Genomic DNA, 55,843 nt, shown 5'->3' on the forward strand with positions numbered 1-55,843 from the left:
GGGCCTGGGTGGCTTGGCGGCATTGCTGGCGCTGTGGTGGCTGGGCACGGATGTGCTGTCGCCCGCAGGCGGCATGGCCCGGCGCTTTTCGCCGGGCGCCACCTTTGTGAGCCTGGCCGAACTCTTGACTGCATCTGATCTGCCGCTGCACATCATGGTCAGCCTGCGGCGCATTGCGGTGGGCTTGGGCTTCGCGCTGGCGATCGGCGTGCCGCTGGGGCTGGCGATAGGCAGCTGGCGCCGCCTGGAGGCCACGGTGTCGCCCGCAATGCAGTTCTTGCGGATGATCTCGCCGCTGTCGTGGATGCCCATCGCGGTGATGGTGTTCGGCGTGGGCGATGACCCGGTCTACTTTCTGCTGACCTTCGCGGCCGTGTGGCCCATCGTGTTGAACACGGCGGCCGGCGTGCAGCAGCTGGACCCGCGCTGGCTGCAACTGGCGCAAAGCGTGGCGGCCACGCGCTGGGAGACCTTGCGCCGCGTGATCCTGCCGGGCGTGCTTGGCCACATCCTGACGGGCGTGCGGCTGGCGATTGGCATTCTGTGGATTGTGCTGGTGCCCTGCGAAATGCTGGGCGTGTCGGCGGGCATGGGGTATTTCATTCTGGACACGCGCGACCGTCTGGCCTATTCCGAACTGATGGCCATGGTGCTGATGATCGGGGTGTTGGGCTTTCTGCTGGACGCCGCGGCGCGGGGGCTGTACCGGTACTGGCGGGGGTAGGGCGCGGCGTGGCCGCCGCGCGCCAGAGCCACTACTTGCGGGCGTTCTTACCCGGCGTGGGGCAGACCACGCCCCGCAGCTTGCGCTGCACGGGGTCGCGCGCGACAGGCGCGTTATGGATGCCCGCTACGGGAATCGATTCCACCAGCGCCCCGGTGGCGTCGTTCCCGGCATAGTGCTGAGTCTGGGTGACGGTGTAGGTATTGGCGGTGCAATTCAAGGTGATGGGCTGCGAAACCGACGCATACGGCTGGCCATTGGTTTCGGACACGCGCGGCTGCGCGTAGAACCAGGCCACGGTCACCGCCATCACCACGGGGCGCTCGGATACAGGGGCAATCGATGCGCTGTCGTAGAACACGCCGGGCATGGCTTGTGGGTCCAACGGTGTCCAGGCCGGGCTGCCGCCGAAGGTGATGCCGGACACGTCCAGGCTGCGAGGCACGATGGTGACGGCGCAGGCGTCGGGGGGAATTGGGTCGCCTTCGCGCACCGTCACCGTCGCGCAGACGTCAGGCGTAGCGGCCAGCGCCGGCTGCCCCCATGCGATTGCCCCAAAAACAAGCAGGGCGAAGGTGAGGGGGGCGTGCCTTGCGATCATGTCCGGGTTCCGTGTATGGCCAATGCGGCGTAAGAGTATGTCACGCCAGTATAGAGAACCGCGCGTGACACGCTATAGTTTCGTCCGTTCCCCCAAACGTCACTGGCCGAATGGCTGGTGCTGCTGCCTCTGGATGCGTTGCCCTCATGAACCTTAGACTGCTTGCCAGCGGTGCTGCGATCGCCGTCGCCGGGGTGATCGGGTATGGCATCTACCAACTGGTTCCCTTGGGCAAACCGCTGGCGCGCAGCGAGATCATCGGCGAACTCAACGGCCCGGCGCTGGCCTCGTCTTCGCGGGTGGCGCTGCAACGTTACGGCGAACGGCAGTTGCTGATCGGGCAGCGTCTGGTGTCGGCCAAGGATATGCCCGCGCTTGAAAAGGCCCCGCTGCTGGATGCGCAAGTGCCTGCGCTTGGCACGCGCCAGCAGAACCCCTGGCTGCAGACGGATACGCGCAACCTGATCTATGGCGGCCAAGGCACGGGCATTTTTGATCTGCTGGGCTCCATCAGCGGCGACGCCGGGGTCAGCATGATCGGCACGCCGGAGGGGCGCGAGCTGTACTTGATCACCGCCATTGAACGCACCGCCGCAGACGGCGAACAGCCCGCCGCATTTGAAACCTTGCGCTCGGACGACCTGGGTAAGACGTGGGCGCGGGACGCGGACGTGGTGCTGGGCCCCGGGCAGCAGCACACCGTGTTTCTGACGCAAGACCGCGTCATTGCCATGGAACGCCATGACGCGGGCTACCGCTTGCTGGTCAGCCAGGACGGCGCGCGGCAGTGGTCGGGGATCTCGCTGGATGAACAGGTGTGGCCGGATGGGGCCGCTTTTGAACGCGCCTTTCGCGACATGCTGGCCAAGGACGGCGGCGCCCGCGCCGAAGACCAACTGGCCTATGACTGGTCGCTGTATCCGCTGGATGAGCGGCGCGCTGTGGGCTGGAGCTGGCGTACGCGGATCAGCCTGAGCGCGGCGGACAAGAACGAGGTGCTGGAAACCCGGCGCTTTGAAGTCGAGCTGCAAGACGGCGCATCACCGGCCTTTCGCATCACGCAGGGCGTGGCCCCGGTGCCGCCCCAAGCGGCTGACGCGCGGGTGACGCGCGATGAGCCGGTGTTCGAGACTTCGGGCGACGCCATTTACGAGCTGGACAAGGCCGAACGCATCTGGCATCGGCGTGCCGATTCTCCGTCGGTGCAGGGCAAGCCTAGCTGGATCGGCGACGCCTGGTTCAGCGGCCGCGCCTGGGTGATCAAGACCTACGCCGACCACCTGTTCTCGTTCAACGAGTACACCAAGACCTATTTCTATACGCGCGATCAGGGCAAGACCTGGCGCCCGTTCCAACTGCCGCAAGACGTCGAGACGGGGCTGCTGGGCATGGATGCGTCGGGCGATGCGCTGCTATCGCTGGCGGACAAGGATGGCAAGACCATCATCCGGCGGTATCTGCTGGAATGATGGCGGGACTGCAAAATCGCGAAACCGCGAAATCGCAAACCCGCAAACCCGCAAACCCGCAAACCGGCAACACCGCAACACCGAGAAACCGCGTGTAGGCGCCGGACACGGCCCGTCATTCCGCCAGCACGTACTCCGGATACCGCTTGCAGATCTCGGCCACCTGGCTCAGCGTGCCAGACAAATGTTCGCGCAGCACCTGCTGCGCCCGCGCGGGTTCCTGCGCCACGATGGCGTCCAGCAGGCGCTGATGGTCGTCCATGATGCGTTCGGCCTTGCCGGCTTCGGGCAGGTGCAGCCGGCGCAGACGGTCCAGGTGGCCGCTGTAGCGCTGCTCCAATTCCCATAGGCTCGTCACGCCCGCGGCGGTATGCATGTCGCGGTGAAACGCCTGGTCCGCATTGATGAACTGCTGGTATTCGCCACTGGCGTGGCTCACGCGTTGCAGGTCGATGCTGGCTTGCAGCCGCTTGTGCAGCATCGCGTCAGGCCGTTGCGCCAGCATGTGCACGATTTCCAGCTCCAGCGACTGGCGCAGGAAATGCGCCTGCCGGGCGGCGGGGATGTCGATGCGGCTGACGACGGTGGTGTGTTGCGGATAGATTTCCACCAGCGCTTCTTCAGCCAGCCGCATCAGCGCGTCGCGGATGGGCGTTTGGCTCAGGCCGTAGGTTTCGGCTAGCGTCACGCGCGACAGCGGGGCGCCGGGGGCGAGTTCCAGCGACACGATCTGCTCGCGCAGATGTTCGAAGACCTGGGGCGCGGCGTGGCGGGAGCGGTCCAGTCGGAGCTTGGGGCTTTGCATCAGGGGGCCTGACGGGAGTACGGTAGTAAAGCCCGCAGTGTAGCGGGTTTTCACCTAGCTGACGCACTAATGTATTAGTGTTTAAATGCTTTCATCCCCACCACGCCTCACCCCCATTCCCCCTATGAAACGTTCCTACGAAAGTCTGCGCAGCGCCGCCTGGATGGCCAAGGATGACCTGCGTTCGTTCGGCCACCGTTCCCGCATGATGCAAATGGGCTACGCGCCGGATGACTGGGTCGGCCGGCCCATCATCGCCATCATCAACACCTGGTCTGACCTGAACCCCTGTCACAGCCATTTCAAGCAGCGCGTTGAAGACGTGAAGCGCGGCGTGTTTCAGGCGGGCGGATTTCCGGTGGAGCTGCCGGCCATTTCGGTGTCGGAATCCTTCGTCAAGCCCACGACGATGCTCTACCGCAACTTCCTCGCCATGGAAACCGAAGAGCTGCTGCGCAGCCACCCGGTTGATGGCGCGGTGCTGATGGGCGGCTGCGACAAGACCACCCCGGGCTTGCTCATGGGCGCCATCAGCGCCGGGCTGCCCTGCGTGTACGTGCCGGCCGGCCCTATGTTGCGCGGCAACTGGAAGGGCAAGATCCTGGGGTCGGGCTCGGACGCCTGGAAGCTCTGGGACGAACGCCGCGCCGGCAAGATCACCCAGGAACAATGGACCGAAGTCGAAGGCGGTATCGCCCGCAGCTACGGCACCTGCATGACGATGGGCACGGCCAGCACCATGACGGCCATCGCCGAAGCCATCGGCATGACCTTGCCCGGCGCGTCCTCGATTCCCGCGGCAGACGTCGGCCACATGCGCATGTCCGCGGAATGCGGCCGCCGCGTGGTCGAGATGGTCTGGGACGACCTGACCCCCAAGCGCATCTTGAGCCTGGCGTCATTCAAGAACGCCATCAATGTGGCGATGGCCATGGGTTGCTCCACCAACGCCATCATTCACCTGGTGGCCATGTCGCGCCGCGCAGGCCATGCCGTCAGCCTGGAAGACTTTGACGCCGCCAGCCGCAAGGTGCCCGTCATTGCCAACATCCGGCCCAGCGGCGACACCTATCTGATGGAAGACTTCTATTACGCCGGCGGCTTGCCGGCGCTGATGACGCGGCTGGACGGCCACCTGGACCTATCCGCCATGACCGTCACCGGCAAGACGCTGGGCGAAAACATTGCGGGCGCCGAGGTCTATAACGACGACGTCATCCGCAAGGTGGACACCGCCATTTACGACGAAGGCGCGCTGGCCGTGCTGCGCGGCAATATCGCGCCCGACGGCTGCGTGATCAAGCCCAGCGCGTGCGCGCCGCAATTCCTGCAACACACGGGCCCGGCGCTGGTGTTCGACGACTACCCCAGCATGAAGGCGGCGGTGGACGACGAAAACCTGGACGTCACCCCCGAACACATCATGATCCTGCGCAACGCCGGCCCGCAAGGCGGCCCGGGCATGCCGGAATGGGGCATGCTGCCTATTCCGACAAAGCTCGTGAAGCAGGGCGTGCGCGACATGCTGCGCCTGTCTGACGCCCGCATGAGCGGCACGAGCTACGGCGCCTGCATCCTGCACGCGGCGCCCGAGTCCTATGTGGGCGGCCCGCTGGCCTTCGTCAAAACCGGCGACCTGATCACCGTAGACGTGCCGGCTCGCAGCATTCACTTAAACATCAGCGACGAAGAACTGGCCGCGCGCCGCGCCGCATGGACGCCGCCGCCCAAGCGCTACGAGCGTGGCTACGGCTGGATGTATTCCAAGCACATCCTGCAAGCCAACGACGGCTGCGATTTCGATTTCCTGGAAACCGAGTTCGGCGCACCCGTGCCGGAACCCGAAATCTTCTAAGCGCGCAGGCGGGCATGGCCCGCCGCGCGTTTCTTTCATTCTGTTTATTGCCCGGAGTCATCGTGTCCCAAATGAATCCCGAAACCCGTGCCCGCCTGTCCGGCATCAGCACGGCCACCCTGTGCACGGCGTTGTTCAAACGCGGCCTGCGCAATCAGTTCATCCAGGACGTGCGCCCGCTGAACGCCAACCTGCCCAACATGGTCGGCCCGGCGTTCACCCTGCGCTACATCCCAGCGCGCGAAGACTTGAACACCATCAAGGTGTTTGAAGACCGCACGCACCCGCAACGCGTCGCCGTCGAAACCTGCCCGGAAGGCGCGGTGCTGGTCATGGACAGCCGCAAGGACGCGCGCGCCGCGTCCGCTGGGTCCATCCTGGTCACGCGCTTGATGAAGCGCGGCGTGGCCGGTGTCGTCACCGACGGGGGCTTTCGCGATTCCCCTGAAATTGCCGAACTGGGCTTTGCCGCGTATCACCAGCGCCCCTCGGCCCCGACCAACCTGACGCTGCATCAGGCGCTGGACATCAACGCGCCCATCGGCTGCGGTGATGTCGCCGTGTGGCCGGGCGACATCGTCGTGGGCGACCGCGAAGGCGTGGTCGTCATCCCCGCGCATCTGGCCGACGAGATCTCGATCGAAGCCGTGGAGATGACCGCGTTCGAAGACTTCGTGACCAGCCAGGTGCAGCAGGGCGCATCCATCCTGGGCCTGTACCCGCCCACCGATCCGGGCACCAAAGACAAATTCGCCGCCTGGCGCAAAGAACAAGGCCGCTGAGCCTTGCCGTGGGCGGCCGGTCGAACCGCCGCCTGCGACCCCATACCTATAAAGCAATAAATCAAGGCAGGAGACAACCATGAATACGCAACGACGCAGCGCGTTGGCCGCGCTGCTGGCCAGCGCCGTCCTTGGCACGCTGGCCATGCCGGCCAGCGCCGCCGATTGGCCCACGCAAAAGCCGATTTCCTATGTGGTGCCGTTCACCGTCGGCGGCTCTACCGACGTCGTCGGCCGCGTGCTCGCCCAGAAGCTGGGCGACCGCCTGCACCAGAACGTCATCGTCGAAAACAAGCCCGGCGCGGCGGGCGGCATCGGCGCCACCTACGTTGCGAAAGCACCGCCCGATGGCTACACCTTGTTCGGCGGCACGATCAGCACGCACGCCATCAACGCCAGCCTGTACAAGAACCTGAAGTACGACCCGGTCAAAGACTTCGAACCGGTGTCGCTCATCGCCTACCTGCCGAACGTGCTGCTGGTAGACCCCAACCTGGGCGTGAACTCGGTGGCCGACCTGATCGCGCTGCTCAAGCGCGACCCCAACAAGCGCACCTTCGCCTCTTCCGGCGCAGGCACGTCCACGCACCTGGCCGGCGAACTGTTCTCAAGCATGATCGGCGTGCCGCTCACACACGTGCCGTACAAGGGCACCCCGCCCGCCATGGTCGACGTGTCATCGGGCGCCGTCACCTTCATGTTCGACCAGATGACGGCCGCCTTGCCGCTGCTGCAAACCGGCAAGCTGAAGCTGCTGGCCGTCACCACCAAAGACCGCATCTCGCTCGCGCCCGACGTCCCCACCATGCAGGAAGCCGGCGTGCCGGGCTTCCAGATGGCGTCCTGGCAAGCGGTGTATGCACCGAAGGGCACGCCCAAACCCATCCTGGACAAGCTCGCCGCCGAAATCGCGCTGATCCTGAAGGAACCGGACGTGCAAGAAAAGCTCGGCAAAACGATGGGCATGGAACTCGTCGGCAGCACGCCCGACGAACTGCGCGCCCTGATGGCCACCGAGATTCCGCGCTGGGCGGAAGTGGTGAAGAAGTCGGGGGCGACGGTGGAGTAGGTCCCCGGGAAACTATCGAGGCCAAATCAGAAAGGGTTGCGGCTGGCCCTGACTGATTTGCGCGGCCAGTATCTGGTTGTCAACGGCCGACCTGTCCACCAACGCTTTGAGTTCGCCCAGCGATTTGATGGGGTGCACGTGAGCCAGATGCTGGAACCGTTGAATCTCCGCTGGGCAGCATGCTCGGCGAGCATCACGAAGCAGGCCGTTCGTATTTAGCAGACGCAGGTTCTCTGGATGAATCAGCGCCAGCAGACTTTCGGCCTTGCCTATCTTCTCGTGCAGGTGCTGTAGCGCATCGGCCTGATTCTGCACGTCATAGCGCTTCCACGCAGGTTCATGATGAAAAAGCCGATTCCGAAAATCTCGCAAGGTGGCGACCAGGTCGTGGGCATGGGTGAGTAGCGCGCGCGTCTGGTGAGTGGGCCACGGCCCACGGAATATGGTTGAAAGGTGCTTGGGCCAAATCAAGCCGCGTCCTTGGAATTCCGGGTTTAGCAAGTACCCCCAGGTTGAGAATGTTGTCTTGGCAATGACACCTTCATGGCGCGGGGCGATGCGGCCATGTGCGCCGTGTCGGCGCCGGCTTTCCGCGATGTAGCTGCGGGTGGCCTTGGAAAAATTCTCTCGTAATGCTTGCACGGCGTGCGGCGCATCGATATCCGGTTTGAACGATCGATAGCGCAATTTGCTGCCAGCCCACCAGAATTGACCGAGATCAGCCGTTAATGATTGGTCGATGGCATTGCGCAGCGTGACTTCGACGGCCGCAAGCAGCGGGTAAAGCGCACCGCATACTCGGCCGTTCCACAAGTACGCGCCCATCAACTCCACATCGTTTGCAGGGTGGAAAATGGTCTGATAACTCTGGATGCGTTCGTTGGTGATGAATGTGTCTATCAAAAGGGGGCGATAGTGCAGCGTTTTTGGCATGGTGTGGGCCTCAAGGAAGCAAGGATCGGGCCAGCCGTGTTGACTGACACTACATCCGTTGAATAGAATCCCCACAGGTTGGTGATGGCTTCCAATGGGCGCAAGCCTAAGACCCATCATGTAAGACCTAGTCCCACCCCGCCCTAGAGGCGGGGCTTTTGTTTTATGGCGGTCCACCATCTTTCCGCGGCCCACCGCAAGGGCGGCGCGCATAAAAAAACCGGAGCATTGCTCCGGTTTTTGTTTGCCCCGCATTGTCATGTCAGGCGTGGCACGCGCATCAGTTGATCTTGATATTCCGTTCCTTGACCAGCGTCTTCCACTGCTCGGTTTCCTTGGCCAGGTGATCACGCAGGGCGTCTGACGAGCTGCCGATCGACTCTGCGCCAATCGAATCCAGCGTGGCTTTCACCTTCGGTTCGGCCAGCGCGTTGCGCATCGCGTCGTTCAGCTTGGCCACCACTTCCGGCGGCGTGCCGGCGGGGGCGAAGGCGGCGAACCAGGGCATCAGCTCGTAGCCGGGCACGCCGGCTTCTTGCAGGGTGGGTACGTCGGGCAGCGCGGCGGAGCGCTTGGCGGTGGTGACGGCCAAGGCGCGCAGCTTGCCGGCGGCAATGTGCGGTTTGGCGGACGTGATGCTGTCGAACATGTAGTCGACTTGGCCACCCAGCAGGTCGGCGACGGCGGGGCCGCTGCCCTTGTACGGCACGTGCAGCATCTCAACGCCCGTCATCGACACGAACAGCTCGCCTGCCAGATGGATGGACGTGCCCACGCCGGCCGAGGCGTAGGTGTAGTGGTTGGGCTGCGCCTTGGCCTTGGTGATGATGTCTTGCACGCTGGTGGCGCCCGTGCGCGCCGGGTTGGTGACGAGCACGTTGGGCACCACGGCCAGCAGCGAGATCGGCGCAAAGTCCTTGATGGGGTCGTAGTTCAGGTCCGTGTACAGGGCCGGGTTGACCGCCATGCCGTTAGCCACGATCAGAATCGTGTAGCCGTCCGGCTTGGAGCGCGCCACGCTGGCCGCGCCGATATTGCCGCCTGCGCCCGCGCGGTTTTCCACGATGAAGGACGTGTTCAGCTGCTTGCCCATGGATTCGCCCAGGGTGCGGGCGATGCTGTCCATGGCGCCGCCCGGCGGGAAGGGCACGATCCATTTGACGGGGCGGTCGGGATAGCTGTCGGCCAGCGCGGCCGACGCGCCGCCCAGCAGCGACAGCGCCAGAATGGCGCGGGCAAAGGGTTTGAATGCATGACGCATGGTTGTCTCCGTGATGCTTGAATTATTGTGGGGTGCGCCCTGCCTGGCGGGCGCGGCCGAGTCTTCTGGTCAGGCCGCCGTTGCGCGGTCCCGCCGATAGAAATTCAGTTTGTCTTCGTCCAGCGTCAGGCCCAGCCCGGGGCCGCTGGGCAGTTCCAGTTCAAAGTCCGCGTAACGCGGCGGGTTGGCGACGATGTCGTCCTTCAACAGCAACGGCCCAAACAATTCCGTACCCCACGACAAGCGCGGCAGGCAGGCAAAGCCATGCGCCGACGCGATGGAACCCACCGAGCCTTCCAGCATCGTGCCGCCATACAGCGACATGCCGGCCGCATCGCCAACGGCGGCGGTGCGCAGCATTTCGTACAGCCCGCCGGACTTGGCGATCTTCAGCGCCAACACATCCGCCGCGCCTTGGCGCGCGATGTCCAGCGCGTCTTCGGGTCCGTTGACGGCTTCGTCCGCCATGATCGGCACGACGAAGCGGGCAGCCAGCCGCGCCATGCCAGCCAGGTTCGCACGCGGAATCGGTTGTTCGATCAGGTCGACGCTCGCCGCTTCCAAGCGCGCAATGGCGCCGGCCGCATCGGCCTCGTTCCAGGCCTGGTTGACGTCCACGGTGACGCGAGCGCGGTCGCCCAGCGCTTGCTTGATGCGCGACACGTGCGCCACGTCTTCCGACACGGCGCGGCGTCCGACTTTCAGCTTGAAGGTGTTGTGGCGGCGGCTTTGCAGCAGGGACTCGGCTTCTTCGATGTCGCGGGCGGTGTCGCCGCTGGCCAGCGTCCACAGCACCGGCATCCGGGTGCGGACAGCGCCGCCCAGCAGCGTAGCCACCGACACGTTCAAGCGCTTGCCTTGCGCGTCCAGCAACGCGGTTTCCAGCGCGGATTTGGCGAAACGGTTGCCGCGCGCCACTTTCTCCAGGCGCTGCATGGCGGCGTGGATATTCGTGGCGTCCAAGCCAGCCAGCGCGGGCGCCAGGTAGGTATCAATCGCCAGCTTGATGCCCTCGGGGCTTTCTTCGCCGTAGGACAGGCCGCCGATGGTGGTGGCTTCGCCGATGCCTTCGATACCATCGCTGCACGTCAGCCGCACGATCACCAGCGTCTGGCGCTGCATGACCGCCATGGCCAGCTGATGGGCGCGGATGGTGGGCAGGTCCACCAGAATGGCTTCGACGGAAAGAATGCTGGGCTGATTCATACTTTTACTGCCAGGGATTGAGCGATAGTGGCAGTATCGCTTGCACTTTCCCAGCAGGTCCAAGACTATATAGGTTCCAATTAATACCTTTCAAGTCTGAATAAGCCATGCAACTCAGGCATCTGCGTTACTTCCAGGCCGTGGCGGAAGAGGGCAGTTTCACCCGCGCCGCCGCCCGCCTGCACATCGCTCAACCCCCGCTTAGCCGGCAAATTCGCCAGTTTGAAGAGGAGCTGGGCGTGGTGCTGTTCGAGCGCACGACCCGGGCGTTGCGTTTGACCGAAGCCGGCCGCTTTCTGCTGGAGCAGTCCCGGCTGCTGACCGCGCGGCTGGATGAAGTGCTGGAAGGCACCCGGCGTTTGGGGCAGACGCAGCGCCGATGGTTTGGCATTGGGTTTGTGCCGTCGACGCTGTACGGCTTTGTGCCGGAACTGATCCGCCAACTGCGCAGCGCTGATCCGCAGGTGGAGGTGGGGCTGATGGAGATGACGACGTTGCCGCAGCTTGAAGCCTTGAAGGCCGGGCGGATTGATCTGGGTATCGGGCGGATTTTGCTGGATGACCCGGCCATTGAACGGCGCGTGCTGATGACCGAACCGCTGATGGCTGCCGTGCCGTTGCATCACCCGCTGGCAGGGATGAAAAGCGTGTCGGTGGAGCGCCTGGCGCGCGAGCCCTTCGTGCTGTATCCGGCGCGGCCGCGGCCGAATTTTGCGGATCACGTGCTGGGCTTGTTTCGGGCAGCGGGGTATTCGTTGCAGGTGGTGCAAGAGGCGAACGAGTTGCAGACGGCGATTGGGCTGGTGGCGGCAGGCTTAGGGGTGAGTGTGGTGCCGGCGTCGGTGCAACGGTTGCAGCGGCAGGATGTGGTGCATGTGCGGATCGAAGGCGATGGGTTTGTGTCGCCGGTGATTGTCAGCTACCGGAAGGACGATGGGTCGGCGTTTTTGTTGCGGGCGTTGGCGTTGGCGGGGGAGTTGGCGAGTGGGGGCGGGAAGGGCATGTCTTCATAGGCCGCCCGTTGCCGGTGCCTTGGCTGCGTGCGCTGCCAGAGCGCGCCTGAATCCTGAGTGCGCCTGAATACCGAGCGCGCCGGGGCCGCCGAATTGCCGCCACCCGGGCGGCGGCAATCGGCATACGTCAATACGTCTCCCGCGACGTCGAAAAGAACGTTCCGCCTTTTCCATCCGGCGTCAACGTCACTTTGAACGGAATCTGCTGATTGCACAGTTGCACAATCCACCGTTCATCCACGCTTCCATACTGCCGGGACGCGGCGGAATTGCCCGTGCCAATCGGGTTGACCTTCACGACTTCCGTTTGAATGGCGTCGACCTTTTGGCAATTCAGTTGTACTTGGGCCTGCATCGAAATGTTCTGGGCGACGTCGGCTTTCAACGTGGCGCCGGCGTGCGTGTTGCCAGTGATGGGCGCTTTGGTCTGCGGCGCGGCGCAAGCGGCAAGCATCGAGACGAAAGCGGCAGAGGCGGCAATAGCGATCACGCGCGGATGGCGATTCATGTTGACTCCCTTGGTGGTCGGGTTTGTGGCCGGACTCAGAATACCGTAGATCGCTTGAACCGCGCGCGGCGGGCTTGTCTTCGACAAGGCGTGGGAAGCTCCTTATTATTTGTCTTCACCTGCCGCAAGCCGCAGCGTCAATCCAATCACTTCACTCACCCCGCATGGCACTGGCTCACACGCTCTTGCACACCACTCGCGCGGCGATGTTTGCGCTGGGGCGAGAGCTGGCCGCGTGGAAACCATCCCGGGCGCGCGGCACGTTCGCCACGGAAGCGGTGCTGTCCGTGGTGCTGTCAGTGGTGCTCGCCAATGTGCTGCACCTGTCTTACACGTGGTGGGCGGCCATCAGCGGGTTTGCCGTCATGCAGACGAGCTTCAGCAGTTCGGTTGAGCGGGCGGCGCATCGGGTGATTGGCACCTTGCTGGGTGCGGCGCTGGGGGCGTTGGCAGGGCCGTTGATCGGCGATCGCCCGTGGTTGTTCGTGCCTGCGTTGGGAGTGATTGGCGGGGTTGCGGCGTACTACGCCAATGGTTCCAAGGCGCCATATGCATGGATGCTGGGCGGCGTGACGGCGCTGATGGTGACCTACGAAGCGCACATGCTGTCCTCACTGGAGGCGACTGCCGTGTTCGCGGCGTTGCGCGCGGCCGAGGTCATGGTGGGGACGCTGGCTTGCGTGCTGGTGGCCAGCGTTTTTCATTTCGGCCCGCAATGGTATCGGCGCCTGCGGCCGCCACCGGTGTCGGCCACGCCATTGGCCATTGGCGAAGGCGCGGCCGCGCTGCAAACAAGCGCGCAGCCGTCCCCCGACGTCCTGCACCGTAACCGCCTGCTTCTTGGCGGGCAGGCCGCATTGGCTATCGTGCTGCTTGCCGCCCTGACGTACTGGTTCGACATGCCCGGCTTCGCGCAGGCGATGGTGACGACGATTGCGGTGTTGATGTTGCCGGCGGGCAAGCTTGTGGACAGCACGCGCCAGCCCATCATTGAAAAAATGGTGCAGCGTGTGGCGGGCTGTTTGTTGGCTGGCGTGGTGGGCATGGCGCTCTTGCCGCTGATGCACGACCAACCCGTTTGGCACATGTTGGTGCTGTCCTTGGGTGTGTGGGCCGGATGCCATGTGCAATCGGGGCAGGAAGGCGCCAGCTACGTTGGCCGGCAATTCACCATCGCCTTCATCATGGTGTTCGTGCAGGACCACCATTGGGCGAACGATCCCGCGCCCGCACTGATGCGGCTGTCCGGCATTCTGGCGGGCATTCTGGTGCTGGGGGGAGTGATGCTTGCCGTATCAGTGGCCGCGCATCGCAGAGGTCAAGTCGGCGCCCATCATGAATAATGCAGCTTCGACTTGGCGAGCCGTCCAAGCGCCGGCAGGGGACTGCGCAGCGGCTGCACAGATGATCCAGTTGGCGCGCATATTCCAGGTCGCGTGGCGCTGATGCTCTCGCAGCGGTCCCGAAGCGGCGAAGTAGGGGAATATTGCCTGATCGGGTGAGCGCATCTTGAGGTTGGCTTTACCTGTGTTCGCGCGCATGCAGGCAAATCGCAGGTGGGCGGGCACCGCGATGCCTTCCTGTTGGCTCCACCGCAGCGCCAGCCACGCCAGAGCGGCAGCGACACGGCTGTCATAAATCACGAAATCAGGCAGCGCCAGCGAGTGAATTTTAGTGGTGCCGGCGTTCGACCTGAGATCAGGTAGCGCCTTGTGCGCAGAGCCGCCCGGGTCGGATAGCGCTTGCAGTACGGGGCGCAGGTATGTAGAGAAGCCCACTCGCTTGCTGTCCAGCCATGGGCCATTGCCACGCTTGGTGAACACGCCACCCCATCGCATGATGGCTTCGGCCCAATGCGCAAGCTCAGCGTCATCGACTTTCGTCTGATCCAGGCAGCGGCGTAGACCCGCTTGGAGCCGCCCGAGCAGGATGGCGTTGACTGAAAAATTGCTGTGGGCAGGGATGCTGAGTTGGCCGTCTGGGGTCGGAATGTCGATTCGTTTGTTGGGCCAGCTGTAGCGGTCAAGGGCGTCGTTCAAGTTGGCGTCCACGCCATTGTCATGTCGATAGCCGAGCGGCGTCTGTCCGGAGACAACCGTGGCAAGCCAGTGGATAAAAGGCGCTGAGCGCGCGAGATATTCAGTTTTGGTCATGGGATGCTAGGGCGTCACCTAGTGGTGTCACCTAGGGTGTCACCTAAGGGGAACTCAGGGTGTTGCAAGGCTGCGCACACGCGCAGGTTCAGCGTTACGAAGTCGTCCCAGGAAATTTGCTTCGCGTAATGCAGGGTGTATTGCCGGTCCACCCTGCAGAGGTCGGGGCGCTGCTCGTAGATGCCACATTGCAGGCGGACGGCGTCGAAGTGCAGACACGTGCCATCGCCGCGGTCCAGGTGCCTGGTGAGCGCAGAGCGATCCACCATCTGGCAGCATCGCCCGCACTGTGAGCAGGGAAACGGCGAGTTCACTTGACCAATGACGCGAGCCAACTGCGTGTGCTGTCGGCATTGCCCATTTCATAGGGCAGTGCGATGCCGCGCTCTTTGACTTCTCGCAAAAGCACGGCGCCACGCGCCGTTTCGGTTCTTGCACTGCGCAGATCCAAGGCGAAGTCTTCAAGTTCGTCGACGTCGATGTTCAATTCGATACGGGCGATATCTTCCAGGTACTCATCCAACTGCGCGTTCAGCGTTTCGAATTGCCGCAGTGTGAGCGCGTGGCTGCTGCGTTCAATCAGGAGCCAAATACGCTCCATCATTTTGCTGTGCAGCAGAACGTAGTGCAGACCCATGGTAACGATGCCGGTCGTCAAGGCGCCGATGAACGCCGCAAGCTCTCCGCCGAAGGGAAAGCTCATGACAGGCACCAGTTGTGCGTAGACCAGGCTTCCTACGGCGGTCGCAACGCCTGCAGACAACGCAGCGACCACGGCCTTTGTCAGATCGACGGTGGACAGGCCATCGGGGTTGAAGACCAACAGCTTCAAGGCTGCCGTCATTTGCCCCCACATTTCGCGAATGATCTTGACGGCGCTCTTGCCAGTGGTGGCCACGACGTTAAACATCGTGGTGGTCACGCTGCCCAGGATGCCGGCAAACGCGCCGTCTTTGAATGCGGTCAGAAAATCCTTGAATCGGGCCTTCACGCGAATCCAGATGCCCTGGAGCGTACGTTCCGCCTCTTGCAGGAATGTTGCCAACGAGAAATTCACGCGCATCTTCTGCATCAGCGCGGGCAATGCTTCGCGCAACTCGAACCAGATTTCAGCGGCCACCAGGCCCAGCATCTGGCGGGTTCCCATGCTTACCCCAGCATTGCCTGACGCGCTCAGGGTCGAACCCCAGAATTTGCTGCTGGTGTAATACTTTTTATTAATGGCGCCGTCGTATTGCTGCCTGGCCTTCAAGTCCTTTTGTCGCATGGCCTTGGGGTCGATCGACTCCAGGGCCTGTAGTTTCGATTCGGCGCTTTTTATTTTGGCTTCTTGTTGGCGAGCGCGATCCTGCTGCTCAGGCGTGTTCCGTGGCATGTCCGCCAGAAGTGCACGCCGGGCATCCAGCGCCGTTTTCTGCTGTGCAATCTTGTCTGGCAAGCCGGCTAGAAATGCTTCGACGGGCATGGCCTGTTTCGACCGATTGATGCTCCTGTGCGTGGAAACCAAATTGGATTCATGGTTTGCCAGCGTAATGCCAGACATCTCGGCCAATACTCGGCCGGGATCGTCATGAATGGTCTTGGCCGCAATAACGTGATCGAGATCCCGAATTCCATTTTGAGAGGACATGCGGCTCGATGTGTAGCCGTCCTGGAGTTTTCCGGCCTGTTGCAGTGCAGCGTCAGACTTTCCCTTGTCTATGTAGCTGCGATCGCTGTGATACGCGCCCTTTACGTCCGAATAGGCGCCGCGCTGGACGTATTTGTCTTGCTCGGCCTGGTTCGCCCAGACTCCGCTTCGAGCATTGTGAATCGTGTCGACTTCGCCGCCGTGCTTGTCTTTGAATAACAAGAAATCTAAACCGAAACTCGTGACGAGGCTCCGAACGACGGTTTTTTCCAACTCTTCTGCCCAGGGATACTGGCTGGCGATAGCGTGCATGGTATTCAGAACGGATTAATAGCGAGGGGCCACGCAAAGGCGGCAATGGGGAGAGGGAGTCCGGCTCCCTCTGTGCGAAGAAAGAGTCGGCTAGCGGTGTTCGTAGCGCGTGGCGTCCTGTTTGGCGGCGTCGAGCGCATCGTCGATCTTGTCACCATTCAGCATCATCGACCCATCTGCGTCCTTGAGCATTTCCGGCAAGCCGTTTTCATCGACGACGATGGCGCCACGCGCTTCCTTCACCTTGAAGAGCGGCGTGGTAATGACTTTGGTCAGAATCGACGCAAGCGCATAACCGTTCTCAATGATCTGCGTGACCGACGTGCCCAGTTTGGCGAGCTCGGCGGCGACATCGACATTGCGGCCCTTCAGGTCATCCACTAGTGCGCTGACGTTTTTGAGATCATCGAAATAGCAGTGGAATTCACGGTAAATGCGCGTCAAGGCGCGCTTGATACGGCGTGCATATTCCTCGGTGTCGGCCAGGAACTCATCAGCCTTGCCCAGTTTCTTGATGGCGGCGTCCGCTTCGTCGGATGCCTTATGGGCGTTTTTAAGGGCTTCTTCGCCGTGGTTGTCATAGGCCCAACCTGCGATGGCCAAGATCGGTGCGGCCACGGCGGCGCCCAGAATAGCGGTGCCACCAGCCATTCCCAACCCCCCTGCAGCAAGCGAGCCGCCGCCAATGGCGGCCAGGGTGGCGTTGGTTGCCGCAGCGCCCGCCAACGCGGAAATTGCGGTGCCGGTTGATGCCGCGCCCAGGGCCATGACCCCGCCATACACTGCAAAACCTGCTGCCGCGCCCGCCGCGCCCGCACCCGCGATGCTGCCCAGCACACCAATGGCGGAATAACTGTAATTCTCGATTTTCTGAAGTTCCCGCTTGGGGAATTTGACCTCCAGCTTGTCTTGAGAATTCGCGTTCAGTTCGTTGATCAGCGCATCTGCCAGGGTCTTGAATTCACCGAAACTTTCGCCGATCTCAAGTTCCAGATTACCTAGCGCCGTCAACGCAACTTCAGTTTTCTTTTCTTGCGCATCAAAGATGGTGCGCCGTTCGTCGTATGCCGCTTTTGCCCGTTTGACGATGTCGTCAGCTTCGGAATGCTTTTGATAACCGTCATAACCTTTTTTGGCGCCGTAGCTGGCGGCCACTAAGGCTGCGGCACCGATGATCAAGGGAAGGGGCATTACCGTCGTCCTCTCTGTTAGAATGTGTTACACGAAAGTATAACAGTATATAAGTATAAGAAACGGAATATTGCCAACCATGTAGCGCCATATTGATGTTGGCTTATGCGTTTGATTTGAATTGGACCCAAGAGAATTGGGGATGGAGGGACATATGGCAGGCGAAGATTTCACGCCTTTGCATTGGGATGTGCTTGAAATGCTTCAACGTGACGGGGGATGGGTGTCGTCGCGCATGCTGTATGAGTGGTTGCGGCCTCGGTATGGATATTCGGCGTCTTCATCCAAGACCATGCAAAGGGCGTTGCAACGGCTATCTCAGGACGGCGTTATTGATTGCCGTGGGCAGGGAAGTGCGCGTAGTTGGCGCGGCATCCCCGAGAAAATGCCGGGTAAAGCCGAGGTCAAAAGTGTGGAGCTGGCGGTTGCACTTTTGCAATTAGAGCAATTTGCCTCAAACCAATTGCCTGCCGACGCGCTCAAAACATTACGCGAACACTGCGACCGCAGCCGAGAGCTTCTCGGTAGCCATCCCACGTATCCACGCTATCTGCAAGGCCGCGCCTGGCGTGGCAAAGCGGCCATCATCGACTCTGGTTTTCCCTTGATTGCTCCCGAGCAAGACGAGGCCATCATGGGCGCTTTGACGGACGCGCTATACCGCAATACGAGCTTGGACCTGGGCTATCAGAATGTGGCGTTATCTACCAACGCTCCGGTTCATTATCGAGTGTCGCCCCTGGCCTTGATCGAGCGTGGCAGTGTGCTGTATCTGGTGTCGTGCCGACGTTCCCGACGCAGCGGGAAGTTCGTGCGCTACTTGCACCGGGTTGACAGAATCACCAGCGCCGTCGCCACCCATGATCCCGCGGATACCGACACGGGCTTTGATCTCGAGCGATTCTTGCGCCACGAACATACGTTGTTGTTCTTTCCTGAAGCGCCTCAGCGAGTCACCTTGAAAGTCCGAGAGCGCGACTTCCGCAGTCGGCTGCGATACTACCGGCTCGCGGAGGATCAAGTTATCAAAGAGACGCGAGAGGGCTTTGAGCTCGTGGCGACGGTGCGTCCGTCCTTGACGTTCAAGCAGTTCGTGCTTGGATTGGCGCCGGACGTCATGCTGGTGAAACCGGCGCATTTGCGCAAAGAGCTCCAGGCGGTGCTTGCCCAGGGTGCGTCGGCTTACTTGACGGGTCAATTTGATCGAACCGCTGCGGACTGACTCGTACCCAGCCATGGGAAGCCCACCAACGCATCGATACGCAGGACGCCGTCAAGCGTCATGGGGGCCACGGCTGTTTCGTGCAGGTCTTGCAGGCCGGCTTCCACCAGCGTGCGTTCAAACGTTGCGGTCGGAACGCCCGCCACCGACAAGGCCGCGGGATGCATGAACGACGCTTCGGATACCTGTCTCATCAGCGCAGGAAAATCAACTTTATCGTTGTCGGATGCCGTAATGGCCAGCAGATTGCGCTGCGTCAAGGGTTGGACGGCCTGCCATCCTGGCAAATCCTGGTAACCCCGTTGCGGTTGCCATGCCATGGCCGCGAGCGCTCGAATCACCTCCTGCGTTTTGGTTTCCCATGCGAAGGCGTTCGCCGCCACCCATACTCCCAAGCGATCCACTGGCAACTCACTGAATTTTCCGCGGCAGACGGCTAGCGCCGGTTTGCCTGCCTCGCGTGCCCACCGCATGGCTTCGACAGGGCCAAACGTATTCCACACTGCATGTCCCGATTCGCCGGCCAACGCAGCGATATCAACCAGGTGCAACGTCAACGCCTCGCGGTCAGCGCGCGCTTCTGCAAACCAATCGAGCGCGGGCACTTGACGGTTAAGCGTTGTGGCCAAGGCGATGACCTCGTCAGCCGGCATACCCCATCCTTCGAGTTGTACGGCGGCCTTGTTAGTGCGTTGAATCGATTGATGATTGGTGGGCGTGTGCGACACAAAAGACTCCATTCAGACTTGGAAAATTGAAGTCTGAATGGCGCTCTGGACATTCCTTGTCCAGAGCCGAAGCTTTCCATCCACTGCGGCAGAAGCCCGCGCTATGGTCCGCGTGCACCCTCAAAAACTCACCGCCAGCCCCACCGAGAACCCCGACACGTTCGTGCCAAACACATACCGGCCCACCAATCGGGTGCGGGTGATGATCATGTTGTACGCGCTGGAATCCAGCTCCAGGCCGGCGCCAACGGATGTCAGGCGGTCGAATCCCAGCACGCCGCGCTGGTCGCCCAGAAACTCGGAATGGGTCAGCTCCAGCACATAGCGCAGCGGGCGTTGCAGCATCACAATTCCTGTAGGCGCCCGGTAGCGCGCCCACAGGTTTGCCGACTGGGCCACCGCGTTGCCTTGCACCGCGGCCGAGCTGTCGAAGCTTTTTAGCCGGATGTCGGAATAGCGCAATTCCACATCCACTTCATAGCCCGGCCGGTAGTGTTCGTAGTCCAGCATGATCGAGCCGCCCAGCCCATAGGCGTTCAGCGAACCCCTGTCCAGGAACGTGACGTCCTGGCCGGTTTTTTGGCCGACGTACCAGCTTGCGGCGCGCAGGTCGCTGGTGACGTTGCCCAGCGCAAAGTTGAAGATGGGGCGCAGCTTTAATTCGTCGGTCAGCTTGAAGTCCCAGCCGATGCCGCCGGTTGCCGACACGCTGTTCCATTTGGTGGGGATCGTGCGCGTCTCGGCGCCTTGCGTGGCGATGAAGGTGGGGTCGTAGCGGCTGCCGGCCAGCACGCCTTCCAGGTAGATGGGAACCGATTTCGAGATCGTGTCGCCGCCACCCAGCTGCGTCATGAAAAATTCTGTTGAGCCCGACGTCGTGCCGCCGCCGCTGCCGATGGATAAAGAACTGGTCGTGATGTCGGGCACGATAGAGAACGACATCAGCGCCAGCACCCCATTGGCGCGCTTCTGTAGGTCGTCTTTGTTCAAGCGCAGCGTCGGTTGGGCCAGTGCGGCGGGCGCGGCTACGCAGGCGAGGGCGGCGATCAGCCATGCAGAGGCCCGATGCGCGCGCCCTTTGGTTTCAGCGTTCTGGTCCACCGGCTGTCCTTGTCCGAAACTGAAACGCACAGGCTGAAACGCACAGGCGCCGCGCGCGGGGAGCTCCCTTGCGCGGCGCGCCATTCACCAGCAGCCCTGGCTTACTTGGGTCCCTTGCCCTGCTTTTTCTGCTCCTCGAAGTACTGGTCGATCTTCTTGTCCACTTCGCGCTGTACCTGGTCGGTACTGAAGCTGGGCGGATTCTGGCTGGGCGGCCATTCGACGAAGGTCTCCAGGAACTCCGACGCCTTGGCCGAGCCCACGAAGGCCAGATACGCGTTCTTCGTCAGCCAGTCGTTGTACTGATCGGAAACGATGTCAGCACGTTCGTAGGGGTCCATGCGCAGGTTGAACACCTTGGGCACGCGCAGGCAGACGAAGGGTTCCTTCCACACCGCAAAGCCGCCTGGCGATTTCTGCTCGCAGAACACGACCTTCCAGTTTTCATAACGCATGGCGACCAGCAGGCCGTCATCGTTGAAGTAGTAGAAGTCTTCGCGTGCGCTCTTGTCGCTCTTGCCGGTCAGGTAATCGATCTGGTTGTAGCCGTCCAGGTGGACCTTGTAGTCGCGGTTGGCGCCGTTCGGTTTCCAGCCCTTGAGCAGGCGTTCCTTAACGCCATCGTCACCGGCGGCGGCAAGCAGCGTCGGGAACCAGTCCATGCCGGACACGATATCGTTCTTGACCGACCCCGGCTGGATGTGGCCCGGCCAACGGATCATCGCCGGCACCCGGAACGCGCCTTCCCAGTTCGTGTCTTTCTCGCTGCGGAACGGCGTAGAGGCGGCGTCCGGCCACGAGAACTGGTTGGGCCCGTTGTCCGTCGTGTAGATCACGATGGTGTCGTTGGCGATGCCCAGGTCGTCGAGCTTTTTCAGCAGCTTGCCCACGTCCTGGTCGTGCTCCCACATGCCGTCGGCATAATCATTGCCGGGCATGCCGCTCTTGCCCTTGTGCTCAGGCCGGATGTGCGTGAACAAGTGCATGCGCGTGGAGTTCATCCACAGGAAGAAGGGCTTGTCGTCCTTGCCGTGCTTGTCCAGATAATCCAGCGCGGCGCCTACGGTTTCGTCGTCGATCGTTTCCATGCGCTTGGTGGTCAAGGCGCCGGTGTCTTCGATCTTGCCGTCCGCCGATGCCTTGATCACGCCACGCGGCATGTAGGCCTTGATGGCGGGGTCGGTAGAGTTCTTCGGGAAGTAGGGGCGTTCGGGTTCTTCCTCGGCGTTCAAGTGATAGAGGTTGCCGAAGAACACGTCAAAGCCGTGCTTGGTGGGCAGGTATTCGTCGCGATCCCCCAAGTGGTTCTTGCCGAATTGCGCAGTGTTGTAGCCCTGGCCCTTGAGCGCCTGCGCGATGGTGATGTCGCGGTCTTGCAGGCCGACGGGCGCGCCCGGGATACCAACTTTCGACAGCCCGGTGCGGCGGGCGGATTGGCCGGTAATGAACGTTGACCGCCCCGCGGTGCAACTGTTCTCGGCGTAGTAATCGGTGAAGATCGCGCCTTCGTTGGCGATGCGATCAATGTTGGGAGTGCGGTATCCCACCACACCGCGGGTATAGGCGCTGATGTTCGCCTGCCCGATGTCATCGCCGAAAATAACGAGAATATTTGGTTTCTTGCCAGATGCCTGTCCTTGCGTGCCAGACGCCTGTCCTTGTGTGCCGGACGCCGCATCTTTGGTTTGCGCCAAGGCGCCACCCATCGCGGAAAGTCCGCCGACGGCGAGTAACGCCGCTCCCAACCATCGCCTTGCTTTCATGACACCCCTCCTTGCCTTTGCAGGCTGTGTAACTCCCTGGGTCTATCAATAGCTTCAATGCGGTTCGATTCGGGACTGCTGGATGATGGCGCGGGGCCGCATGGCGCTCGCGCGATAGATGGCCATTCAGTGCTCTGACGGGGTGCGCGATGTGCGCGGCAGACGCGCAGCGGCGGGGCCAAGAAGGCCCGACGAGGAAAGAGAGGAAGTGTTTTGTCGGCGCGCCAGGCAACGCCGGGTTTGCGGCCAATCAACCTGCAACTGCTGCTTCACGTGCCCTCCAAACTTCCGACTTCAGACGGAATGCCGATCAGTGATCTAGGGTTACCACGAATTGCGAGTCATGCTGGGATTGAATTAACGCTTGCGAAACCGAGAGCTAGACGCGCCATCGGCGGTGTGCGCAAAAATCAGGATACATAACAATGTTCTGACTTTCTACCATTTCTCTTTCTCGCCACACCTTTTTTTTGACTGCCGGGAGGCTGGTTATAGGAAGACGCCCCTGACGGCTGTGGCCGCCAGGGGAACGGGTGCGCAAGCGAAATGCCGAAGCAAGATACGCCAGCGACTTTACTCGGGTTGAATACCCGCTTCCTTCACCACCTTGCCCCACTTGGTCAGGTCAGACTGAATCAGCGCAGCGTATTGCTGCGGCGTGCCGCCCTGGACTTCGATCCCGGCGGCTTCCAGCTTTGCGCGCACGGCGGGTTGCTTCAGCGCCGCGTTGATTTCGGCGTTGAGCTTGTTGATGATGTCTTTCGGCGTGCCGGCAGGCGCCAGGAAGCCGCCATTGGTGTTGGCGTCGTAGCCGGCCAGCCCTTGTTCTTGCGCGGTTGGCACATCCGGCAGCGCCTGGGCGCGCTTGGCGGTGGAGATCGCCACGGCGCGCACGTTGCCGGCCTTGACCTGTTCCTGCATGGCGCTCAGCGTGTCGATGTACAGCACGGTGCGGCCGGCCAGCAAATCCGGGTGCGCGGCGGATGAACCCTTGTAGGGAATCATCAGCATCGGCGCGCCGCTGACCATGCGGAACATTTCAGCCGCCATCTCTTGTGCGCTGCCCCGGCCCGAGGTCGCAACCTTGGCTTCGTCGGGGTTCGCCTTCATCCAGCTGACGAGTTCGGGCAAGGTCTTGGCCGGCACCTTCGGGTACACCGCAAACACCAGCGGAATCTCGTGCGTGTAGACGATGGGTTCGAAACTCTTTTGCGGGTCCCAGCCCAGGTTTTTGAACAGGTACTTATTGATGTTGTGGCTGCCGCCCACGATACCGATGGTGTAGCCGTCGGGCTTGGCGTTGGCCAGCAGCGCGGTGCCCAGGTTGTTGGAGGCGCCGGGCCGGTTGTCGACGATGACCGGCTGGCCCAGCGACTGCGACAGTTTCTCGCCGACCACGCGCGCGATGATGTCGATGCCTCCGCCCGGCGGCGCGGGGACGATGATGCTGATGGGGCGCGTGGGGTAGCTCTGCGCGCTGGCCTGCGTAGGCGTGATGGCGACGCAGGCCAGCGACAGGGCCAGGGTTTTGGGTAAGGCCTTGGCAAGAACCTTGGACAGGATGGTGATCGGCATGCTTGTCTCCTTCGGGGGTGATGGTCAACTTCAGTCAACTCTGTGTTTGCAGTGCTTGGGTGCCGCGCTTGGGCGCCGCGCTAGCCGCGCCCGGTAAACGGCATGGCGCTTGCCATGATGGTCATGGTCAACACGTTGGCGTCCAGCGGCAGGGCGGCCATGTGGCGGACGGCGTTGGCGACGTGCGTGGCGTCCATCATGGGTTCCGGCGCGGTCGTGCCGTTGGCTTGCAAGACGCCGCGCGTCATGCGTTCAGACAGCTCGGTCAACGCGTTGCCGATGTCGATCTGGCTGGCCACGATGTTGAACGCGCGGCCATCCAGCGACAACGCTTTGGTCAGCCCGGTGACGGCGTGCTTGCTGGCGGTATAGGGCGCGGTGTAGGGGCGCGGCGTATGCGCCGAGATCGAGCCGTTGTTGATGATGCGGCCGCCCTGCGGCGACTGCCGGCGCATCAGCCCGAAGGCGGCGCGCGCGCACAGGAAAACGCCGGTCACGTTGGTGTTGATGACGCTGAACCACTTGTCCAGCGGCAGCTCGTCCATGGGCACGGCCGGCGCGTTGACGCCGGCGTTGTTGAACAGCAGATCCAGCCGGCCGAAGCGTTGTTCGATGGTGTCGAACAGCGCTTGCACACTGGCCGGGTCGGTCACGTCGGTAGGCACGGCTAAGGCGGTCTGGCCGCGCGCGGTGGCGTCAGCGGCCAGCGTGTGCAAGGGGTCGGCACGGCGGCCCGCCAGCACGACGGTCCAGCCGTCGTTCAGCAGACCCAGCGCCGTGACACGGCCAACGCCGCTGCCAGCGCCAGTGACCAGAGCAATTTTTTGGGACGAGCTTGCGTTCAAGGGGAGACTCCTGATGGCGGAAAACGAAGGGAAGAAGGGGCATGATGGCGGTGGGAGGCGGCCTGTAGGGGCGGCGGGGTGGAAGCGCGGTTTGGGGCGGCGGGTTGAAGCCGCAGGTTCGCCTGCGGGGTCGACTGCGGGGTCGACTGCGGGTTCGGCATTACGCGGCACATGGGACGACGGTCATGGAAAGCTCGCCGGCACCGGCAATGCCGGCGGTGATGACGTCGCCCGGCACGAGCGGCCCCACGCCTGCAGGCGTGCCGGTGTAGATCAGGTCGCCCGGCATCAGCGCCACTGAACGGGACAGCATCGCCACCAGCGCCGGCACCGGCCACAACAGCTGGGACAGGTCGGTGCGCTGGCGCTCAACGCCATTCACAGCCAGCCACATCGCCCCGTGCGTGAGGTGGCCGGCGCGGCTGACAGGAACGATGGGCGTGCACGGTGCGGAATGATCAAACGCCTTGGCGGGTTCCCAGGGGCCGCCCGCAAGCTTGGCTTGTTGCTGCAAGTCGCGCCGCGTCAGGTCGAGGCCCGTGGCGTAGCCCCAGACGTGATCCGCTTGCGCCTGTTCCGGTGTCAGGTTCCGGCCGCCTTGGCCGATGGCGACGACGAGTTCCACCTCATGGCAGAACTCCGCGGTTTCGGGCGGGTAGGGCAGCGGCCCGCTTGCGGGTACGACGGCGCTTGCGGGTTTCATGAACCAAGCCGGCATGGCGAGCGGCGCGGGTTCATTGGCGTCCCAGCGATAGTTGCGGCCGATGCAAAACACGCGCGCCACGGGGAAACGCAAGGCGCTGCCCACTATGGCCAAGGTGACGGGGGCGGCAGGGGGAAAGACGAAGTCGGACATGGCGGGCGCTTGCGGCTCAGGTGGTCAGGCTCATCGCCGGGCGTTCGCCTGCAAGCGCCTGCGCCACGCTGTCCAGCACCATCTGGCCCATGGCGTGGCGGGTTTCCCACGTGGCGCTGGCGCGGTGTGCTTGCAGTGTGGTGCGATCGGATTCGCGCAGCGTTTGCGGCACACGCGGTTCGTCAACAAACACATCCAGCCCCGCGCCCGCGATACGGCCATCGGCCAGCGCCCGCGTCAGGTCGGCCTCATTGACCAGCCGGCCGCGCGCCACATTCACCAGGAAGCCGCGCGGTCCTAACGCGTCCAGCACGGCGGCGTTGATGATGCCCTCGGCCTTGTCGGCCGCCGCGCACAACACCAGCGCATCGGAACCCGCCGCCAGGTCAAGCAATGCAGGCACGAACGCATGCGGCACGTCGTCCATGGCGCGCAGGTCGGTATAGCGGATCGGGCATCCGAAGGCGGCGGCGCGCGTGGCGACGGCGCGGCCCACGCGGCCCATGCCGACAATGCCTACGCGCATGCCGCTGAAGCGGCGCGCCAGCGGAAGGGCGCTGGGCTGGGGGTTCAGTTCCCACAGGCCGTCGCGCACAAAACGGTCGCCGGCGCACAGGTTGCGGCACGCGGCGATCAGCAGGCCGATGGCCAGGTCCGCCACATCTTCGGTCAGCGCGCCCAGTGTGGCGGTGACGGGCAGATGGCGGCTGCGGCAGTACGCCAGGTCTACCGCATCCGTGCCCACGCCGTTCACGGCCACGACTTTGACGTTGGGCAATTGTTCCAGCATGCCGCGGGATATGCCCGTGTGGCCGCCCGTAATGACGGCGCTGATCGACGCGCCGTGCTCGCGCAGCCAGGCGGGCTGATCGGCAATCTCGAAGAACTTGTGCACCTGGTAAAGCGAGGCCAGCTCGTCGTTGATGGCGGGAATCAGGATGGGGTTCAGTTGCAGGACCTGGGGCTTCATAGGGTTCAGCTCAAGTGGGCGGCATGCAAAAGCATGCGCGTGGATGATTGACCCCATCGTATGTAATGATTGATTTGGCACGCAATATTGATCTATAAAATCAACATATAAACTTTGCAACACGACATCATGGGTTCCTGGATTTCAATGGCCGAGGTGTGCAGCCAATTGGGCGTGCGGCCGCAGACCATCTACGCGTATGTCAGCCGCGGCAAGCTGGAAGTGATGCCAGACCCCACCGACACGCGGCGCAGCCTGTACCGGGCCGAAGACGTTGCCGGGCTGGCCAAGCGCAAGCAGGCCGGCCGCAAACACGAGACGCTTGCCACCAATACGCTCTTCGGTGCGGAACCCAGTATTCCTACCGCCATCTCGGCCTTCATTCGCCAGCACTTGGTCTACCGCGGACAAGACGCGGTGGCGTTGGCGCAAACGGCCAGCCTGGAGGCCGCCGCGCAGCTGCTCTGGAACGCGGATCAGGCCGTGGATTTCTCGTCGGCGACGCGTGTGTCGTCACCCGGGCGGGTAGCGGCGTTCACAGGGTTGGCGGCGCTGGCCGCCACCGGACATTCCACGCATGGCCGTATGACGCGTGTGTTGCATGGCGAATGCCAGGCGCTGGTCGGGCAGTTGGCCAATGCGTTTGGCGCGCAGCCGGGCAAGCAGCCGTTGCATCTGCGCTTTGCGCAAGGCTGGAAGCAGCCGGCGCAGGTGGCCGAGCTGTTGCGCACGGCCATGGTCTTGCTGGTGGACCATGAGCTCACCAGTTCCGCTTTTGCGGCGCGCATCGCCGCATCGACGGGCGCGTCCTTGCCGGCGTGTTTGTTGTCCGGGCTGACGACGTTGTCCGGGCCATTGCATGGTGATGCGTCCGGCCGCGTCAAGGCGCTGTTCAACGAGGTGGAACGCTTGGGTGAAGACCAGGTGATTGCGCATTACCTGTCTACCGGCCTGCCGCTGCCCGGGTTTGGGCATCACCTGTATCCCGACGGCGATCCCCGCGCAGCGGCGTTGTTGGCGCAGTTTGAACCGCCGGATGTCATCGCGCGCTTTATTGAAAAGGCCACGCAGCTGACGGGCTTGCCACCGAATATCGATGTGGCGCTGGCGGCCCTGGTGGCGCATTACCGCTTGCCGGAAGATGCGGCGTTCGGGCTATTCGCCACCGCGCGCAGCATAGGCTTGCTGGCGCATAGCCTGGAACAACTTAGCGTGGCGCAGGTGATTCGGCCGCGTGGCCGATATGTTGGGGTCATGCCGGAGGCAGGCTAGCGGCAAGGGCACAGCCGCCATGGGAAAGCCGCTGCGGGATAGCCGCTACGGGGTACGCGCCTTCCATACGGTGTCATCTGGCCGGCGATGCAGGCAGCGATAGATGACGGCCGCGGCCGCAAGCAGAACGATAACGCCAACCAGGTAGAGGTTCATGGCGCGATTTTGCCATGATCATCTCGCTGATCGGGCGCGCGATGCGGCCGTCGGGTCAGGCCGCGATGGACATCGGCGACGGCCCGGGAAATTCCGGCAGCACGATGTCGCAATGGCCTGGCCGCACCCACCGCACCCGCTCACGCGTGGCGTCTATGCAGCCGCCTTCCGCGTAGACGCCTTGCGGGTCGCGGATGCGCGCCATGCGCTCAAGAATGGCGGCGGTGGCGTCCGGGTCCGCCAGTGTTTGCTGCACGCGTTCGTGAACGATTTGCTCGTTCATGATCAATTTTCCCGACGCGTCTTTCTGCAAGCCATGCCGCCAATGGAAGATCTCAACGCACTTCGATGTCAGCGTATAAGGGCTGCCGCGTTCCCAGAAATTATTGAACTGGCCATTGCCCAGATAAAACACCCACGACCCCTCGTAGCCTTCCACATCGGAAGACGCCGCGTCCGGGTTGCGAAACCAGAGCCGGTCACCCGGCACGTAAAAGCGCTGCGGCAAGGGCGCGTCCAGCGATCCGTATTCGTGCAGGAACGCGTCATGAAAACGCCCCGACATGACGGCACGCGTTTCCCATTGGCGCTGCAAACGGCGTGCGAGCTCCGGGTTGGCCTGCTGCAATTCCTGGGCAAGGCCCAGCACCGTCACGTACTCGGTAGCCCGATAGCAAGAGAACGCATACAACTGGCCCGACGCGTCAGGTTGCGTGGCGCGGCGCAAGCCCTCGATCAGCGAGCGTCCGGGCAGCACGGTAAAGCCGCTGTCTTCGTGATAGGTCCAGTAGTCCTCGGGCCGTTCGGCGTGTTCGGTGTCGAACGCCAAGGCCGTCTTGCGCGCGGCTTGCACGATATAGCGGCGGATGCGCACGGCCGATTTCAGTTCGGCGACATCGGGAAACGTGAAGGCGATGGGGCTGGCCAGCATCGCCAGCAGAATCTCGCGGTCGAGATCGGCGTCGTCCACGTCTGACCGCAGGCCCAAGCGCTGCGCGATGCCGGTGGTGTCATGGCCGGGGGCGATGGCATCAGCAACGGCCGTACGCAACCACGCATGCACGCCGGGCGAGGCGCCCGTCAAACCCGCAGCGTGTGCCGCATCACGCAGCCCGGAGGCCGACAAGAATCGGTCCAGGTCTTGCCGCGCGATGTTTGCCTGACGGGAATCTGAAGACTCGATACAAATGCCGCCCAGAGGCGGGTGAGCCGGAACCTGCTGAAGAAGCCGCATGGAATTCGAACCGCGAAGGCGGTAGAGATGCTATGCGGAAATTGTAGGCAGGCGGCCTTAATTGCACCTGTACGCAAATGGCAGCGCCGAGGTTTTGCGTTGGTAAATGTTGCGTGCTGGCCGCCTGCTAAAGACCGGTTACTTATTTGCTGACGTAGGCCTTTTTCTCCGGGTCGAAAACGTACGTCGTGATGTCGGCGGCGCCCAGATGGCGGGTTTTGTTAAGGCCGGAAATCGTCGTGCCCTTGGGCGTGATCTTCAACGCCGGCATATCGGTTTTGCCGTCGGGCAAAAACTCCAATTCGCCGGAGCTGCCCGTGCAGGGCATGACTTCCCCGTCGGCGCACGCCGCGCTGTTGTCTTCGCCCGTCAGCACGCCGCCCACGTAGGTCCAGACGTGGTCGTTGCCGTCACGCTTGAGGCGGTCCGGGTTGAACACCAGCAAGTCATAGCCGTCGCTGGTAATGCCGTTGTCAAAGCTGGTGGTCGGCACCGCCAACAGCAGCTTTCCGCCGGGCGTGCGGTGTTCGATCGCTTTGCGTTTGGGGTCGACGTCCGTACCTCGTTCGTACGCGCCGAACGTGCCGATGGTGGGCTCCATGCCGCGGAATTTCCACGGCTTGTCAGAGGCCGGGTCAGTCAGCGTGAACGTGACTTCCGCCAGGTTGACCTGCGTGCCGGGGCCGACCTGATCTTCGCCCGGTTTGCCATAGCGTTCCGCCGTGTCCCACGCGAAGCCGGTGTAATAGTGCGTGCCTTCGGATTCAAAGGCGTGTCCGAACCAGTACGTGGCGACGCTGCCATTGGTGACCTCATACGTGGTCTCGCCCTTGCCGTCCACGTCATAAATGAAATACATCACCGTGGGCGCATCGGGCGGCGTGACCGCCGCAGCGGCGTCCTTGGAGAGGGGGGCAGCGGCGGGCGCAGCAGCGGGGGCCGCAGCGGCCGGCGCCGACAACGCCGCAAACGCGGCAACAAGCAGTCCGGCCAAGGTGCTGCGCAGCGTCGGGCTGGCCTTCAAAGTCTGGGTCATGGAGTAGGCGCTTTCCTGTTGATTTTTTTTAGAACGCAAGGGGGCTGGTTTTTATATTGCAGGCCGATTATCTGTCACGCACCAACGCGGGTTTAAACCGCCGCAGGATGGGGTGTCATGCCATGCGGAGGCGAGTATAAGGGCGCGTGATTGCCGTTAGGCTTCACGATATTTCAGGTATTGCTGGGCGGTTACATATCAGTAAACGCGCGTTAATTTATTTAGTCTCCACCCGGCGCAGGCACCGGATTCGGCGCCGCGGACAGCACCGGCTCCGCGGCGTCCGCGCCCGGCACGACGTTGGTCAGGTCTTCCGTCATTTCGTGATCCAGCGCGCCTTGGACCAGGTCTTCGGTGACGCGCATCTCGACGCCGGCGGGCGACATCTGTGCGGCTGCCGCGAACGGGGCAACCGGTGCGGGGGCCGGGCGTTCGCCGCGCCGCCAGATGAAGAAGACCATCAGGCTCAGGTTCAGCACCGCAAAGCACCAGAAAAATCCGGCGGCGCCGAACCTCGACATGACAGGGGAAATAGCCAGAGGGCTCAGCGCTGAACCCAGCGAATTGATCAGCAGCAGGCCCTGGATCATGCGGACCAGCGCATCGGCCGGCGCGCGGTCGGCCGCGTGGCTGACGGCCACCGGATAGATCGCGAACACGCCGCCGCCCAATAGAAACAGCAGCACGATTAACAATGGCGATCCTGCGGGCAGCAGCAAGACCAACAGGCTCAGCACGGTGCAGAACACCGCCAGCGCAATCAGCACCACCTGGCGGTCGCGCAGGTCTGACCAGCGGCCCACGGGGTACTGCAACACCATCGCGCCCAGAATCACGGCGCTCATCATCTTGCCGACATCGGCCACGTCCAGGCCGATGCGCTGCAAGTACAGCGGCAGCAAGGTGTACACGGCGGCAATCGCCACGCCAGACCCGAAGCAGCCCATCACGCCCGTGGGCGTCATGCGGATCAGGTGTTGCGGCATCAGCGGTTCAACGCGTTCGACCAGCGGCGAGATGCGCGGAATGATCACCATCGGCATGACCGACAACGAGGCCAGCAGCCCCGCCACCATGAAGGGCGCCATGTCGCCCAACTGCGTAATGGCGCCCAGCTGAAGCTGGCCCAGCACCCCAGAGCCGTACAGCGCAATCATGTATAGCGCCAGCAAGCGCCCGCGCATCTTCGGGTCGCCCGCGAGCAGCAGCCAGCTTTCCACCACCAGAAAGACGCCCACGCAGGCCCAGCCATTGATCAGCCGAAGCACGAACCACGCCGTCGGCCCGTAGATCAGGCCTTGCAGCAAGACGGTGACGGCGATCAGCGACGCAAAGCTGCTGTAGGCGCGGATGTGGCCGATGCGCGCAATCAGCCGGTCGTTGAAGATCGCGCCCAGCGTCAGGCCGATGAAGTACGACGACGAAATGATCCCGATGACAGTGGCCGATTCGCCAGCCGCATCCAGACGCAGGGTAGTCAGAGAGGAGATGAACGCGTTGCCGATGCAGACAACGAACAAACCTAGTAGCGGCCCAAGGACTAAGGCCAACAACTGCCGGAACATGAAATTCTCGAAAGCGGGAGAGGGGGGTGACGCATCCGGACACGCCGGAATGAGGCGGAGAGGGCGGAAGCCGGCGGGGATTGTAGCGCTGAATGCGTGGCCGCCTTTTTGCCATAGGCGGACGGACGGGAACGAAAATTGCTGATTGCGCCGATTGGCGCGCCTATACGAAGCGGCCGTACCGGTCTGATCCCACGCCGCCAGTCATGCAAAATAGAGGTTTCGCGCCGATACAAATGCTTTACACCTATACGGCTTGCTTGCCCTACCATCGCGGGTCCTTCAGGCCGGGCCAAAACCAGAACACCAACGCCGCTGCACGCGGACTGAATAAGTATGATGAAAATTCTTTTGGTCGATGATCAGCCGATGCTGATCGACATGTTGAGCGAGTTCCTGCGTAGCGAAGGCTACGACGTCACCACGCATACCGATGGGTTGACGGCGTTGCAGCAGATGCTGAATCTGCGCCCGGACCTTGTGATTACCGATTTTTCCATGCCGGGCATGAATGGCGCCGCGTTGCTCACCGCCATGCGCGAAAACGCTTACCTGAGCGACACGCCGGTGCTGGTATTAAGCGGCCGTCCCGAACATGAGATCGATGCGGCCTGTGAAGGCTACGCGGCCTACTTGTCCAAGCCCGCTGATCCGGCGGAAGTGCTGCGAACGATCTGCCGCGTGACGCGCGCGTCTGCGTAGCGTTGCACCCGGTAGCGTTGCACCCGGCCCGCCATGCGCCCCGTCGCGGGGCGGTTTAATCTGCCGAAGGCGCGCCACCCTCATACGGACTCATGTCCACACCGGCATCCTGAAACCGCCGCACCGTCGCACGCAGCGCCTGCGCGCGCGAGGGGGACGCGATGGCCGCTTCGATGTGCTGCCGGCATTGCGCCACCTCATCAGGGCAGCCATGGTTGGCGGGCAGCTGACTGGCGTAGAACGCCACATTAATAGCCATCCGCGACACGTTGGCTTCGGTAGGCTTGCCTGCATAGAAGTTGGCCACATCGGCCTTCAGCGCAGCCACCGCCTGGCGCCCGACGACGGCGGCGTCCTGGCAATCCACGAAGGTGGGGGAGCGATCAACCACGCGCATCCTGGCGCACACGAGCGTCAAGCTTGCTGCCGCCGACATCCCCGGCGGAAGTTCGGCGCGCACCGTTACCGGGTGCGGGGTTGCGAAGGCGGCCATGTGCTTACCGCGCGCATCGCGTTCGATGGACGCGACGGCGCCAGAGATCAGCATCGCGTTGTCCACTGAGGCCGGGTAGGGGGAACTGGCGCCGCGGGCATAGGCCAGCGCGACCGCTACGGCCGGCGCCCGGGCCAGCCCCAGGCGGTTTCCGATGACCGTCTCGCCGCCTTCAAGAAAGGTGTTGAGCTCATCGCGCAAGACGGCTTCGAACACGGCGGTTTCCGTGGCGGTAGGGGAATATGCGGCGCTGCTTAGCGCGGGAAACACTGCGCAGAGCAGGGCGATGAGCCGGTTCATGGATACGTCGTGATCATGCAATGAAGGCGCAAGACAATGAAGGCGCAAGATTAACCGGGCGTTCGGAAAGGCCGCGATCCGCTTTATCGTCCCGGATGGTTAGCGGCCATTCGCAATCGGTGGCCGCTTTGTGCGCGTGCGCCTACTTCACCACGTAGTTATTCGCCTCGTTTTCGCCTGCCCACTTACGCAGCGCCGCAATGAACTCCGGGCACACGTTGCCGTCGACGCTGGTGCTGGTGATGACGCTGTTCTGCATGCGCATCAGCACCGTGCATTCATACACGCGCGAGCGGTTCTGATAGTGGCCCGTAGTGTTCGTCTGGAACACCGGAGTCGCGGCGGTGGTGTTGGTGGCGGGGATCATGCCTACCACCTGCTGGCTGGACCCCGTCGTTACCCACTCCGTGTACGGGGCGCTTTGATAGTCGGACCACTCCAGTTCCATCGTGTTGCCGACGGCGCGTTTTTTCGACGGCTCGCCCAACGCGGCAATCGCGTCGTTGATGGACCGGCCTTCCATGTTCTTGGCCACGTTCACGCTGGGTGAGAATGACAGGCCCGACTTGAACACATTGCCCAGCGAGGGCAGGGTGGAGCTGCCGCCGGTAGGCATCGGGGCGCAGCCGGCAAGCGTTGCGGCTGCGGCAATCAAGCTGGCCGACAGCAACAGGGGCCGGCGATTCAAGGTGTGCGATGGCGACTTCATGGCTTGCGGTCGATGCTCCGTGGCGGGTCTGGCCTTCGTGTTGGCCTTGCCGCAGGGCAAGGCACGGGCGTGGCGTAACGCGTTTTGTTTCTCTTCGTGACAGGCGCCGGGCGATGCAAGATGGCTCGCTTGACGGGACATGCCCCGCAGGCTGACGGCGCGCTTAAGAAAAGTCCGACATTTTTACCGGAAAACGGGGGCAGCATCCCTTTCGCGAGATGTGAAATTTGTTACGCAATATGCCTGCGCGGGCTTTCGCAGGGGGACGGAACCGGCGGAGCTTCTTGCTAAGATCGGTCCCGCTTCCCACTCGACTTCCTACCCACGACGATGATGCCTGCCCGCTTTCTACCCCTGATCCGCGCCGCATTCGCCGCTCTTGCTTTGATGGCTGGCCTGGCGTCTCCCGCCGCGCAAGCCGACGTGATGTACGGCGGCATAGCCACCGATGGCAACCACGACAAGACCTACTGGGCCTTGCCCGAGACGTCGCAGAAAGAGGCCGAAGCCGCCGCCTTGGCCGAGTGCCGGCGTCAGGGCGGCAAGGACTGCAAGAAGCTGTCGTGGTTTTCGGACAGTTGCATGGCCTATGCGCGCAACACCAACCACGATCTGTTCCCGGGCAACAGCGTGTCGCCTGAACTGGCCGCCAAGAAAGCCATGCGCCGCTGCACGGCGGGCAGCCCCGACGGCAAGTGCCGTTTGATGACGATGCCGCAGTGCGCGGGGCCAGGCTATAGCGCTGAAGATATGCAGGCCGCCAAGCGCGCGCGCCCCGCTGACGTGGAAGCGCTGTCCGCCAAGGTGAACGACCGCGCCTATTGGGGCGCGGTGATGGAGAACGCCGACGGCGGCTTGATCTATGCGGACGGCTACCCGAAGGAAGCCGACGCGGTCAACGCGCTGGCGAAATGGGAAGACTGCAAAGACTGCCGCAAGATCCTGACCTACCAGGAAACCTGCGCCGGCATGGCGTGGGTGAAGGGCAGCGAAGGCCGTGGCACGCGCTTCACGGCGCTGAACCCCAACCCGGTCTCGGCGCGGGAAGAATCACGCGCGACGTGCACGGCCAAGACCGGCGCGCCGTCGTGCGTGGCGATGGTGCGCTGCTCGGGCCGTGCGTACATCGACGGTTACGCGGGCGAAGACGTCAAGCCGAAGTAATTCACTTATCCAGCCAGGGCGCGTCTTTCCACAGTTGCTGGAATTCCGCTTCGCCCGCCTCCAGCTCCTTCGCGTAAGCGGCAGGGGGCAGATAGCGCAGCGGGGCGTACATGTCGCGGGCCTTGGCCTGGAATTCCGGGTCGTCTACCGTGCGCTTCACGGCATCCACCAGTTTCTCGCGCACCGCGTCCGGCAAGCCTTTGGGCGCGGCCAGCCCGCGCAGCGACGCCAATTCAAAGTCGTAACCCTGTTCCTTGAAGGTGGGCACGTCCGGCAACGCCGCCGAACGCGTTTTGCCCATCTGCCCCAAAAAGCGCAGCGGCGTTCCGCCTTTCTGGTACTGCAACGCCTCGCCCACATTGATTGCGCCGATGGCGATTTCACCGCCCGCCAGCGCGCCGCGCACTTCGCCCGCACCCTTGTACGGGATGTGGCTGAGCTTGGTGTTTGACGTGCGCTCAAAGCGCAACATGGCCAGATGGTCGTCAGACCCCGTGCCGGTGGTGCCCACCGTGACCTTGCCCGGATTCTTCGTGGCATAGGCTGACAGGTCGGCCAGCGTCTTCAATGCATTGTCGTTACGCACCGTGAAGGCGCCGGGATCATCGATCAGGTTGCCCAGCAGGTCGTAGCTTTTCCATGTGAAGTTGGATTTGCGTTCGATGGGAATCGTCAGCAGGTTGGGCGTGTTGATGAAACCGATCGTGTAGCCGTCAGGCTGCGCGCGCGCCAGCTCGGTGAAGCCGATGGCGCCGCCCGCGCCTGGGCGGTTCAGCACCACGATGCGGGCGTCGTTGCCCAAGTACTTTTGCAGGAACGGCGCCATCATGCGCGCCACCAAGTCGGTGCCGCCGCCAGGGCCGTAGGACACGATCAGGTTGATCGGGTGTTCGGGGTAGCCGGCCGCCTGTGCGCCGCTGCTGAACGCGGCCGCGCCAGACAGCAGGGCCACGGACGCGGCCAGCGCGCTCAGCGTGCGGCGCTTGTTGGGATGGTGCATGTTGTCTCCTCGTGGGGATGTCGGCGGCTTCGTGCCGCACTGTGTTTTCCGGTGTGGGGGCCGGGGTATTGCGGGATCCTGAAGTCACTTCAATTTGGCGATGCGCGCGGCGGCCACGGGCCAGACTTCAGGGTTGACCAACTGCGGCGGCCGTTCGCCGCGCAGCATCATCACCAGCTGACTGGCGGAGGACTGCGCCACGTTGCGGCGGGCTTCGTGCGTGACACCCGCGGTGTGAAAAGTGGCGACCACATTGGGCAGCGCCAGCAGCGGCGTGTCGCGCGGGGGCGGTTCCTGTTGCCAGACGTCCAGGCCGGCGCCACGCAGATGGCCGCCACGCAGCGCGTCATGCAACGCCGCTTCGTCATGAATGCCGCCACGCGCCGTCGATACGAACACGGCGTCGGGCTTCATCGCCGCAAAAACGCGCGCGTCAATCAGGCCGCGGGTGGATGCATCCAGCGGGCAATGCAGCGACACCACATCCGCCTGGGCCAGCAAGTCGGGCAACGACACCGGCTCCGCGCCACGGCGGCGGATAGTGTCGGCGTCCAGTAGCGGGTCATGCGCAATGACGCGCATGCCAAAGCCCTGCGCAATGCGGGCCACGCGTGAACCGATCTGGCCGATACCCACCAGGCCTATCGTGGTGCCGTGGATTTCGTGGCCCATCAAATCTTCACGCGTGAATCCCGTGTCGTGGCGCAGGCGGTTGTGCGATTCGACCACCCGGCGCTGCACGGCCAACAGCAACGCGAACGTGTGCTCAGCCACGGACGCCGCATTGCCGCCCGCCTGGTTGACCACCGCGATGCCGGCCGCCGTGCAGGCGGCCACATCCACCGTGTCATAGCCCGCGCCGCCCGACGACACGCAGACCAGATCGGGGCATTGCGCGATCAGCTCGGCGCTGACGAACCAGGGGCGCGGCAGCTCGTCTTTCGCGGCGGACACGTGATAGGCGTGGGCCGTCGCAAGGCCGGCCAAGGTGCGGGCATCATCCCCGCGCGCCGGCAGCACCGACAAAGCAATATCCGCTTCTTTGCCGATGATCTGGTCGAACGCCGGGTTCAGCCACAGGTCCAGGCGGCACAGGCGCTTGGGAAAATCGTGTTGGGGGTAACCGGCATCCGGCATGTTGCGTTGTCTCCGTATCTGGGATGGTCTGCTTTTGAGGCGACTCTACCCGGGCCAACACCGGAGATAAAGCGAATAATTTTCTGAACTAAGCGCGACTTTTTGGAAACGATTGCGTCGTCACACCATGCCGGATGGCGCGTCGAAGTCCAGCGTGTCTTGCGCCAGCACGCGCAGGCTTTCCAGCATGGGCCGGGTGTCGTCGCGCCGCCACTGGAAGGTGTAGGGCAGGGGGCGCAAGGGGGGCAGGCCGGGCAAGGGGTGCAAGTCGCCGCGTTGAATCAGAATGTGCGCCCAGGCGGTGGGCAGGAAACCCAGGCCCAGCCCTTGCCGCAGCATGCCGGCAATGGCGCCCCAGCTGTTGCAGCACTGCATGCGGCCCGGTGATATGCGCTGCTCGGTCAGCCAGTCGTCCAGCATGCGGATGACGCCGGAGCTTTGCGGCTGCGTGATCAGCGTCAGGCCGGGCAAGTCGGCGGGTGTCAGCGTGGCGGGGTCAGGCACAGCGCGTGTTGACGCCACCCATTCAAACGCCGCGCTGCCGATCAGGTGCGACGCGATCGACGCGCGCGACGACGGGCCTGCAATGACGGCAAAGTCCAGGTCGCCTTCTTCCAGCCCGCGCTCCACCAATTCCCCCACGCCCACATAGGGTTCCACCAAGAGGTTGGGGTGCGCGCGCTGAATTTCTTCGATCAGGCGCGGCATCCACGTTACCGACGTCAACTCGCCCGCGCCGAAGCGGCAGCGGCCGGAGTAGGTCAGGTTGTTGCTGGCCTGCTGCATGAACTGGTCGGCGTTGCGCAACAGGTCTTTCGCGTGCGGCACCAACTGTTCGCCCAGCGCCGTCAACGTGGCGCTGCGCGCGCTGCGGCTGAACAGGTCGGCGCCTATGGAGGCTTCCAATTCGCCGATGCGCTTGGATAGCGACGACACCGAGATATTCAAACGGCCGGCGGCGATAGCGAAGTTCTTGCAGGTTGCGGCCCAGTAAAAGGCTTCGAGTTGTTTGAGCGTCATGGGGGCGGGGGCGGCGAAGGGCGTGGCGAAGGGCGAAGGCAAAGAGCGAAGGCAAAGAGCGAGGGCTAAGAGCGAAGGCAAAGAGCAAGGGCAAAGAGCGAAGGCAAAGAGCAAGGGCAAAGGGCAAGGGCAAAAGGGCAAGGGCAAAGAGCAAGGGCAAAGAGCGAAGGCGAGGGCGAATAAAAGTGTAATAACCAATATCGATAAAGTCACTTTATTCAAAGTGGCTGCGCACCTATAGTCTTCCGCCAGTAGACCCACACCCCATGACAACAGCGCGGCGGCCCCAGTGCGGGCCGACCGCGGCGAGGAGCCCCGGATGTTTGACCCCCTGCGCCACCTGCTCAGCCTGCACGATTTCGAGGCGGCCGCGAAGAAGCGCTTGCCCAAACCGATCTACGCCTATGTGTCGGGCGCGGTGGAAGACGGGCAGTCCGAACGCGGCAACCGGCAGGCGTTTGCCGAATACGGTTTTCGGCCCAAGGTGCTGGTCGACGTGTCCCGCCGCAGCACACGCGCCACCGTGCTGGGCCGCGACTACGCCGCGCCGGTGGGTGTGGCGCCCATGGGCATTTCGGCGCTGTCCAGCTACCGCGGCGACATCGTGCTGGCGCGCGCGGCGGCAGAGGCGAACGTGCCGTGCATCATGAGCGGGTCGTCGCTGATCCGGCTGGAAACGGTGATGCAGGAAGCGCCCGGCACCTGGTTTCAGGCGTATCTGCCGGGGGACGACGCGCAGATCGCCGCGTTGATTGACCGCGTGGCGGCGGCGGGCGTGACAACCCTGGTGCTGACGGTGGACACGCCTGTTGCCGCCAATCGCGAGAACAATGTGCGCGCGGGCTTTTCCACGCCGCTGCGGCCCAGCGTCAGCCTGGCGTGGCAAGGCATCACGCATCCGCGCTGGTTGTTCGGCACCTTTCTACGCACGCTGTGGCGCCATGGCATGCCGCACTTCGAGAACAACTACGCCACGCGCGGCGCGCCGATTCTGTCTGCCAACGTGCTGCGGGATTTTTCGGATCGGGGCCATTTGAATTGGCAGCACGTGGCGGCTATCCGCCGCCGCTGGCAAGGGCAGATGGTGATCAAGGGCATCCTTCATCCCGACGATGCGCGCACGGCGCGTGCGCACGGCATGGACGGCGTGATCGTGTCCAACCACGGCGGCCGCCAACTGGATGGCAGCGTGTCGCCGTTGCAGGCGCTGCCTGCCGTGGTGGACGCGGCGGGCGGCATGGACGTGATGCTGGACAGCGGCGTGCGGCGCGGCACGGACGTGTTGAAAGCCCTCGCCCTGGGCGCGCGCTGCGTCTTCGTGGGCCGGCCGTTCAACTACGCGGCAACGGTGGCGGGGCAACGCGGCGTCGCGCATGCGATCAGCCTGATCGTGGAAGAGGTGCGGCGCAATATGGGCCTGCTGGGCGTGGTGGACGTGAATGGCGTCAACGCGGATTGCGTGCAGCGGGTGTGGGATGCGCGGGGCGGGGCATGACTAAGGCGGATTCGCTAAGACTGGCCCACTAAGACTGGCCCACTAAGACTGGCTTAGAATGCGGGCACCTTACGCATGGGACGCCGTCCGCCGAAACCGCCTTGCCTCAGTCTTCGAATGCCCCACGCTTTTCCCCACGCCTGATCGGTCGATGCGCCGCGATGGCGTTGGCGCTGTGGATGCCCGCCAATGCGCATGCGCAGCCGGCCGCACCGGACAAGAGTTACCTGAAGGCCACCGAACCCATCGGGGGCGATTTCGCGCTACGCGGCTATCCGCAATCGCAGCTGCGCGAGATTCTCTTTCGTGAAAAAACCTATCGGCCCTTGAATGCGGTCGAATTTATCCACGTCAAGGCCCTCGGCCCCACGCAAGACGGGCAGCCGATCCTGCTGGCGGTATCCAACGATTTCATGGGCGTCGGCACCATCCTGATCGCCGTGCAAAACGGCACGCCGCTTGCCCGCGTGCTGAGTCCCACGGTGGATATCCGAGACCCCGACCTGGGTCTGGCGCAACCGGGCAGGCAGGACGTGCTGCTGTTCACGGCGGGTTCGCGGGCGCTGGTCACATCGACCGGTCAGGTGTTGTGGTTTGAACACGCGCGGCCGAAGGAATATGTGCATGGCATGCCTTTGCTGGTCTCCGTGTCCCCCGACAACCAAACCGGCGCGCTGCTGCTGGACAACGAAATCCGGCTTAGCCGGGCGGGCGCGGGCGCATACGCCATGGTGCCGTTCACGAAGCCAATGCAGATCGACGCGTTCAAATCCTTGTGGGACGAGAGTTCGCAGGCCGCCAAGAAGGCGCTGGACGCAGGCCAGCGCATTGACCAGCGCCGGCTCTACGCCAATCTGAAAGCCGCTTGGATCAATCGGAACTTCACCTGGCATGAGGGTAAGGACGGATGGCGGCTGCAAGGGCGCGGCTTGACGTCCGCACCGCTGCCCGCGCTGCCGTCCACGTCCCGCCAGGAGCCATGACGTGATGCCGACTTCCATATTGCTTTTCGCCCAGCGCGCCACGCTGCTTGCTGGCATCGTGCTGCTGGCCGGATGCGCGGGCCGTGCTGATGTCTATGAACGGCACGTCCGCACCGAAGACGCGAACCCCGCTGATGTGGTGCTGACGCTGGATGTCGCCTTTGCGCAGGCGCCCGACTACGACCCCAAGACGAATGTGTACGGCGGCCCGGCCAAGCCGGGTTCGTCCCGGCTGGCCACGCCCGAGCGCGTGGAGTACTCCGGCTACCCCAGCATCGATGTGCCGTTCTATCAAAAGGGAATTGGGTTCGATCTGGGCGTGGTGGGCGACCCGCGCGCGTTGCTCGCCTTGCCCTATCCATCGCCCACCACGCGAACCACGTCGGCGCATTTGCAGATATTTGGAGCGCGTCGCGACGCCACGCATTACCGCTTTGTCGTCCTGCCGCGACAGGGCTGGAACAGCTACCAGAGTTTCCGGGTGTCGTTTGCGGTGAACGGCCGCCGCGAGGGCATGACTTTCGCCTACAGCGACAAGCTCGTTTGCGACAGCGCGTTTGATGTGACCACGCCCACCTACGGGTTTGGGATGTCGGTGGCGGCAAGCTTTGCTGGCGGCAAGCCGGGCTGCCTGAAAGCTTGCGATGAACGGCCCGGATACCCGGGATATTGCGCGTTCGGTTCGGATGTGGCGTCAGTGCTGGCGAAATAGCGGCCATTGCCGCTTGGCGCGTCAGCGCGCCATTTCCTTCACCGCCTGATCGATCAGCCCCCGTAGCCACGTCAACGCCGCATCGCCCGATGTACGGCGGCTGCTGACCATGTCGACGGCGAATGGCCCGGGGTCCACTTCCGCCGGCAAGGCGCGCAGGCTCAATTCAGGCCCCGCCAGCCGCAGCGCCGCACGGCGCGCCAGCGTGGCGATCAGGTCCGTACCCGCCACGGCATGGGGCAGGGCGACGATGTGCGCAAAGGTGCAGGCCACGCGGCGCTTGCGCCCCAGACGCGCCAGGCTGGCATCCACCACCCCGCGCGCCGAGCCGTCGTCGCTAGGCACGAACAAGGCGTGCGGCAGCGCAACATAGCGGTCCAGCGTGAGCTTGCGTCCGCGCAAACCCGGGTGCTGCTTGTCGGCGATGCAGACAAAGGTCTCTTCGTACAACGGCGTGACGCGCATGCGCTTGGGCGGCGTCAGATGCCCGCCAATGGCGACGTCAACCGTGCCGTTGTCCAACTGTTCGTAAAGGGTGGCGCGGTCCAGGCGGGCGACGCGCAGGTCGGCGGCAGGCGCTTCACGGCGCAGCCGGGCGACGATGCGCGGCACCAGCACGATGTCGGCGTAGTCGCTGGCGGCCAGCGTAAACCGCCGCCCCTGCGCGGCGCCCGGATCGAACACCGCGCCTTGCGCCAAGGCGCCGCGAATCTGGTCCAGTGCGCTGCTGATGGCGGGCATCAACGCGATGGCGTGTTCGGTGGGCTGCATGCCATCGGAGGTGCGCACGAACAATTCATCATTGAACACACGCCGCAAACGGTTCAGCGCGCTGCTGACGGAAGGTTGGGCGCGATGAATGCGCTGGCCGGCCAGCGTCACATTGCGCGTCTCGAACAGCGCTTCGAAGGCGACCAGCAGGTTCAGGTCTACGGTGGATAGATTCATGCCATCAATAGTACGAATAGTCATTATCGATTTCAACAATCAGGGCTGCGACTTCTACCATGGGCTTCATGGATACAGAAGAGGAAGTGGCCGTGCCTACCGTGCTGATTACCGGAATCGAACCTTTTGATGGCGAAACGCTGAACCCGTCCTGGGAGGCCGCCCGCCAGCTGGACGGCAGCCTCATCGCGGGCGCGCGCGTCGTTGCGCGCCAACTGCCTTGCGTGATCGGCAAAGTGGTGGGGGTACTGCGCCAGGCGATCAGCGACGTCAACCCGGATCTGGTGATCTGCCTGGGCCAGGCGGGCGGGCGCACGGATGTGTCGGTAGAGCGCGTGGCGATCAATGTGGTGGACGCACGCATCCCTGATAACGAAGGCCATCAGCCCATTGATGAGCCCATCGTGGAAGGCGGGCCGGCTGCCTACTTTTCGACGCTGCCCATCAAAGCCATCGTGCGCGATCTGCGCGCGGCGGGCGTGCCGGCGTCCGTGTCGTCTACAGCGGGAACGTATAACTGCAACACCATTTTCTACGGTCTGGCGCACCTGATCGCCACCGAACGCCCCGCCTTGCGCGGCGGCTTCGTGCATGTGCCGTACCTGCCCGAGATGGCCACCCGCCATCCCGGCGCGCCCAGCCTGGCGCTGGACGTGCTGGTGCGCGGCGTGCAGACCATGGTGGCGACGGCGCTTGCCGTGAAGCTAGACATCAAACTGGGCGCGGGCGCGCTGCACTGAACCGGGGGCAACGATGATGACTACAACCATGACTACAACCACGACTACCACATTGACCAGCGCCGATACCTTTGCTTTGGATGGCGTGCCGTTTCAGCACCGTCGCGTGCCGGTAGATGGGCTGGGCTATCACGTGGTGGAGGGCGGCGCAGGCCCCGCGTTGATTCTGTTGGCGGGCTTTCCGCAAAGCTGGTACGCGTGGCGGCGCGTGATGCCGCTGCTGGCGCCGCACTATCGCGTGTTCGCCGTCGACTTGCCCGGGCAGGGGGATTCGGACAAGCCGCTGGATGGCTACGACACCCGCAAAGCCGGTGAACGGCTGCGCGCCCTGTTTCACACGATGGGGCTGACGCGCTATGCCCTGGCGGGTCACGACATCGGCGCGTGGATTGCATACCCCTATGCCGCGCGCTACGCCGATGAAGTCGAACGCGTGGTGCTGCTGGACGCGAACATTCCCGGCGTGACGCTCAAACCCGCCATCGAGCTGGGGCCAGACAACTGGAAAAGCTGGCACTTTCTGTTCAACAGCGTGCCAGACCTGCCCGAAGCCCTGCTGGCCGGGCGCGAGCGCATCCTGATTGAATGGTTCTTTGCGCGCAAGACGGCCAACAAGCCGGGCGTGTTCAGCCGCGTGGATATCGACGAATACGAGCGCGTGTATCAGACGCTGGGCGGTTTGCGGGGCATGTTGGGCTACTACCGGGCCGCGCAGGAAAGCGCGGCGCAGAATCGCGCGTTGCGGGATGCGCCGTTGACGGTGCCGGTGCTGGCGCTAGGCGGTGCGCAAGGCAGCGCGCCCGATCTGCATGACGCTTTGAAGCCCCTGGCGCTGGACTTGCAAGGCGGGGTGCTGGAGGCCTGCGGCCATTATTTGCCAGAGGAACAACCGCGCGAATTGGCGCGGCGCATGCTGACGTTCCTGTCGGAAAAGCGCTAAGGATATAACTCGAAGCCCACGCAAGAGGCACAGTATTTTCACATTGCGTATCGGTATTTGTTGAGCGCGTACGCGGCCCCTATGCTGTTTTTACCGAACAGACAGGGGCGGCACATGAGCACATTGGTACACACGCGGCTGGACGTCCGGCCGCTATCCGTTTTCACCGGCGCCGAGATACACGGCGTGGATTTGACGCGGCCGTTGACGCAGGACGCCGTCGACGAGATCAAGGCGGCGCTCTTGCGCTGGAAGGTCATCTTCTTTCGCGATCAGCATATCGACCACGCGCAGCATCTGGCTTTTGCGCGGCGGTTCGGGCGGCCGACGTCCGCGCATCCTTACGACGCTAACCCGCCGGAAGGCTATCCGCAGATTCGCACCATTTCGTCGGCGTCCACCACGGGGCGTCGTGGCGAACGTTGGCACACCGATGTGACGGGTGTGGTGAACCCGCCCGCGGGCTCCATCCTGCGCGCGGGCCGGCAAGTGCCGGCTTACGGCGGCGACACGATTTTCACGAATCTGGTGGCCGCCTATGAACACCTGTCGCCCGCACTACGCGCCTTGGCGGACGGCTTATGGGCGCGCCATCAATTCGGCGGATTCAACGGCGACTTCGACAACCAGACCGTCTACGCGCAACGCGTACAGGCCAGCCCTTTGGTGTCCGAGCATCCTGTCGTGCGCGTCCTGCCCGAAACGGGCGAGCGCGCGCTTTTCGTGAACCCCGGCTTCACCCGCCGCATCAAGGACGTGAACGATGAAGAAAGCCGCCACTTGCTGAACCTGTTCTTCGAGGAAATCACCCGGCCCGAATACACCGTGCGCTTCCGCTGGCAACCCGGCAGCATCGCCTTCTGGGACAACCGCGCCACCGCGCATCAGGGGCCGGGCGACTTCGCCTACCTGGACGTGGAGCGGGTGCTGTACCGCATCACGCTTGAGGGCGACGTGCCAGTGGGCGTGGACGGCCGCCATTCGAACGCGGTGCTGGGCAAGCCGTTCAGCGCGTTCGGCGTGGACACGGGAGCGGTGGCATGAGCATCAAACGCAAATCCGTGTGGCGTGCCGGCTTGGGATTGCTGGGCGGCGTCGTGTTGGGCGCCGGGCTGCTCAGCAATTTTGCGGGCTCCGCACCCGTGCCGGGCGAAGACGCCAACCGCTATCCGAACCGGCCCGTCAAGATCGTGGTGCCGGTGTCGGCCGGCGGCAGCGCCGACAAGCTGGCGCGCACCGTTGCGCAGAAGCTGGGCGAGAAATGGCATCAGAGCGTTGTCGTGGAAAACCAGCCGGGCGCCAGCAGCGCCATTGGCAACGCCGCCGTCGCGCATGCGCGGGGCGACGGCTACACCTTGCTGCTGGCGGGCGACGCCTTGTCCTTGAACGCCTTGCAGCCCGGCAAGCTGCCTTATGACCCGGTCAAGGACTTGCAGGGGGTGACGAAGGCCGTTGTGAACCCGCAATTGCTGGTGGTGCGGCCCGGCCTGGGGGTGAAGACCTTCCAGGAATTCGTGGCGCTGGTGAAGCAGAAGCCCGGCGAGATTTCGTTGGCGCTGCCGGGCGGCACGGGCAGCTTGCAGCACTTGGCGGTTGAATTGCTGAACGAGCGCATGGGCGCGAAGACCAATCAGATTCCGTATCCGGGCGGGGGGCCGGCCACACTGGACGTGCTGGGCGGACACGTCGACGCCATGCTGATCACGCTGGCCGCCGCCACGGAAAATGTGCGCAACGGCAAGCTGGTGGCGCTGGCGGTGACCACCCCGTACCGCTCCAAGGCGCTGCCCGATGTGCCAACCATCCAGGAGGCCGGGCTGGCGGACTACGTGGTGGAAAGCTGGCAAGGCTTCTCGGTGCCAGCGTCAACGCCGCGCGCCGTGGTGGACCGCATCAATCGCGATGTGGTGGCTGTGCTGCGCGAACCCGAAACGGCTGCTCTGCTGGAAAACCTGGGGTTCACGATTGCCGCCACGTCGCCCGACGCGGTGGACCAGACCGTGCGCGACGACATCGCGACCTACCAGCGCGTCATCGCCTCGGCGGATGTGAAGCTGAAGTAGGCGCCCGCCGCCAGAGCACGCAGTCAGCGCATGAAGGCGCCCGCGGCGGCCCCCGCATATTGATATCTGAAAGTCTTCTTTGTCTTGCCGGGACGGCGCAAGCAGCATGGACATCCGTTCAATGCAAATGACAAGAACCCTCATGGCAATTCATAAGAAGACAGCGGGCCCGGCCCGCGCCACACACGCCCTGGCGCTGGCGCTGACGCTGACGCTTGCCGCAGGCGCGGCCCACGCCGACGCCACGCTCGACAAGATCAAGCAGCGCGGCGCCGTCACCATCGGCGTGCTGGCCAACGGCGGGGTGTTCGGATCGCTCGACCCCGCCACGCAGCAACTGGTGGGCTGGAACCCGGAGCTGGCGCGGGAGCTGGCCAAGGGCCTGGGCGTGAAAGCGGAACTCGTGCAAGTGCAGACGGCCACGCGCACGCAGTTTCTGATCTCGGGCAAGGTGGACTTGCTGATCGCGTCCATGGAACTGAACCCCGAGCGCGCCGAGATTCTGGGCTACGCGCCCACGCCGTTCTTCCGGGTGGGCGGCGCGGCCGCCACCCTGAAGACCAGCGGCATCACAACGTGGGAAGACCTGCGCGGCAAGCCCGTGTGCGTGTCGCAAGGCAGCAGCTTCGCCAAGCCCTTGTCGACGGAATACGGCGCGGTGGTCAAGGGCTACAAGAGCTCGTCGGACTCGTTGCTGGCGCTGCGGGGCGGCCAGTGCGTGGCCGCCGTGCATGACTCCACGCTGATCCACCCCTTGCTGCGCAACAACCCGGAGTGGGCCGATTACCACGCGCCCATCAAGACCGACGTGCTGCCCGCGAACTCGGTCGTCTGGACCCGTAAGGGCGAAGCCGACACCATCGCCGCCGTCGACCGCGTTGTGCAGGACTGGCACCGCAGCGGCTGGCTGATCGCCACGGAAAAGCGTCTGGGCATTGAACCGGCGCAACCGCTGCTGCAAGAACTGCACGCGAAATTCAAGCAGGGCAGCTAAGCGCTGGCCCGACCAGAACGGAAGAACAAGATGAAGCACCTTGGCAACAAGATGGGCGCCGTGTTGGCGTGGGCGGGTATCGCCGCATTGACGGCGTCCGGCGCCGCGCACGCGGATGCGACCCTGGAAAAGATCAAGCAGCGCGGCAAGATCGTGATTGGTGTAGATGGCGCCAGCCCGCCGTTTGGCATTCTGGACCCGGCCACCGGCAAGGTGGGCGGCTTTCAGACGGACCTGGGCGCGGACATCGCCAAGCGCCTGGGCGTCAGCCTGGAAACCGTACCCGTCACCGCGTCCACGCGCGTGCAGTTCCTGCAGGCGGGCAAGGTGGATCTGTTGATCGCCAACATTCAATGGACGCAGGAACGCAGCGAAATCCTGAGCTACGCACCCACGCCCTACAACCTGGTGGGCGGCGCGGCGATGGTGTCCAAGCAAAGCGGCATCAAGCGTTGGGAAGACCTGAAGGGCAAGGTCGCGTGCGTGTCGCAAGGCAGCAACTTCGCCAAGCCCTTGCAGGACACATACGGCGCGGTGGTCAAGGGTTTGCGCAACATTCCCGAATCGTTGCTGGCGTTGAAGGGCGGCAGTTGCGACGCGTCGGTACACATCCAGCCCGCGCTGTATGAAACGCTGCACGGTCCCAACGGCGCGGAATGGAAGGACTTTGAACTGGCGACTTCCGACCAGCTGATTCCGTCGCCGACGGTGATCTGGACGCGGCGCAACGAAGCCGACACGCGCGCTTTTGTTGACGGCGTCATTCGCGACTGGCTGAAGACGGGTCTGCTGGTGAAGGAAGCGGACCGCTACGGCGTCCCGGCTGACTACCTGAAGCAAGCCACCGCGCAGGCGCAGACGGGCAAGTTCGACAGCGCGCCGCCCGAGGCGCAGGCCAAACCATGACGGCGTCCACCGCCGATTCCCTCTTGGCCGCGCTGCGCGCGCGCCTGGGCCACGACTGGGTCTGGACAGGCGCGGACGCCGCACCGTACCTGACCGACCAGCGCGGCCGCCTGCACGGACAGGCGCTGGCCGTGGCGCGCCCGGCAGACACCGAAGAAGTGGCCGCCGTGATTCGTCTTTGCCGTGCGGCCGGCGTGCCGGTCGTGCCGCAGGGCGGCAACACGGGCTTGATGGGCGGCGCCACGCCTGACGCGAGCGGACAGGCGGTGCTGTTGTCGCTGGGCCGCTTGAACCGCGTGCTGGCGCTGGACACGGACAACGACACCATCACGGTTCAGGCCGGCTGTGTGCTGGCCGCCGTGCAAGAGGCCGCGCGCCAAGCCAACCGGCTGTTTCCCTTGAGCCTGGGCTCAGAGGGCAGTTGCACCCTTGGCGGCAACTTGTCGACGAATGCCGGCGGCACGCAGGTGCTGCGCTACGGCAACACCCGCGAACTGACGCTGGGCCTGGAAGTGGTGACGGCCGAAGGCGACATCTGGAACGGCTTGCGCGGGCTGCGCAAAGACAACACCGGCTATTCGCTTCGGGACGTATACATCGGCAGCGAAGGCACGCTGGGCGTCATCACCGCCGCCACGCTCAAGCTGTATCCCTTGCCAGCCGGGCAGGGCAGCGCCTTCGTGGCGTTTCCGTCCATCGAAGCGGCGTTGTCGTTTCTGTCGCTGGCGCGGCAACGGCTGGGCGCGTCGTTGACGGGGTTTGAGCTGATCAGCCAGCCGGTGCTGGACCTGGTCGCGCTGCATGTGCCGGAGCAGCCGCAGCCTTTGCCCGGCTTGGGCCAGCCCTGGTATGCCTTGCTGGAAGCGGCGTCGGAAAGCCCGGAAGGCGCGGGCGCGGCATTGTTGCGGCTGGGGCAGGAAGCGCTGGAAACCGGGCTGCTGGCGGATGCCGTGATCGCGCACAACTTGCAGCAATCCGCCGCCTTCTGGCGCTTGCGGGACGAAGCCATTGGTGTCGCGCAGGCGCGCGACGGCGGCAACGTCAAGCACGATATCTCGGTGCCTATCTCTCGCGTGCCGGCCTTTCTGCGGGCCACAGCCGATGCGCTGCACGCGCTGGATGCCGGCCTGCGCCCCATGGCGTTCGGCCATCTGGGCGACGGCAACCTGCACTACAACGTGTCGCACAACCTGGCGCGCCCCGTGCGCCACCTGTTCGACCTGGAAGACCGCATCCACGACGTGGTGCATGCCCAGGCGCATGCGCAAGGCGGGTCGATCAGCGCCGAACATGGCATCGGCCAGGTCAAGCGTGATGCGTTGCCACTTTACAAGAGCCCGCTGGAACTGGCGCTGATGCGCCGTATCAAGCAGGCGCTGGACCCTTTGAATCTGATGAATCCCGGAAAGGTGCTGACATGACCGCAACCCTGTTTCCCGGCGCCTTGTCGCGCCGCGCCCGCAGCGCCGAGCTGTCTCCCATTGCCGCCGCCGGCGCCCGCGCGGCGCGGCTGGCGGCGGAGGGCCGGTCCATCATCGTGTTGACCTCTGGCGAGCCCGACTTTGATACGCCGGCGCCCATCAAGGACGCCGCGCGCGCTGCGCTGGAGCAAGGCCAGACGAAGTACACGCCCACGGCGGGCACGCAGGCGCTGCGCCGCGCGGTGGCGGACGGCTATCGCGCACGGCACGGGCTGGACGTGAACGCGTCCAACGTCATCATCTCCAACGGTGGCAAGCAGGTGATCTACCTGGCGCTGAACGCCACGCTGGACGACGGCGATGAAGTCATCGTGCCCGCCCCGTACTGGCCCACGTTTCCGGATGCCGTCCGCATCAACGGCGGCGTGCCGGTGGTGGTGAATACCGTGGCCGAAGACGGCTTCAAGCTGACCCCGCAGGCTTTGCGCGACGCCATCACGCCGCGCACCAAGTGGCTGATCCTGAACTCGCCGGGCAACCCGACTGGCGCGGTGTATTCGGCGGCCGAGCTGCAAGCCTTGTCGGACGTGCTGCGCGCCGCGCCCCATGTGCTGGTGTTGTGGGACGAGATGTACGAAGAGATCTGGTTCGGCCAGCCACCCGCGCAGCTGCTGCGCGTGGCGCCCGATCTGGCGGGCCGCACGCTGGTCGTCAACGGGGTATCCAAGGCCTATGCCATGACCGGCTGGCGCATCGGCTGGGGCACAGGCCCGCAAGCGCTGATTCATGCGCTGGAGGCGGTGCAGTCGCAGGTGTCGTCCGGCCCCAGTTCAGTGGGCCAGGCCGCGGCGCTGGCGGCGTTGCAGGGCGTGGCGGATGACTTCGTCGCCACCGCAAGACAGGCGTACGAGCGGCGCGCGCAGCGCGTGGTGCAAGGCTTGCGCGGCGTGCCGGGTTTGCAGGTGGTTGCGCCGCAAGGCTCGTTCTTCGCCTGGATCGGCGTGGCCGGCCTGATCGGCGCCGTGCGCCCTGATGGACAGCGGATCGAACACGACGGGGATGTGGTCGATTGGCTGCTGGAAGCCGAAGGCGTGGCGGTGGTGCGGGGCGCGGCTTACGGCTTGTCGCCATATTTGCGTCTGTCGTTTGCGGCGTCGGACGCGAACATCGATGCCGCCCTCACGCGCATTGCGCGCGCGGTGGAGGCCTTGGCGCCGCCTGACGTGCTGGAGGCCGCCGCATGATCGAATCGGTCTTGCAGGCCTGGGTCGGTTTCTTCAAGCCGCTGGGTCTTAACTACAGCTTTGTGCAGGACCCGGCCGAGTTGTCGGCGTTCGGCCACGGGCTGTGGGTGACGTTGCAACTGTGCGCATGGACCATCCCGGTCAGCCTGCTGTTCGGTGTGTTGATCGCCGCGGGCTTGACCAGTGGCCGCGCGTGGCTGGCGCGCCCCTTGCAGGCGTTTGTGGAAGTCACGCGCAACACACCCACCCTGGTGCAGCTGTATTGCGCGTTTCTGGTGCTGAACATGCTGATCACGCAGAAGCTGGGCGGCGGTAATCCCATCACGCCGTTTGCGTGGGTGGTGATCGTGGTGGCGCTGCACAAAGGTGTCTTCCACGCCGAAGCCCTGCGCGCCGGCATCGAGGCCGTGCCGTCGGTAACGATGGAAGCGGCGCGTTCGCTGGCGTTTTCGCGCCGCCAGATTCTGACGCAGGTGCAGTTGCCGCTGGCGGTGCGCTTCGCCTTGCCCGCGCTGGTGAACAACCTGGTGGACCTGGTGAAGATGACGGCAATCGCCTCGGCCATTGCGGTGGGCGACGTCACCTATGAATCCATCATGATCTGGTCGCACCGCGACAACGTGTTGGAGCTGCTGCTGCTGATCCTGCTGTATTTCGGCTTGCTGACGTGGCTGGTGAGTGTGGCGGGCCGGTGGCTGGAAGACCGTTTGAGGATGCCCGGCTATGGCCAATGAACTTGCATTGAACGCCAGCCGTGGCCGCAGCGCTGGCGGATTCCTGCCCGCCTTGGTGCGCGACCCCTGGTTCGTGCTGCTGCTGGCGCTTGCCGCGCTGGCCCTGACCTGGGCCGCCACCGGCACCACGCCCGCCGCCGTGCAGGCGCTGTGGCACTGGTCCCCCGCCTTGCTGCGCGGGCTGGGCATGAACATCCAGATCAGCATGCTGGCGATGGCGTTGGGCACGGTGGTAGGGCTGGTGGTGGGCGCGTTGTCGCTATCACCATCCGCGGTGCTGCGCCGGCTGACGCGCGCGTACGTGCTGCTGTTTCGCAACGCGCCCATTCTGGTGCTGGTGTATTTCACGACGTATGTGTTCCCGTTTGAAGTGAACCTGGCGGGCTGGTATCTGCCGTTTCCGGATTGGATCAAGGTGGTGATCGGGCTGGGCTTGCCCGCCAGCGCCAACGTGGCCGAAATCTTTCGTGGGGCGATTCAGTCGATTCCCAGCGCGCAATGGGAAGCCGCGCAATCGCTGGCGTTTCGCCGCACGCAGATCTTTCGCATGATCGTGCTGCCGCAATGCGTGCGGCGCATGCTGCCGTCGTGGATGAACCTGATGGCCAGCATCACGATGAGCACGTCGCTGGCCTCGCTGGTGGGCGTGCACGATCTGGTCGACACGGCCACCGTGGCCAGCAACACCGTGGCGCGCAGCGACTTCACCATCCTGGTCTATTTCACGCTATTGGCGCTTTTCTTCGCCTATTGCTATCCCATCGCGCGTTGGACGCGGTATTTGGAACGACGCCATGAACACCATTGAACGTAATCCGCTGGTCAGCTTGCGCGACGTGCATCTGGCCTTTGGCGACACCGAGGTCTTGAAAGGCATCGATGTCGAGGTCAAGCAAGGCCAGGCGGTATCGATTATCGGCCCGTCGGGCTCGGGCAAATCCACCATTCTGCGATGCATCACGGGGCTGCTGCGCCCGCAGCGCGGCGCCATTCAAGTGGGCGGCGTGCAAGTCGACGCCCTGAAAACGGAATCCGACTTCATTGCGCTGCGCAAACGCGTGGGCTTTGTGTTCCAGCAGTACAACCTGTTTCCGCACCTGAGCGTGCTGGAAAACCTGGTGATCTCGCCCATCAAAGTCGGCGGCCAGCCGCGCGCGCAGGCCGAGGCGCGTGCGCGCGAGCTATTGGCCAAGGTCAGGATGGAACACAAGGAACGCGCGTATCCGGGCGAGCTCTCGGGCGGGCAGCAACAGCGCGTGGCGATTGCGCGGGCGCTGACGCTGCAACCCGAACTGATTCTGTTTGACGAAGTGACGTCCGCGCTGGACCCTGAAATGGTCGGCGAAGTGCTGACCGTGATTCGCGACCTGGTGCAAGACGGCCTGACCTGCATGCTCGTCACCCATGAGATGCGCTTTGCCGAAGAGGTCAGCGACACCGTGTACTTCACCGAAGCCGGCCGCATCGTGGAGCACGGCCCGCCGTCGCGCATCTTTGGCGCGCCACAAAGCGAGCGCACGCGCGCTTTCCTGCAACGTTCATCCGGCGCGGCCGCCGCGCGCAAACCGGCGCCGGACCCCATCGCCAATTACCTGACGTTCGACCCGCTGCGTCTGGCGGTATGACCCCTTTGGAGCGATCTGCATCATGACTACTGAATCCGACATCACCACCCGCCGCCGCCAGCAGGTGCAAGCGGCGCTGTCCGACATCCGCCAACTGCTGACGTCCGACATCGTGACCCGCGAACAACTGGCCGCCGTGACCACGCGCCTGGAACAACTGGCGCAACACCGCGAGCTGTTTCCCGCGTCTGACTTCCCGCCGCCCGCAGCCGGGCAGGGCGTGGGCGCGTCCACGCGCTATCGGCTGAATCCCGATGACGCGCCGGGCGTGCCGGCGCTGTACTTGAATTCCATCAACCCGGGCAAGACCACCTTGCCGCATAACCACACGACCTGGGCGGTGATCGTGGCCTTGTCTGGGCAAGAGCTGAACCGCGTCTACCGCCGCAGCGACGACGGTTCCCAAGCGGGCCGCGCCACGTTGGAACAGGTGCGCGAAGTGGTGGTGCAGCCGGGGCAGTCATTGTCGTTTCTGCCCGATGACATCCACAGCATCCACGTCACGGGCGATTCGCCCACGCTGCACTTCCACCTGTACGGCCAGCCTTTGGAGACCTTGTCAGGCCGAATAGGTATCGACCTGGCTACCGGCCAGATCCTGAACTACAACGCCACGCAGATGAAGCCGGGCCAAGAGGTGCGCGCATGAGCGAAGATCAAGCCCAAGCCCAAGCCCAAGCCTACGGCCACGCTCAAGGCAAAGCGCACGATCAGCTCCAGGCCCACGTCCAGACAAGGCTGGTGCATGCCGGGTCGCCCGAACTGAAGCATGGCGCGGGGCCGGTGAACGTGCCGGTCGTGCGCACCAGCACGGTACGCTTTGCCGACACCGGCACGCAGGCCTCGTTGAATAAGCTGCGCGCGGCAGGCGATCGCGTGGCCACCTATGGGCGCCATGGCCTGGACACGCATCAGGCGCTGGAGGAAGCGGTGGTATCGCTGGAAGGCGGGTATCGCACGGTGCTGGCGCCGTCTGGCTTGTCGGCGATTACCTTGGTGCTATTGGCCACGCTTGCGCCCGGCGACCATGCGCTGGTGGCCGACAGCGTGTATTCGCCCGTGCGCAAGGTGGATAAATCGCTGCTGCAACGCTATGGCGTCGAGGTGGAATACTTTTCGCCGTCGCAAGGCCAAGACACGCTGGAATCGCTGATACGCCCGAACACGCGCCTGCTGTACCTGGAGTCGCCCAGCTCGCTGCTATTCGAGGTGCTGGACCTGCCGGCGCTTGCCGCCACCGCGCGCCGCCATGGCGTGCTGGTGGCCGCTGACAACACCTGGAGCGGCGGCCTGTACTACCAGCCGCTGGCGCTGGGCGCGAACATCTCCATTCAGGCCGCCACTAAATACCTGGCCGGGCATTCGGACGTGATGATGGGCGTGGTCACCGTCGACAGCGCCGAGCTCGCGCACAAGATCGGCGTCACCTACGACGCCTTGGGCCTGTCGGTGGGCGCCGACGACGCCTATCTGACCTTGCGCGGCCTGCGCACGCTGGATGTGCGCCTGGCGCGGCATCAGACCAATGCGTTGGCCGTGGCGGAGTACCTGGCGGGCCATGATGACGTCGCCCGGGTCTTCTACCCGGCGTTGCCGCAAGACCCCGGCCACGCGCTGTGGCGGCGCGACTTCAGCGGCGCAAGCGGCCTGGTGTCGTTCGCGTTCGGCAACGCAGACGCAGCGGCGGCATCTCGCTTCATCGACGCACTGCGCTACTTCTCTATCGGCGCCTCCTGGGGCGGCTACGAAAGCCTGGCGCTTGAAGCCGCGCCCGAACGGCTGGCCGAGCACAGCGTCTGGCAACAAGGGCCGGGCAAGTCATCAGTCGTGCGCCTGCACATCGGGCTAGAGCATCCGCAAGACCTGATCGGCGATCTGGAACGCGCCTTCAGCGTCACCCGTGACGCCTTGCGTCGTAGCGCGTAACGCATATGCAAATAAGCCTTGCGCTTTAGGGTTTCTGGCTATGTAGAAGCAATTACAACCTCTTTGTCCGGTTGTACCTTCGGGTACTAGAATTTGCCCTGTTCCATGGCTGGCAGCAGGGCATGACACCTTCTATTTCGATCGAATCCGTACAGCTTCCGTTCTTGTCGCATCGGGAGCAAGCCGTGCGGGACTTCTATCACCGCGTCATCGGCCTGGACGAAATGGCAAGCGCGGATGATCAGCGCCTGCTCTTTGCGCTGGGCGACGCCACCTTGTCGCTGTCTCCGGTTGACGAGGTCAGCCGCGGCGTCAAACCCGATTACCTCGCCATCAAGACCCATGCCTACGACGAGATCCTGGCGCGCCTGCGTCAGGCGGGCCATTACCCCGTCTGTTCACTGCCCGACGCGCTGCCGCGCGTCATGTATGTGAAAGATCCGTCCGGCAATCAACTGGCCTTTCTGGGCTGAAGGCGCAAGATGAACTTCCAGCAACTGCGTTCAGTGCGCGAAGCCGTGCGCCAGGACTTCAACCTGACCGACGTCTCGGAAAGCCTGCACACGTCGCAACCCGGTGTCAGCCGGCAGATTCGTGAGCTGGAAGAAGAGGTGGGCGTGGACATCTTCGTGCGCTCAGGCAAACGCCTGATCGGCCTGACCCCGCCCGGCGAACTGATTCTGCCGCTGGTCGAGCAGATTCTGCAATGCGCGGACAACATCCGTCACGCGGGTGCGGAGTACGCCGATAGC

Annotated in this window: 54 protein-coding genes (2 of these 54 only partly in view); 29 read left to right on the forward strand and 25 right to left on the reverse strand. The window is 63.9% G+C overall.

Features of this window, described 5'->3' with window-relative positions:
* A protein-coding gene (locus ACFZAI_RS27005) for an ABC transporter permease (RefSeq protein WP_391569873.1) crosses the window boundary here: on the forward strand, positions 1–724 show its 3' portion. The gene continues 116 nt to the left of window position 1, outside the view; only the last 724 of its 840 coding nucleotides appear in the window; its start codon lies beyond the left edge, outside the window; its stop codon occupies positions 722–724.
* A gap of 31 nt (positions 725–755) precedes the next feature.
* On the opposite strand, the gene ACFZAI_RS27010 is transcribed toward ACFZAI_RS27005, so the two are convergent.
* Positions 756–1,325, reverse strand: a complete 570-nt coding sequence (locus ACFZAI_RS27010) for a surface-adhesin E family protein (RefSeq protein ID WP_391569874.1) — start codon at positions 1,323–1,325, stop codon at positions 756–758.
* Between the two features lie 146 nt (positions 1,326–1,471).
* Here ACFZAI_RS27010 and ACFZAI_RS27015 point away from each other — a divergent pair, with 146 nt between their 5' ends.
* A complete protein-coding gene (locus ACFZAI_RS27015; RefSeq protein WP_391569875.1) occupies positions 1,472–2,794 on the forward strand; it encodes a hypothetical protein in 1,323 nt (440 codons plus the stop codon).
* A 115-nt stretch (positions 2,795–2,909) separates the two neighbouring features.
* Here the strand turns inward: ACFZAI_RS27015 and ACFZAI_RS27020 are convergent, their stop codons facing one another.
* Positions 2,910–3,599, reverse strand: a complete 690-nt coding sequence (locus ACFZAI_RS27020) for a GntR family transcriptional regulator (protein ID WP_391569877.1) — start codon at positions 3,597–3,599, stop codon at positions 2,910–2,912.
* Positions 3,600–3,723: 124 nt separating this feature from the next.
* Here ACFZAI_RS27020 and araD point away from each other — a divergent pair, with 124 nt between their 5' ends.
* From araD to ACFZAI_RS27035, 3 genes are all read left to right on the forward strand, one after another.
* Positions 3,724–5,454: an L-arabinonate dehydratase gene (gene araD, locus ACFZAI_RS27025; protein ID WP_342065657.1), complete on the forward strand. Its 1,731-nt coding sequence runs from the start codon at positions 3,724–3,726 to the stop codon at positions 5,452–5,454.
* A gap of 71 nt (positions 5,455–5,525) precedes the next feature.
* Complete coding sequence (locus tag ACFZAI_RS27030; protein ID WP_391570280.1) at positions 5,526–6,236, forward strand: ribonuclease activity regulator RraA; 711 nt, start codon at positions 5,526–5,528, stop codon at positions 6,234–6,236.
* 79 nt (positions 6,237–6,315) lie between these two features.
* Positions 6,316–7,305 (forward strand): Bug family tripartite tricarboxylate transporter substrate binding protein, encoded by a 990-nt coding sequence (locus tag ACFZAI_RS27035; protein ID WP_391569878.1) that lies wholly within the window; start codon positions 6,316–6,318, stop codon positions 7,303–7,305.
* A gap of 12 nt (positions 7,306–7,317) precedes the next feature.
* On the opposite strand, the gene ACFZAI_RS27040 is transcribed toward ACFZAI_RS27035, so the two are convergent.
* The 3 genes from ACFZAI_RS27040 to ACFZAI_RS27050 all read right to left on the reverse strand — a co-directional run bounded on the left by ACFZAI_RS27040 (position 7,318) and on the right by ACFZAI_RS27050 (position 10,705).
* Positions 7,318–8,238 carry a CAAX protease gene (locus ACFZAI_RS27040; RefSeq protein ID WP_391569879.1) on the reverse strand — a complete coding sequence of 307 codons (921 nt, stop codon included), beginning with the start codon at positions 8,236–8,238 and terminating at the stop codon, positions 7,318–7,320.
* Positions 8,239–8,518: 280 nt separating this feature from the next.
* Complete coding sequence (locus ACFZAI_RS27045) at positions 8,519–9,499, reverse strand: Bug family tripartite tricarboxylate transporter substrate binding protein (protein WP_391569881.1); 981 nt, start codon at positions 9,497–9,499, stop codon at positions 8,519–8,521.
* Between the two features lie 69 nt (positions 9,500–9,568).
* Entirely contained in the window at positions 9,569–10,705 is a 1,137-nt protein-coding gene (locus ACFZAI_RS27050; protein WP_391569882.1) for a muconate/chloromuconate family cycloisomerase, read from the reverse strand.
* Positions 10,706–10,812: 107 nt separating this feature from the next.
* Between ACFZAI_RS27050 and ACFZAI_RS27055 the strand changes: the two genes are divergently transcribed.
* Positions 10,813–11,718 (forward strand): LysR family transcriptional regulator, encoded by a 906-nt coding sequence (locus ACFZAI_RS27055; RefSeq protein WP_391569883.1) that lies wholly within the window; start codon positions 10,813–10,815, stop codon positions 11,716–11,718.
* A 127-nt stretch (positions 11,719–11,845) separates the two neighbouring features.
* On the opposite strand, the gene ACFZAI_RS27060 is transcribed toward ACFZAI_RS27055, so the two are convergent.
* Positions 11,846–12,226 (reverse strand): hypothetical protein, encoded by a 381-nt coding sequence (locus tag ACFZAI_RS27060; RefSeq protein WP_391569884.1) that lies wholly within the window; start codon positions 12,224–12,226, stop codon positions 11,846–11,848.
* A gap of 164 nt (positions 12,227–12,390) precedes the next feature.
* On the opposite strand from ACFZAI_RS27060, the gene ACFZAI_RS27065 reads away from it, so the two are divergent.
* Positions 12,391–13,569: an FUSC family protein gene (locus ACFZAI_RS27065; protein ID WP_391569885.1), complete on the forward strand. Its 1,179-nt coding sequence runs from the start codon at positions 12,391–12,393 to the stop codon at positions 13,567–13,569.
* Here the strand turns inward: ACFZAI_RS27065 and ACFZAI_RS27070 are convergent.
* The 3 genes from ACFZAI_RS27070 to ACFZAI_RS27080 form a co-directional block, all read right to left on the reverse strand.
* Positions 13,522–14,379, reverse strand: a complete 858-nt coding sequence (locus ACFZAI_RS27070) for a hypothetical protein (RefSeq protein WP_391569886.1) — start codon at positions 14,377–14,379, stop codon at positions 13,522–13,524. The two genes, ACFZAI_RS27065 and ACFZAI_RS27070, sit on opposite strands and share 48 nt — an antisense overlap.
* A 310-nt stretch (positions 14,380–14,689) precedes the next feature.
* Positions 14,690–16,321: a hypothetical protein gene (locus tag ACFZAI_RS27075; protein ID WP_391569887.1), complete on the reverse strand. Its 1,632-nt coding sequence runs from the start codon at positions 16,319–16,321 to the stop codon at positions 14,690–14,692.
* A gap of 90 nt (positions 16,322–16,411) precedes the next feature.
* Positions 16,412–17,512: a chemotaxis protein gene (locus ACFZAI_RS27080; RefSeq protein ID WP_391569888.1), complete on the reverse strand. Its 1,101-nt coding sequence runs from the start codon at positions 17,510–17,512 to the stop codon at positions 16,412–16,414.
* Between the two features lie 154 nt (positions 17,513–17,666).
* Here ACFZAI_RS27080 and ACFZAI_RS27085 point away from each other — a divergent pair, with 154 nt between their 5' ends.
* Positions 17,667–18,734 carry a helix-turn-helix transcriptional regulator gene (locus ACFZAI_RS27085; protein ID WP_391569889.1) on the forward strand — a complete coding sequence of 356 codons (1,068 nt, stop codon included), beginning with the start codon at positions 17,667–17,669 and terminating at the stop codon, positions 18,732–18,734.
* Here the strand turns inward: ACFZAI_RS27085 and ACFZAI_RS27090 are convergent.
* The 7 genes from ACFZAI_RS27090 to ACFZAI_RS27120 all read right to left on the reverse strand — a co-directional run bounded on the left by ACFZAI_RS27090 (position 18,707) and on the right by ACFZAI_RS27120 (position 26,572).
* Complete coding sequence (locus ACFZAI_RS27090; protein ID WP_391569890.1) at positions 18,707–19,462, reverse strand: hypothetical protein; 756 nt, start codon at positions 19,460–19,462, stop codon at positions 18,707–18,709. The two genes, ACFZAI_RS27085 and ACFZAI_RS27090, sit on opposite strands and share 28 nt — an antisense overlap.
* A 120-nt stretch (positions 19,463–19,582) precedes the next feature.
* Positions 19,583–20,563, reverse strand: a complete 981-nt coding sequence (locus ACFZAI_RS27095; RefSeq protein WP_391569891.1) for a hypothetical protein — start codon at positions 20,561–20,563, stop codon at positions 19,583–19,585.
* A 101-nt stretch (positions 20,564–20,664) separates the two neighbouring features.
* Complete coding sequence (locus tag ACFZAI_RS27100; RefSeq protein WP_391569893.1) at positions 20,665–22,326, reverse strand: arylsulfatase; 1,662 nt, start codon at positions 22,324–22,326, stop codon at positions 20,665–20,667.
* 573 nt (positions 22,327–22,899) lie between these two features.
* Positions 22,900–23,901, reverse strand: coding sequence for a Bug family tripartite tricarboxylate transporter substrate binding protein (locus ACFZAI_RS27105; protein ID WP_391569894.1), 1,002 nt, complete (start codon positions 23,899–23,901; stop codon positions 22,900–22,902).
* An 80-nt stretch (positions 23,902–23,981) separates the two neighbouring features.
* Positions 23,982–24,746 (reverse strand): SDR family oxidoreductase, encoded by a 765-nt coding sequence (locus ACFZAI_RS27110; protein ID WP_391569895.1) that lies wholly within the window; start codon positions 24,744–24,746, stop codon positions 23,982–23,984.
* A gap of 160 nt (positions 24,747–24,906) precedes the next feature.
* Positions 24,907–25,602 (reverse strand): fumarylacetoacetate hydrolase family protein, encoded by a 696-nt coding sequence (locus tag ACFZAI_RS27115; protein ID WP_391569896.1) that lies wholly within the window; start codon positions 25,600–25,602, stop codon positions 24,907–24,909.
* A 16-nt stretch (positions 25,603–25,618) separates the two neighbouring features.
* Positions 25,619–26,572 carry a 2-hydroxyacid dehydrogenase gene (locus tag ACFZAI_RS27120; RefSeq protein ID WP_391569897.1) on the reverse strand — a complete coding sequence of 318 codons (954 nt, stop codon included), beginning with the start codon at positions 26,570–26,572 and terminating at the stop codon, positions 25,619–25,621.
* A gap of 129 nt (positions 26,573–26,701) precedes the next feature.
* Here ACFZAI_RS27120 and ACFZAI_RS27125 point away from each other — a divergent pair, with 129 nt between their 5' ends.
* On the forward strand, positions 26,702–27,844 hold the full coding sequence (locus ACFZAI_RS27125; protein WP_391569898.1) for a citrate/2-methylcitrate synthase: 1,143 nt from the start codon (positions 26,702–26,704) through the stop codon (positions 27,842–27,844).
* 211 nt (positions 27,845–28,055) lie between these two features.
* Here the strand turns inward: ACFZAI_RS27125 and ACFZAI_RS27130 are convergent, their stop codons facing one another.
* The 3 genes from ACFZAI_RS27130 to ACFZAI_RS27140 form a co-directional block, all read right to left on the reverse strand.
* Positions 28,056–29,234 (reverse strand): hypothetical protein, encoded by a 1,179-nt coding sequence (locus tag ACFZAI_RS27130; protein ID WP_391569900.1) that lies wholly within the window; start codon positions 29,232–29,234, stop codon positions 28,056–28,058.
* A 142-nt stretch (positions 29,235–29,376) separates the two neighbouring features.
* Positions 29,377–30,270 carry a hypothetical protein gene (locus ACFZAI_RS27135; RefSeq protein WP_391569901.1) on the reverse strand — a complete coding sequence of 298 codons (894 nt, stop codon included), beginning with the start codon at positions 30,268–30,270 and terminating at the stop codon, positions 29,377–29,379.
* A gap of 221 nt (positions 30,271–30,491) precedes the next feature.
* Positions 30,492–31,835: an MFS transporter gene (locus ACFZAI_RS27140; protein WP_391569902.1), complete on the reverse strand. Its 1,344-nt coding sequence runs from the start codon at positions 31,833–31,835 to the stop codon at positions 30,492–30,494.
* Positions 31,836–32,171: 336 nt separating this feature from the next.
* Here ACFZAI_RS27140 and ACFZAI_RS27145 point away from each other — a divergent pair, with 336 nt between their 5' ends.
* Positions 32,172–32,537 carry a PleD family two-component system response regulator gene (locus ACFZAI_RS27145; protein WP_391569903.1) on the forward strand — a complete coding sequence of 122 codons (366 nt, stop codon included), beginning with the start codon at positions 32,172–32,174 and terminating at the stop codon, positions 32,535–32,537.
* A 55-nt stretch (positions 32,538–32,592) separates the two neighbouring features.
* Here the strand turns inward: ACFZAI_RS27145 and ACFZAI_RS27150 are convergent, their stop codons facing one another.
* Both ACFZAI_RS27150 and ACFZAI_RS27155 read right to left on the reverse strand, forming a co-directional pair.
* On the reverse strand, positions 32,593–33,330 hold the full coding sequence (locus ACFZAI_RS27150) for a hypothetical protein (RefSeq protein ID WP_391569904.1): 738 nt from the start codon (positions 33,328–33,330) through the stop codon (positions 32,593–32,595).
* A gap of 142 nt (positions 33,331–33,472) precedes the next feature.
* Positions 33,473–34,039: a hypothetical protein gene (locus tag ACFZAI_RS27155; RefSeq protein WP_391569905.1), complete on the reverse strand. Its 567-nt coding sequence runs from the start codon at positions 34,037–34,039 to the stop codon at positions 33,473–33,475.
* Positions 34,040–34,369: 330 nt separating this feature from the next.
* On the opposite strand from ACFZAI_RS27155, the gene ACFZAI_RS27160 reads away from it, so the two are divergent.
* The gene (locus tag ACFZAI_RS27160; protein ID WP_391569906.1) at positions 34,370–35,203 is read left to right on the forward strand and encodes a DUF4189 domain-containing protein; all 834 of its coding nucleotides are present in this window, start codon (positions 34,370–34,372) and stop codon (positions 35,201–35,203) included.
* Position 35,204: 1 nt separating this feature from the next.
* Here ACFZAI_RS27160 and ACFZAI_RS27165 read toward each other — a convergent pair whose 3' ends face one another.
* The 3 genes from ACFZAI_RS27165 to ACFZAI_RS27175 all read right to left on the reverse strand — a co-directional run bounded on the left by ACFZAI_RS27165 (position 35,205) and on the right by ACFZAI_RS27175 (position 38,360).
* On the reverse strand, positions 35,205–36,203 hold the full coding sequence (locus ACFZAI_RS27165; protein WP_391569907.1) for a Bug family tripartite tricarboxylate transporter substrate binding protein: 999 nt from the start codon (positions 36,201–36,203) through the stop codon (positions 35,205–35,207).
* 84 nt (positions 36,204–36,287) lie between these two features.
* A complete protein-coding gene (locus ACFZAI_RS27170; protein WP_391569908.1) occupies positions 36,288–37,340 on the reverse strand; it encodes a hydroxyacid dehydrogenase in 1,053 nt (350 codons plus the stop codon).
* Positions 37,341–37,460: 120 nt separating this feature from the next.
* Entirely contained in the window at positions 37,461–38,360 is a 900-nt protein-coding gene (locus tag ACFZAI_RS27175) for a LysR family transcriptional regulator (RefSeq protein WP_391569909.1), read from the reverse strand.
* 319 nt (positions 38,361–38,679) lie between these two features.
* Here ACFZAI_RS27175 and ACFZAI_RS27180 point away from each other — a divergent pair, with 319 nt between their 5' ends.
* The 3 genes from ACFZAI_RS27180 to ACFZAI_RS27190 all read left to right on the forward strand — a co-directional run bounded on the left by ACFZAI_RS27180 (position 38,680) and on the right by ACFZAI_RS27190 (position 41,550).
* Positions 38,680–39,855 carry an alpha-hydroxy acid oxidase gene (locus ACFZAI_RS27180; RefSeq protein WP_391569910.1) on the forward strand — a complete coding sequence of 392 codons (1,176 nt, stop codon included), beginning with the start codon at positions 38,680–38,682 and terminating at the stop codon, positions 39,853–39,855.
* Between the two features lie 101 nt (positions 39,856–39,956).
* Complete coding sequence (locus tag ACFZAI_RS27185) at positions 39,957–40,838, forward strand: hypothetical protein (protein WP_391569911.1); 882 nt, start codon at positions 39,957–39,959, stop codon at positions 40,836–40,838.
* Positions 40,839–40,842: 4 nt separating this feature from the next.
* A complete protein-coding gene (locus ACFZAI_RS27190) occupies positions 40,843–41,550 on the forward strand; it encodes a hypothetical protein (protein WP_391569912.1) in 708 nt (235 codons plus the stop codon).
* Between the two features lie 21 nt (positions 41,551–41,571).
* Here ACFZAI_RS27190 and ACFZAI_RS27195 read toward each other — a convergent pair whose 3' ends face one another.
* The gene (locus ACFZAI_RS27195; protein ID WP_391569914.1) at positions 41,572–42,522 is read right to left on the reverse strand and encodes a LysR family transcriptional regulator; all 951 of its coding nucleotides are present in this window, start codon (positions 42,520–42,522) and stop codon (positions 41,572–41,574) included.
* A gap of 68 nt (positions 42,523–42,590) precedes the next feature.
* Here ACFZAI_RS27195 and pcp point away from each other — a divergent pair, with 68 nt between their 5' ends.
* From pcp to ACFZAI_RS27270, 15 genes are all read left to right on the forward strand, one after another.
* Positions 42,591–43,238, forward strand: a complete 648-nt coding sequence (gene pcp / locus ACFZAI_RS27200; protein ID WP_391570281.1) for a pyroglutamyl-peptidase I — start codon at positions 42,591–42,593, stop codon at positions 43,236–43,238.
* 28 nt (positions 43,239–43,266) lie between these two features.
* The gene (locus ACFZAI_RS27205; RefSeq protein ID WP_391569915.1) at positions 43,267–44,178 is read left to right on the forward strand and encodes an alpha/beta fold hydrolase; all 912 of its coding nucleotides are present in this window, start codon (positions 43,267–43,269) and stop codon (positions 44,176–44,178) included.
* Positions 44,179–44,292: 114 nt separating this feature from the next.
* Entirely contained in the window at positions 44,293–45,222 is a 930-nt protein-coding gene (locus ACFZAI_RS27210; RefSeq protein ID WP_391569916.1) for a TauD/TfdA dioxygenase family protein, read from the forward strand.
* Positions 45,219–46,241, forward strand: coding sequence for a Bug family tripartite tricarboxylate transporter substrate binding protein (locus ACFZAI_RS27215; protein WP_391569918.1), 1,023 nt, complete (start codon positions 45,219–45,221; stop codon positions 46,239–46,241). The genes ACFZAI_RS27210 and ACFZAI_RS27215 overlap by 4 nt, the downstream gene beginning before the upstream one ends.
* Before the next feature lie 142 nt (positions 46,242–46,383).
* Positions 46,384–47,235, forward strand: coding sequence for a transporter substrate-binding domain-containing protein (locus ACFZAI_RS27220; RefSeq protein WP_391569920.1), 852 nt, complete (start codon positions 46,384–46,386; stop codon positions 47,233–47,235).
* Between the two features lie 30 nt (positions 47,236–47,265).
* A complete protein-coding gene (locus ACFZAI_RS27225) occupies positions 47,266–48,141 on the forward strand; it encodes a transporter substrate-binding domain-containing protein (RefSeq protein WP_391569921.1) in 876 nt (291 codons plus the stop codon).
* Positions 48,138–49,562, forward strand: a complete 1,425-nt coding sequence (locus ACFZAI_RS27230) for an FAD-binding oxidoreductase (protein ID WP_391569922.1) — start codon at positions 48,138–48,140, stop codon at positions 49,560–49,562. The genes ACFZAI_RS27225 and ACFZAI_RS27230 overlap by 4 nt, the downstream gene beginning before the upstream one ends.
* Positions 49,559–50,806 (forward strand): aminotransferase class I/II-fold pyridoxal phosphate-dependent enzyme, encoded by a 1,248-nt coding sequence (locus ACFZAI_RS27235; protein WP_391569923.1) that lies wholly within the window; start codon positions 49,559–49,561, stop codon positions 50,804–50,806. The genes ACFZAI_RS27230 and ACFZAI_RS27235 overlap by 4 nt, the downstream gene beginning before the upstream one ends.
* A complete protein-coding gene (locus tag ACFZAI_RS27240) occupies positions 50,803–51,540 on the forward strand; it encodes an amino acid ABC transporter permease (protein WP_391569925.1) in 738 nt (245 codons plus the stop codon). The genes ACFZAI_RS27235 and ACFZAI_RS27240 overlap by 4 nt, the downstream gene beginning before the upstream one ends.
* On the forward strand, positions 51,530–52,348 hold the full coding sequence (locus ACFZAI_RS27245; RefSeq protein WP_391569927.1) for an amino acid ABC transporter permease: 819 nt from the start codon (positions 51,530–51,532) through the stop codon (positions 52,346–52,348). Before ACFZAI_RS27240 ends, ACFZAI_RS27245 begins: the two co-directional genes overlap by 11 nt.
* Positions 52,335–53,165: an amino acid ABC transporter ATP-binding protein gene (locus ACFZAI_RS27250; RefSeq protein ID WP_391569928.1), complete on the forward strand. Its 831-nt coding sequence runs from the start codon at positions 52,335–52,337 to the stop codon at positions 53,163–53,165. Before ACFZAI_RS27245 ends, ACFZAI_RS27250 begins: the two co-directional genes overlap by 14 nt.
* Positions 53,166–53,187: 22 nt before the next feature.
* Complete coding sequence (locus ACFZAI_RS27255) at positions 53,188–53,814, forward strand: cysteine dioxygenase (RefSeq protein WP_391569929.1); 627 nt, start codon at positions 53,188–53,190, stop codon at positions 53,812–53,814.
* Positions 53,811–55,091: a cystathionine beta-lyase gene (metC, locus tag ACFZAI_RS27260; protein WP_391569930.1), complete on the forward strand. Its 1,281-nt coding sequence runs from the start codon at positions 53,811–53,813 to the stop codon at positions 55,089–55,091. Before ACFZAI_RS27255 ends, metC begins: the two co-directional genes overlap by 4 nt.
* A 122-nt stretch (positions 55,092–55,213) precedes the next feature.
* Complete coding sequence (locus ACFZAI_RS27265; protein ID WP_391569931.1) at positions 55,214–55,564, forward strand: VOC family protein; 351 nt, start codon at positions 55,214–55,216, stop codon at positions 55,562–55,564.
* A gap of 9 nt (positions 55,565–55,573) precedes the next feature.
* Positions 55,574–55,843, forward strand: the beginning of a protein-coding gene (locus ACFZAI_RS27270) for a CysB family HTH-type transcriptional regulator (protein ID WP_391569933.1). 669 nt of this gene lie beyond the right edge of the window; the window shows 270 of its 939 coding nt (coding positions 1–270); its start codon is at positions 55,574–55,576; its stop codon lies off the right edge, out of view.

Origin of the sequence: Achromobacter sp. NPDC008082 (assembly GCF_042957345.1) — a bacterium.
Taxonomy (GTDB): Bacteria; Pseudomonadota; Gammaproteobacteria; order Burkholderiales; family Burkholderiaceae_B; genus Achromobacter; species Achromobacter kerstersii_A.

Bases quoted from the DNA above. Each gene is read 5' to 3' on its own strand.
- ACFZAI_RS27010 (WP_391569874.1), bottom strand. From the start codon at position 1,325: ATGATCGCAAGGCACGCCCCCCTCACCTTCGCCCTGCTTGTTTTTGGG.
- ACFZAI_RS27015 (WP_391569875.1), top strand. From the start codon at position 1,472: ATGAACCTTAGACTGCTTGCCAGCGGTGCTGCGATCGCCGTCGCCGGG.
- ACFZAI_RS27020 (WP_391569877.1), bottom strand. From the start codon at position 3,599: ATGCAAAGCCCCAAGCTCCGACTGGACCGCTCCCGCCACGCCGCGCCC.
- araD (WP_342065657.1), top strand. From the start codon at position 3,724: ATGAAACGTTCCTACGAAAGTCTGCGCAGCGCCGCCTGGATGGCCAAG.
- ACFZAI_RS27030 (WP_391570280.1), top strand. From the start codon at position 5,526: ATGAATCCCGAAACCCGTGCCCGCCTGTCCGGCATCAGCACGGCCACC.
- ACFZAI_RS27035 (WP_391569878.1), top strand. From the start codon at position 6,316: ATGAATACGCAACGACGCAGCGCGTTGGCCGCGCTGCTGGCCAGCGCC.
- ACFZAI_RS27040 (WP_391569879.1), bottom strand. From the start codon at position 8,238: ATGCCAAAAACGCTGCACTATCGCCCCCTTTTGATAGACACATTCATC.
- ACFZAI_RS27045 (WP_391569881.1), bottom strand. From the start codon at position 9,499: ATGCGTCATGCATTCAAACCCTTTGCCCGCGCCATTCTGGCGCTGTCG.
- ACFZAI_RS27050 (WP_391569882.1), bottom strand. From the start codon at position 10,705: ATGAATCAGCCCAGCATTCTTTCCGTCGAAGCCATTCTGGTGGACCTG.
- ACFZAI_RS27055 (WP_391569883.1), top strand. From the start codon at position 10,813: ATGCAACTCAGGCATCTGCGTTACTTCCAGGCCGTGGCGGAAGAGGGC.
- ACFZAI_RS27060 (WP_391569884.1), bottom strand. From the start codon at position 12,226: ATGAATCGCCATCCGCGCGTGATCGCTATTGCCGCCTCTGCCGCTTTC.
- ACFZAI_RS27065 (WP_391569885.1), top strand. From the start codon at position 12,391: ATGGCACTGGCTCACACGCTCTTGCACACCACTCGCGCGGCGATGTTT.
- ACFZAI_RS27070 (WP_391569886.1), bottom strand. From the start codon at position 14,379: ATGACCAAAACTGAATATCTCGCGCGCTCAGCGCCTTTTATCCACTGG.
- ACFZAI_RS27075 (WP_391569887.1), bottom strand. From the start codon at position 16,321: ATGCACGCTATCGCCAGCCAGTATCCCTGGGCAGAAGAGTTGGAAAAA.
- ACFZAI_RS27080 (WP_391569888.1), bottom strand. From the start codon at position 17,512: ATGCCCCTTCCCTTGATCATCGGTGCCGCAGCCTTAGTGGCCGCCAGC.
- ACFZAI_RS27085 (WP_391569889.1), top strand. From the start codon at position 17,667: ATGGCAGGCGAAGATTTCACGCCTTTGCATTGGGATGTGCTTGAAATG.
- ACFZAI_RS27100 (WP_391569893.1), bottom strand. From the start codon at position 22,326: ATGAAAGCAAGGCGATGGTTGGGAGCGGCGTTACTCGCCGTCGGCGGA.
- ACFZAI_RS27105 (WP_391569894.1), bottom strand. From the start codon at position 23,901: ATGCCGATCACCATCCTGTCCAAGGTTCTTGCCAAGGCCTTACCCAAA.
- ACFZAI_RS27115 (WP_391569896.1), bottom strand. From the start codon at position 25,602: ATGTCCGACTTCGTCTTTCCCCCTGCCGCCCCCGTCACCTTGGCCATA.
- ACFZAI_RS27120 (WP_391569897.1), bottom strand. From the start codon at position 26,572: ATGAAGCCCCAGGTCCTGCAACTGAACCCCATCCTGATTCCCGCCATC.
- ACFZAI_RS27125 (WP_391569898.1), top strand. From the start codon at position 26,702: ATGGGTTCCTGGATTTCAATGGCCGAGGTGTGCAGCCAATTGGGCGTG.
- ACFZAI_RS27130 (WP_391569900.1), bottom strand. From the start codon at position 29,234: ATGCGGCTTCTTCAGCAGGTTCCGGCTCACCCGCCTCTGGGCGGCATT.
- ACFZAI_RS27135 (WP_391569901.1), bottom strand. From the start codon at position 30,270: ATGACCCAGACTTTGAAGGCCAGCCCGACGCTGCGCAGCACCTTGGCC.
- ACFZAI_RS27140 (WP_391569902.1), bottom strand. From the start codon at position 31,835: ATGTTCCGGCAGTTGTTGGCCTTAGTCCTTGGGCCGCTACTAGGTTTG.
- ACFZAI_RS27145 (WP_391569903.1), top strand. From the start codon at position 32,172: ATGATGAAAATTCTTTTGGTCGATGATCAGCCGATGCTGATCGACATG.
- ACFZAI_RS27150 (WP_391569904.1), bottom strand. From the start codon at position 33,330: ATGAACCGGCTCATCGCCCTGCTCTGCGCAGTGTTTCCCGCGCTAAGC.
- ACFZAI_RS27155 (WP_391569905.1), bottom strand. From the start codon at position 34,039: ATGAAGTCGCCATCGCACACCTTGAATCGCCGGCCCCTGTTGCTGTCG.
- ACFZAI_RS27160 (WP_391569906.1), top strand. From the start codon at position 34,370: ATGATGCCTGCCCGCTTTCTACCCCTGATCCGCGCCGCATTCGCCGCT.
- ACFZAI_RS27165 (WP_391569907.1), bottom strand. From the start codon at position 36,203: ATGCACCATCCCAACAAGCGCCGCACGCTGAGCGCGCTGGCCGCGTCC.
- ACFZAI_RS27170 (WP_391569908.1), bottom strand. From the start codon at position 37,340: ATGCCGGATGCCGGTTACCCCCAACACGATTTTCCCAAGCGCCTGTGC.
- ACFZAI_RS27175 (WP_391569909.1), bottom strand. From the start codon at position 38,360: ATGACGCTCAAACAACTCGAAGCCTTTTACTGGGCCGCAACCTGCAAG.
- ACFZAI_RS27180 (WP_391569910.1), top strand. From the start codon at position 38,680: ATGTTTGACCCCCTGCGCCACCTGCTCAGCCTGCACGATTTCGAGGCG.
- ACFZAI_RS27190 (WP_391569912.1), top strand. From the start codon at position 40,843: ATGCCGACTTCCATATTGCTTTTCGCCCAGCGCGCCACGCTGCTTGCT.
- ACFZAI_RS27195 (WP_391569914.1), bottom strand. From the start codon at position 42,522: ATGACTATTCGTACTATTGATGGCATGAATCTATCCACCGTAGACCTG.
- ACFZAI_RS27205 (WP_391569915.1), top strand. From the start codon at position 43,267: ATGACTACAACCACGACTACCACATTGACCAGCGCCGATACCTTTGCT.
- ACFZAI_RS27210 (WP_391569916.1), top strand. From the start codon at position 44,293: ATGAGCACATTGGTACACACGCGGCTGGACGTCCGGCCGCTATCCGTT.
- ACFZAI_RS27215 (WP_391569918.1), top strand. From the start codon at position 45,219: ATGAGCATCAAACGCAAATCCGTGTGGCGTGCCGGCTTGGGATTGCTG.
- ACFZAI_RS27220 (WP_391569920.1), top strand. From the start codon at position 46,384: ATGGCAATTCATAAGAAGACAGCGGGCCCGGCCCGCGCCACACACGCC.
- ACFZAI_RS27225 (WP_391569921.1), top strand. From the start codon at position 47,266: ATGAAGCACCTTGGCAACAAGATGGGCGCCGTGTTGGCGTGGGCGGGT.
- ACFZAI_RS27230 (WP_391569922.1), top strand. From the start codon at position 48,138: ATGACGGCGTCCACCGCCGATTCCCTCTTGGCCGCGCTGCGCGCGCGC.
- ACFZAI_RS27235 (WP_391569923.1), top strand. From the start codon at position 49,559: ATGACCGCAACCCTGTTTCCCGGCGCCTTGTCGCGCCGCGCCCGCAGC.
- ACFZAI_RS27240 (WP_391569925.1), top strand. From the start codon at position 50,803: ATGATCGAATCGGTCTTGCAGGCCTGGGTCGGTTTCTTCAAGCCGCTG.
- ACFZAI_RS27245 (WP_391569927.1), top strand. From the start codon at position 51,530: ATGGCCAATGAACTTGCATTGAACGCCAGCCGTGGCCGCAGCGCTGGC.
- ACFZAI_RS27250 (WP_391569928.1), top strand. From the start codon at position 52,335: ATGAACACCATTGAACGTAATCCGCTGGTCAGCTTGCGCGACGTGCAT.
- ACFZAI_RS27255 (WP_391569929.1), top strand. From the start codon at position 53,188: ATGACTACTGAATCCGACATCACCACCCGCCGCCGCCAGCAGGTGCAA.
- metC (WP_391569930.1), top strand. From the start codon at position 53,811: ATGAGCGAAGATCAAGCCCAAGCCCAAGCCCAAGCCTACGGCCACGCT.
- ACFZAI_RS27265 (WP_391569931.1), top strand. From the start codon at position 55,214: ATGACACCTTCTATTTCGATCGAATCCGTACAGCTTCCGTTCTTGTCG.